Here is a 57,671-nt window from a genome sequence, read left to right as displayed (position 1 = left end):
GACACTGCCGTACCCAGAAAATGCTGGCCCAGCAACTGCCAGCCGTCCGTCCCCCTGCGGTAAACCAGCAGGCCTTTGCGGCTGCCTATCAAGAGCGTGTCCTGCATCTCATCCTCCCGAGAGGGCTTGCATTACATAGATTTCAGCGTCATCCGCCACGGTGCTGTCCAGCGCGTCGCGACGCAGCTCGCCATCGATAAACAGGGCCACATGCTTGCGCAAGCTACCTTGCTCATCCAGCACATAGCCACGTAGCTGCGGATACTCCCTGAATATCAATTCCAGCGCGGCACGCGGCGTGTCTGCCGACACCGTCAAGGCAGCGGGCGGTGCATGGCGGCGCAGATGCGGGGTGAAGGCTAGTTTGGGCATGTCCACTTTATAGACTAAGAGCCTATTTTGGACTTACAGCCAGCGTAGGCACGACGCGACCAACTCAAGCGCCCGGGTAACCCAGGTGCTGACTATTGCAGCAACTGCAGCCGCGGCTCTCCTTTGAACTAGCCACACCGTCCGCCAGCGGGGAACCGGGGAGCTCAGGTAAGAACCAGATGCCATACTCGCCCGCCCCGACTGCAGCGCTTGGCGCTATCATGGTGACCAGCGATCCCGTCTTGGACAAATACGCGACAAAACCATGCCCTATCTGACTGAACCCGAATTCCGCCATGACCAGCCCCGTCGCCTCGGCATACTGCTGATCAACCTGGGTACGCCGGCGGCCCCAACTGCTGCTGCGGTGCGGCCCTACCTCAAGCAGTTCCTGTCCGACCCACGGGTGGTGGAGATACCCAGGCTGGCCTGGTGGTTCATCCTCAACGGCATCATTCTCAATACCCGACCCAAACAATCGGCCGCCAAATATGCCAGCATCTGGACACGTGACGGCTCTCCCCTGGCGATCTACACACGCCAACAGGCCAAGCTGCTGCAAGGCTATATGGGCGACGCAGGGCAACAGGTGGTAGTGGAATGGGCCATGCGCTATGGCCAGCCCAGTGTGGCCGACAAGCTGATGGCACTGAAGGCCGCTGGCTGTGATCGGGTACTGGCCGTTCCGCTCTACCCCCAGTACGCCGCCTCCAGCAGCGGCAGCGCCATGGACGCGCTGGCCGACGCCATCAAGGCCTTGCGCAACCCGCCCGAGCTGCGCATCGTCAAGCAGTTCCACGACAGCCCGGCCTATATTGACACGCTGGCGCGACGGGTACAGAGCCACTGGGCCCAGCAGGGTCGTGGCGATCACCTGGTGATGAGCTTCCACGGCATTCCTCGCTTCAGCCTGGATAAAGGCGACCCCTACCATTGCCAGTGCCATAAGACAGGCCGCCTGCTGGCTGAGCGGCTTGGTCTGAACAAGGATCAGTACACCGTCGCCTTCCAGTCGCGCTTCGGCCGCACTGAATGGCTCAAGCCCTATACCAGCGAGGTACTGCAGCAACTCGGCACGCGCAAGACCGGCAAGCTCGATGTGATCTGCCCTGGTTTTGTGGCCGACTGCCTGGAAACCCTGGAAGAAATCGCCATGGAGGGCAAGGAGACCTTCCTGACCGCAGGTGGCGGCCAGTACCGCTACATCCCGGCGCTCAACGCCGAACCTGATTGGATCATTGCCCTGGCCCGTATCCTGGCGCCCCACCTGGGTGGTTGGCTGGAGCACCAGGAAGACCAGCAGGCCACCACTGCCCGCCTGAGCCTCGCACGGGCACTGGGCGCAAAGCATTGATGTAATAGCCTGTTCAAAGCCTTTTCGCCACGTCCGGCGCGAGGCGAAAAGACGTTGAACAGGCTCTAAGGCCGACCAGATCAGCTTGCAGGCAGCCCACCCAGCACAACGGCCGCATCGCGGCCGTTGTGCTGATGCTGGCCGGGTTAGCCCATCAGGCCTGGCACTTGGCCTGAGCCTGCTGCGGTGTCAGGTTGCGGATGGAGGTATAGAACAACTCGCAGGTCTGTACCTTGTCGGTCACCTGCCACTTATGGGTACAGGTATTGAGCGTGGCCGTCGGGTCGCTGGTCGGCTGCCCGCCCATGGTTGCCTGCCAGCAGGCGGCGGTAATGTCTTGCCCCATCACCTTCAGCCCCATGGCATCAGCCTTGGCCTGGTCGCCGCCATAGTTGGCCGGATCTGCCGCATACCAGATGTAGCTGGGGTGGTTGGAGCCCAGTACCGACACACTCTGGCCCGGCGCCGCAGTAATGCTGCCCAGCCCCAACACACTGAGGCTCACGCCGTACTGCGATTTGATCCAGTCCCGCACCGGCCCACCAAAGGCCACCATGGGCTTGCTGGGGCCACCGGCGCTGCCCGGCGCCGTTAGTTGCGCCACCATGCCGGCTTGATAGTCGGTGAAATAGCCGTAGATGTTCTCCAGCGTACTGCCGGCACTGGCTGGCGCGGCGATGGGAGCAATGTCGATGATAGTCTGATAGCCCGGCGTGGCATTCTTGGCCACGCCATTGGTTTCCAGTAGGCTGGCCCAGCGATCGGTAGTGGCCGACTCCAGGTAATCCTGCGCGCGTGTCAGTGAATAATCCGGCGGAAAGTGCAACAACTCCACGCTCTTGCGGTTCTCCAACGCCATGCCCAGAGGCAGGAAGAAATACCAGTTGTAGGCCCATTTACCATCGGCATTGGCTTTGCTGGCGCCGGTATAGGCCAGGTCGCCAGTCTTCAGGAGCGCTTTCAGGGGCTTGTCGTAGCCTTGTGGCACGCCACGGAAGGTCGCGTGCACGCGACCCTTGCTGATGGTGGCCTTGACCTTGGCATCGGTGTAGCCATCACGCTGCAGGCTCTGCCCCAGGTAATGCTCCACCGTCTGCTGCAAGGTCCAGTTGCGATAGCAGATCACATTGCAGTTGTTGGGGTAGGCAAACAAGCGGATGACCCGCTCCTTGCTCCCCAGGTCTACCTTCACATCCTTGGCGTGGGCGGCCTGCACAAGCAGCATGCCGGCGACGACCATCATCCCTGTTTTCCAGCTCATACCGTCTCCTCTATGGGGGGGTTAGTTGCGGTGGGTAAAACGCTGTCCAGCGCCTGCATCAACGCCTGCAATGCCACTACGAAATCCCGCAGCGCCTCGCTGTATTCGTGCTCAGGCTCGGCACTGGCCAGTTCCAGTGCCAATGCACGCTGAGTCAGTTCGGACGCGCCCATATAGTCGGCAACCGACTTCAGTGTGTGGGCAATGCGATGGACTTCCTCATGGTCGCCGGCCTGAGCTGCCTGCATGATGCCCTGGGCCGTGGCCGCATGATTGCGCCGGAAATTGCCGAGGATGGAGAAATAGCGCTCGCGCCGGTTATTCAGCCGACGCAAGCCCACCGCCAGGTCTATGCCAGGGAACACCGGCAAAGGCAGCACATTGTCTGCCTCGGCAGGGCCGGACGGCAAAGGCTGCGGCGCTCGCCCCATCCAACGGGCCAGCATGGCACACAGGAGATCATGGTCCAGCGGCTTGGTCAGGTAGTCGTTCATGCCGGCGGCGATACAACGCTCACGATCGCCTGACAGTGCATGCGCCGTCATGGCAATGATGGGCAGTTGGGCCAACCTCGCCACTTCGCGCAAACGCCGGGCGGCACTGAGGCCATCCATGATGGGCATCTGTACGTCCATCAGCACGGCATCAAAAACCTGGGCCGAAGCCAGGTCCACCCCCTGCTGCCCATTCTCGGCCACCGTCACCCTGACCCCGGCATCGTGCAGATAGGCCTCGGCAATCTCGCGATTGATGGGGTTGTCTTCCACTAGCAGCACATGGGCCCCTTGCAGCGCAGTGGCTTCCACCGGTGTTGCCGAGGGCGGGTTGCGCGGCTCGGCTGCCGCCAGCGGCTCGGCTACCTGCAAATCCAGGCTGAAACTGAAGCAACTGCCCTTGCCAGGCAGGCTGTCCACCCACAACTGCCCTCCCATGGCCTCCACCAGCTGCTTGCAGATGGCCAACCCCAGCCCGGTACCACCGTACTGTCGGGTAATCGATTCATCGGCCTGGGTAAAGGCATCAAACAAACGGTTGATCTGCTCGGCATTGAGCCCGATACCGGTGTCGCGCACGTCGAATTGCAGCCGCGCCGTCGCGCCATCCAGCAGCACCAGATGGATACCGACCCTGACCTCGCCCTGATCCGTGAATTTGACCGCATTACTCACCAGGTTGGTCAGTATCTGCCCCAAGCGCAGGGGGTCGCCCTGCAATGCACCCGGCACGTCCTGGCTGACCATGATATGCAGATCCACCCCCTTGGCCTCAGCGCGGTGTTGCACCATGGAGCAGACACTGTCCAGCACCTCCTCCAGGCTGAAGCGTACATGCTCCAATTGCAGCTTGCCGGCCTCCACCTTGGAGAAGTCCAGAATGTCGTTAATGATGCCCAGCAAGGCATCGGACGAAGCCCGTATCTTTTCCAGGTAGTCAACCTGGCGGGGGGTCAGCTCTGTGCGCAGGGCCAGGCGCGTCATACCCACAATGGCATTCATGGGGGTACGTATCTCGTGGCTCATCCGTGCCAGGAAATCCGACTTGGCCAAACTGGCTTGCTCGGCCTCCTGCAGCGCCAGCTCCAGCGTGCTGGTCCAGTACACAAAAAAGCGATAGCCCAGGAAGGACATGGACAACAGCAGAATGGCCAGTACCCAGTAGACCGCCGAGGCCGCCTCGTTGGTCAGCCGTGCCGCGTGCCGCAAGGCCTCCACCTCGCTCATACCTGCGTTGGGCAGGCTGGATTGTCGTGCCAGTACAAAGGACAGCAACAAAAAGCTCAACACCCCTGCTACCAGGATGCCCGCCGCCATCAACACCCGTTGCTGGTCATGGTTGCCATCGGCCACCGTAGTGAAATGCCTGTCACGCCAACGCACCACCGCCGGGCTAACCAGGGCCAGCACCGGTGCCACGGTCAGCAACAACTGCACAAAGCCCCCCAGCCACCAGCCCTGCCAGTTGGTGAAGGCATCGTGCATGCCTATGGTGTTGGTATGGGTCCAGACAAAGGAGCCGCTGGCGCCCAGGATGCCGGACACAAAGGCCAGCAGCGCAAACAGCATGATGGAGTTGAGCGAGCGCAAGTCATAGGAGATGGGCACGGCCCGATAGACCACGGTAAATACCGCCAGCGCCAGCGGATCGGAAAATGCAAACAGCACGGACCAACCCAAGGGCATGCCGGAATAAACGGCCAGTACCAAGGTAGAAACATAGGCCGGTATGGCACCCCACCAGAAGCCAAACCACAGCACCCAGAAGGCGCAGATGGTCAACGGCGGGTAGGCCGTGAGATAGACATCCACCCCACCAAAATGCAGGGGCAGACCGGACCACTGATAGACGATGGAGGCAATGCCCAGCCCCACACAGGCTAGCAAGGACAGACACCAGGCTGCCATCAAACCCTGGGTCGGCCGCTTGTCCCATTGTGCACGCACCTCGTACAGGGGCAGGTGGCGGTAGACGACACTGAATACTTCGTGGGCACGACTGGGCGTATACAAGGGGGTTTCCTCATCCTGGCGCCGGTCACTCGCCCACGTCATCGCAGGTCAAGGCACATTCCGGTCATGGCTCTTTCTAGCAGAGACGCCGGCCAGGTGCGAGGAAATGCAAAAAGTAACGTACGCGGTGCGCTATCGACGGCTATCTGCAGCCAGGTGCAAAGCCATACCACCCAGTACCGTCGCCATCAGCCATCGCTGAAGGCGCACAAAGCCGGGCCGGTGTTGCAGCAAGGCCGCCACCCTGCCCGCCAGGCTGATCAGTGTCAGGTGTACGCTCATGCTCACTGCTATCTGCACGCAACCCAGCAGCACACTCTGACCCAGCACCGAAGCCCCTTGCGGGTCGATAAATTGCGGCAGCATGGAGACATAGAAGATGGCGATCTTGGGATTGAGCAGATTGGTGAACAAACCCGTCAGGAACAGCCGGCGGTCACTCTCAGCCGGCAAGGTCCTGATTTCGAAGGGACTGTGTCCACCAGGTCGGATGGCCTGCCACGCCAGGTAGGCCAGATAGGCCGCGCCGCCCCAACGCAACAGATCATAGGCCAGCGGCACCGCCAGCAGCAGGGCGCTTAGGCCTAGGGCAGCACTCAGCATGTAGATCAGGAAGCCCAGCACCACGCCGGCCAGCGAGACATAGCCAGCCCGCCGCCCCTGGCAGAGCGAACGCGACACCATATAGGCCATATTAGGGCCGGGTGTCAGCGCCATCATCAAGGCCAGCAAGGCAAAAGAAAACAAGGCTTCTGGGTTAAGCATGACAGGCTCCGCACATGAGGACGGCATAGCCTAGTCGAGCCGCAGGCTTCACACCCGATACAGTGCGCTGCAGCAACAGGCGCCTGTCTGAACAGGCCATGCACATCGGTGACTCAAGATCGGTGCAGACGGGATTTCTACGTTGGGTTGCAAGACCCCGTAGCGAGGTTGGGAAACCCATCCAGGCCGCGCCGTCACCGCCAGCGACGGCGGTCGTATTCCATCAGGCTCAGGCCGCCCAGATAGAAAATGGCGATAGGAGGAATCAACAGAAAACCCAGCAGGGCCGCCGCCAGCTGCAACGTGGGCTGCGACAACGCCAGCAGCAGGCCCCAGTAGCACATGTGGCCGCAGCACAAGGCCTCGTTGGCCCATACCACCACGGCGGGAGCAACGTTCATGTCGTCGTCGTCGGGCACGATGGGCCAACGGGAATAGGCCAACAACAGCACCACCGCCAAACCCATCAACAGGCGGATAAAATCGGCCAATCCCAAGCCCCCTGCCGCCAGCCAGACCAGCGCCAGCAGCAGGTTACCCACGGCCAGGCCGTGGTTGATGCAGCGCGCTGGATAGGACCAACGCTGAGGCGAGGGCTTGTCCATACCCACACTATAGGCAATGGATAAGCAGCCGCCAGCAGCACCTACCCCAGCTGTTGCGCGTGCCTGACGTGCCAGCACGTCACCTCGAGCGTAGCGAGGTTCCCCGCCTGCGGGCGGGGCTAGGGGTGGGAATCAATCAAGGGAGCGCCGCTGCTTGAGAGTGCCAGGCAGGTTAAGCACCCGGGTTCCCCGGGTGCCGGATTAGCAGGTGGCCGCACTCCAACTGCCTGCCAGTGCAGAAAGGCGCCCTACGCTGCCAGATAGGCCGAGCGGGTCAAGCCCAGGCGCAGGGCATCCAGATAGGCGGTCCGCTCGGTTTCGGTCAGCCCTGTCGCACCCGCCACCTTGTCACGGTAGTGGGTCATCAGTTCAGCCGGCTCCAGGTGCACATAGCGCAACATGTCTTCTATGGTGTCGTGGGTCTCAATACCGTCATGCCGTACGGTGCCGTCGGCATCCATATAGACATTGACCGAATCAGTATCGCCAAACAGGTTGTGCATATCGCCCAGTATTTCCTGGTAGGCACCCACCAGGAACACCCCCAACAGATAGTCCTCGCCCGGCTTGAGCACATGCACGGCCAGATTGTTCTCTATGCTCTGGCCATCAACATACTGTTTGATCTTGCCGTCGGAATCACAGGTCAGGTCCTGCAGTACAGCGCGCCGGGTAGGCGTTTCATCCAGTCTGTGCAAAGGCAGGATGGGCAGTACCTGGTCTATCGCCCAGGTATCGGGCAGCGACTGGAACACCGAGAAATTGCAGATGTACTTGTCGGCCAGCTTGTCGTTGAGCTCGTCAAACACTTGGCGGTGCGAGCGCTGGCCTGCCAGCAACTGGCCCTGCAGACGGCGGCAGATGGCAAAGTAGGCCTGCTCGGCCAGGGCCTTCTCGGCCAGGGTCAGCTTGCCTTCGGCAAACTTGGCCGATACTTCGCTCATATAGTGGGTGGCGCGATAATAGGTCTCGGTCGCCATCTCCAGCTCAGTCTGGCCCAACAGCTCAAACAGCCAGCGTATGACTTCGGGCAGGGTGGCAATATCGTCCACCTGCGGGTTCTCGTCGTGGTGGCGCTCCACATCGGTCACCTGCATCACCAGCACGGCATGGTGCGCCGTCATGGCGCGGCCGCTCTCCGAGAAGATGTGCGGATGCGGCAGATCGTTGTCGTCGCAGAATTCCTTGAGCATGGCGACCACCGTACCGGCGTAGTCATCCATGTCGTAATTGATGGAGCTGGGATTGCGGCTATGGGTGCCGTCATAGTCCACCCCCAGGCCGCCGCCCACATCGACCACCTCAACCGGCAGCCCCAGGGCCCGCAGTTCGCCGTAATAACGTATGGCTTCCTTGAAACCGGCCTGGTAGTCGGCCAGGTTGGCAATCTGGCTGCCCATGTGGAAGTGCAGCAGCCGCAGGCTGTCCTTGAAGCCAGCGGCGCTGAAGCGCTCCACCACCGTCAACAGCTGAGCGGCCGACAGGCCGAACTTGGCTTTTTCGCCACCGGTATCGGCCCACTTGCTGGAAGCCAGCGAGGACAGGCGCACGCGCAGGCCCACATTGGGCTGCACACCCAGGCTGCGGGCCTCGTCGATCACGAAGCCCACTTCGGACTCCTTCTCGATCACGATAAATACGCGATGGCCCAGCTTCTGGCCCATCAGGGCCAGGCGGATGAACTCCCTATCCTTGTAGCCATTGCAGACGATGGTGGCGCCACGCGGCGCCAGCGCCAGCACAGCCATCAGCTCAGGCTTGGAGCCGGCTTCCAGGCCGATGGCCGCATCAGCGGTGGCGATGATGGACTTGACCACCGCCTCCTGCTGGTTGACCTTGATCGGATACATGGCGGTATAGCGACCCTTGTAAGCCAGCTTGGCGATGTTCTCGTCAAAGGCACCGCACAGGTCGCGCACGCGGTCTTGCAGAATATCGGGGAAACGAACGATCAGCGGCAGGTCCAGGCCGGTCTTTTCCAGCTGCCCCACCAGGGTGTGCAGGTCCAGCGCATGGCCACCGGCGCCATGGGGCCGAACCAGCACGTGGCCGGCTTCGTTGATGTCGAAATAACCAGCACCCCAGTGACGGATGCCATAGACAGCGCGACTTTGCGCAACGGACCAGCTCATAGCGGTACTCCAGAGGGTGGCGGTGATGCCGCCTATTGTTTCGTTGGGTAATCGAATTGTAACCGCAGATACTCAGTTAGCTGACTTGCCATCCAGGCCGGCCAGCAGGTTGGCGAGCTTGGCGCGGCCCTCCTGCTTGCTGACCACCACATTCTTTTGCCCTGCCAGGCGGCCACTGATGCGGATATCGTCCTGCGGCAGCTCCAGCAGAAAGCGGCTGGGCTCGACGATACTCCACTCCCCTGCCCGCTTGCGCTTGCCGCAATAGGTAATGGTAAGGCTGCGCTGCGCTCGGGTAATGCCCACATACATCAGCCGCCGCTCCTCCTCCACCATGCCGCCATCAATGGACTGCTGGTGTGGCAGGATGCCTTCCTCGCACCCCACCAGAAAGACATGGCCGTACTCCAGCCCCTTGGAGGCATGCAGGGTGGAGAGCCGCACGGCGTCGACCTCTTCCTCGCTACGCCCCTCCAGCAGGGTGATCAAGGCTATTTTCTGCGCCATGTCGATCAGGCTGTCGCCGTTTTCCTCGGCCCGCTTGTCGAACCAGGCCACCAGCTCCAGCACGTTCTTCCACTTGGTCTCGGCCGGCCGGGGCTCGTCCGTCTCATACAGCCAGGTCTCGAACTCGATGGCCGTCAGTATCTCTTTCAACAAGGCGCCGGCCGGCTCACGGTTGGCGCGGCCGGCGATACGGTTGATAAAGCCGCAGAAAGTCTGCAGGGCTTCATACTGCGCCGCCTGCACCAGGCCCTCCAGGCTGGGCATGAACACCGCCTCGAACAGGCTGATCTTGCGCTCGGCCGCCAGGCCGCCCAGCTTCTCCAGCGTCACATTGCCTATGCCGCGCTTGGGTGTGGTGATGGCGCGGATAAACGCGGGGTCGTCGTTCTGGTTGGCGATCAGCCGCAGGTAGGACAGCACGTCCTTGATCTCGGCCTTGTCGAAGAAGCTCTGCCCACCGGCAATCTGGTAGGGAATCTTGTGGTTGCGCAACTGGCTTTCCAGTATCCGGGCCTGGTGGTTGCCACGATACAGGATGGCGTAGTCACTGAACTGGGTACGGTTCTCGAACTTGTGGGCGAGCAGGCGCATGGCCACCATCTCGGCCTCATGCTCCTCGTCCTTCATCTCCACCACGCTGATGGGGTCGCCTATGCCCAGCTCACTCCACAGCTGCTTCTCGAACAGCTTGGGATTGTTGGAGATCACCGCGTTGGCCGCCTTCAGTATGCGGCTGGTGGAACGATAGTTCTGCTCCAGCTTGATCACCTCCAACCGCGGAAAATCCTCTTTCAACAGGTTGAGGTTCTCCACATTGGCACCGCGCCAGGCATAGATACTCTGGTCATCGTCCCCCACCGCAGTGAACTTGCCATGAAAGCCGGTGAGCTGCTTGATCAAGCGATACTGGCAGACGTTGGTGTCCTGGTATTCGTCTATCAGCAGGTAACGCAGCTTCAGCTGCCATTTGGTCAGTATCTCGGGCTCACGATCAAACAGCTCCACGGGCAGTCGTATCAGGTCGTCGAAGTCCACCGCCTGATAGGCAAACAGGGTGTCCTGGTAAGCGCGATAGACGCGGGCGATGCGCAGCTCGCCATCGCTCTGGGCCGAGGTCAGCGCCATGTCCGGGCTGACAAAGTCATTCTTCAGGCGTGAGATGGTGCTGACTGCGCCGCGTATTTCGTCCTTATCGGTGGTCGCCAGGATATCGGACACGATCTTCATCGCATCGGCGCTATCGAGTATGGAAAAGCGCGGCTTGTAACCCAACGCCGCATGTTCCATCCGCACCAGCTGCAAACCCAGCGAGTGAAAGGTCGATACCGTTAGCCCCTTTAGCCGGCTGGCATCCATCAAATGCCCCACCCGCTCCTGCATCTCGCGCGCCGCCTTGTTGGTAAAAGTGATGGCGGCGATATTGCGGGCATCGTAGCCCGCCTGCTCGATCATGTAGGCGATCTTCTGGGTAATCACCCGGGTCTTGCCCGAACCCGCACCGGCCAGCACCAGCAAAGGGCCGTCCAGATGCCGTACAGCGGCTTGTTGCGGGGAATTGAGCTTGTGCAGCATGAAGGGGCAAGTCCTTGAAGGGGCGCGGATTTTAGCATGCTGGCGCAGCATAGCCAGACGAGATGGCATTTCTGCCCATGCTGCCTAAACTCATACGACACCCATGTGACAAGCAGGGGCGTACAGCTGCGTCAGTTTCCTCGCCAGGCGGGCAGATGACCACACCGCCTGACGGGCAACGCCGGTTTGTAGACAGCCCCTTGATAACGCGCCGGAACCAGGAATACCAACCTAGAACAGGAGCAACATCGTGTACCAACGCCCCCACCGCTTGCTGACCGGCCTCCTGCTGGCCGCCCTGCTGCCTGTCGGCATGGCCCAAGCCGCCGACAAACCTGCCAGCATCAATATCTGTACCGAAAATGAAGAATCCTACCCCTGGCTGCTGAAGGATAGGCCAGGGCTCAATATGATCATGATGCGCCAGGTAGAAAAACAGCTGGGCACCAAGATCGAGATCAAGACACTGCCCTGGAAACGCTGCATGGAAGAGGTCAAGGCCGGCACCATGGATGGCTTGTTCAAGATCAGCTTCAAGGCCGACCGCATGGACATAGGCCACTATCCGATGACAGGCGACAAACCCGACAGCAGCAAGCGCATGCTGGATGACAGCTACAGTCTCTACCGGCTCAAGGGTGGCAAGCTGGAGTGGGACGGCAAGGCCATCAAGAATGCCGACGGCGCCGCCATCGGCGCGCAGGCCGGATTTTCCATCGTCGACCAACTCAAGGGCCTGGGTGTGCGGGTGGACGATGGTACCCGCAGTGCCGACGACAACCTGCAGAAGCTGGTTAACGGCCGCGTAGCCGGAGTGGCGCTGCAGACCCTGGAGGGCGATATCAGCATTGCCAGCAAGCCTGAGCTGGCCGCCAAGCTGGAGAAGGTCAGCCCACCCCTGGTGGTGAAGCCCTACTTTCTGATGCTGTCCAAGCCCTTTGTGGCCAAGTACCCCGCCTTTGCCACCCAGGTGTGGGATACCGTCGCCGCCGTGCGTGAATCCGCCGAGTACAAGAAGCAGGTCCAGCAGTTCAAATAGCTGCCGGCTCGCCCGCCAGTGCACAAATCAGACACTGGCGGGCCGCCCCGGCAGCCGCCCTCAAGTGCTGCCTGCGCCCACACCGGCAAGGCCGTAGCACGGCCCTATGGCGCCGATCGCGTCCGTAGCCATACCCTGCGCAGCACTGTCCGAACTGCCGCCACACCCCATCTGTCCCGCCTTAAGCACTGAATGCAAAAGCGAAATTGACACCGACATACAAAGTGGCTATAGTTCGGCCTCTTTTGCGTGACCGCCGCCTGTCGCGACGAGCTATCAGCCTCGCCACAAGCCAGTCGAAGAACATTTTTCAGTAAATCAGTCGGGAGTCCAAAATGGCTCGAGTATGCAAGATCACCGGCAAGCGTCCGATGGTCGGGAACAATGTTTCCCACGCCAACAACAAAACCAAGCGTCGTTTCCTGCCTAACCTGCAATATCGCAAGTTCTGGGTAGAAAGCGAAAACCGTTGGGTGCGCCTGCGTGTTTCCAACGCCGGCCTGCGCAACATCGACAAGCTGGGCATCGATGTGGTGCTGGCTGACCTTCGCGCCCGTGGCGAACTGTAATCCGGGAGAGATGAATCATGCGTGAAAAGATCAAGCTGGAATCGACCGCAGGCACGGGTCACTTTTACACCACCACCAAGAACAAGCGCACCATGCCGGAAAAGATGGAGATCAAGAAGTTTGATCCCGTCGCCCGCAAGCATGTTGCCTACAAAGAAACCAAGCTCAAGTAAGCACGGTTTCCGCTCAAGTCAGCCGACACTTGAGCGCTGGTGATGCATACTCGCAAGCCCCCGCCTCGTGCGGGGGTTTTGTTTTGTCACGCAAGCCGCCATCATGGCAACCATGACCCAACACGCCATCATCCTGTTCGCCCACGGTGCCCGCGACCCCTTGTGGGCAGCACCCTTCGAGAAACTGGCCGCCCTGGTGGCGGCACGCCGCCCGGATCATCTGGTGCGGCTGGCGTTTCTGGAGCTGATGACACCCAATCTAGCCGATTGCGTGGCCAGCCTGGTAGCCGAGAATATAGCCAGCATGACCATCGTACCGGCCTTTATGGCCCGCGGCGCACACCTGCGACGGGATCTGCCCTTGCTGGTGGCCGCACTGCGCGAGCAACACCCCCACCTGCAAATCAGCGTCACCGAGGCGCTGGGCGAGACCGATGCCGTCCTGGGCGCCATGGCCGACTGGATAGCAGCCAGCCAGGACGCATGAAGCGCCGCAGCAGGCACTACTGAAAGGCAATCTCCGCCGTAGGCAGTGCCACAATCTCCGGCCCGAAACTGGTGATATCGGGCAGCGTGGCATTGTGGTGGGTTCTTATCTGCAAGGCCGTGGCGTGGGCCTTGTCATGGGTGGTGTGGGCATCCGCCGCCAGCACCACCGGAAAGCCCAGTGCCGCCGCACGGCGGGTGGTGGTATCCACACAGAACTCCGTGGCATAGCCACAGATCACCAATCGCGACACACCATGCTGCACCAGCAACTCGGCCAACGGGGTGCGCAGGAAGGCATCGGGCGTGGTCTTGCGCACTACGATATCGCCAGTCATCGCCAGCAGATCTTCCTGCAACTGCCAGCCCTCCGAGCCATGCGCCAGCGCGCTGCCCAGGCGTTCATGCTGCACCATCACCACCGGCATGCCCGCCTCGCGCGCACGGGCAGACAGCTGATTGATGCGATCCACCACGGCATCCGCCTCATAGGGATGCGGCAAGGGATCGAACAAACCGCGCTGGACGTCGATGATCAATAGGGCAGATTTCATAGGCTATGTATGTCCATCAGGTTGGTCAGGCGTATGCCCTCAGGCATGCGATGCCGGCGATGATACCGGAGCGGCGCCGCACTCCCGGTTACAAACCACGCTCCGGCCAAACATCCCGCAGTATCTCCAGCAGTAGCCGCACCAGCACATCGTCGGCCATTTCGGCGGGGTAGATAAAGGACAGCGGCACGGTGACCTCGGCGTCGCCCCATATCCACAAACGCCCCTCCTGCTCTGCCGCCTCGGCCACATCGCGCCGCAGCATGCACAGGCCCAGCCCGGCCTCTACGCACACCAGCATGGCCTGCTCCTGGTCCACGTCGTAGACCTTCTTGGGGGCAATATTGTGTTCACGCCAGATATCGGCATGCAGCTTGGACAGGCTGGAGAACTGGGTAGCGCCCACCCAGGGCTGTCGGCCAAGCGTACGCCAGTCGCAACCCTGCAGGGTTTCGCGCCAGGCAGCAGGCGCTGCCACCACATAAGGTAGCTCCTCCAGCGTCAGGGTATGCACCGTCTGGTAGGGGTTCTTGCCGATAAAGAAACCGGCATCCAGCTCCTTCTTGCGTACTTCGTTGAGTATGGAGCCGGATATGCCCTGCAAGGTGCTCAGCTGCACCAGCGGATAGCGCTGCTTCAGCAAGGCCAGCATGGGCCCCAGCCGCAACAGCTCCGGGCTAAGTATGGTACCCAGCCGCAGCTTGCCGCTGAGCTGCCCCTTGAGCGCGCGGGCCTTGTTCAGCATTTCGCGGCTGCCGGCCAGTATCCGCTCTGCCTCCGGCAGCAGCAGCTTGCCGGCCTCGGTCAGCTGCACCCCGGCCGAACTGCGCTCGAACAGGCTGATGCCGGTTTCCTCTTCCAGCGCCTTGATCTGGGCGGTTACCGCCGGCTGGCTCAGATGCAGTATCTCCGCCGCCTGGGTCAGGTGGCCCTGCTGCGCCACCGTCACAAAGGTGCGCAGTTGGTAGATTTCCATTGCTCACTCCAGGTTTTCTTATCTGCCTATTGTGCAGCTTGCCGCAGACCCACGCCATCAGCGAAATCTATCAGCGCCATCAGTACCATTGCGCATTCGCCCCCGAAACCCGCACCAATACTGGGTTTATCGCACTGCAGCATCGCTCGGCAAATGGCGCGTATCCGAATTTGCGATTGGATGGGTATTGGCAAGCAGGCGTAGTTTTGCGCCACGACACCGGCCGGGCCTGCCCGCAGCGTGATCACCATGGCCCACCAGAGGCCGCAACCTTGATGGGCGTAAGCCCGCCAGAGAAGATGGAGACATTGCAATGACAGATATCGCCAACGCGGCGCCCGGCGTGCATGCCGAGCCCAGGCCAATGACCCGAGAAGAACGGAAAGTGATTTTCGCCTCTTCGCTGGGCACGGTTTTCGAGTGGTATGACTTCTACCTGTACGGCTCGCTGGCCGCCATCATCGCCAAGCACTTCTTTGCCGGCGTCAACGACACCACCGCCTTTATCTTTGCCTTGATGGCCTTTGCCGCCGGCTTTGCAGTACGGCCTTTCGGTGCCATCGTGTTTGGTCGCCTGGGCGACATGATAGGCCGCAAGTACACCTTCCTTGTCACCATCCTGATCATGGGCCTGTCCACTGCCATCGTCGGCATCCTGCCCAGCTATGGCACCATAGGCATTGCGGCACCCATACTGCTGATCACGCTGCGGCTGCTGCAAGGGCTGGCACTGGGTGGTGAGTATGGCGGTGCAGCCACCTATGTGGCCGAACATGCACCTCATGGCAAACGCGGCCTCTACACCAGCTTCATCCAGACTACCGCGACCCTGGGCCTGTTCCTGTCGCTGCTGGTGATCTGGCTCTGCCGCAATGCGCTGGGTACCGAAGCCTTCCAGGAATGGGGCTGGCGCATTCCCTTCCTGGTCTCCATCGTGATGCTGGCTGTATCGGTCTATATCCGCATGCAGTTGCACGAGTCGCCCGCCTTCAAGAAGATGAAGGAGGAAGGCAAGCACTCCAAGGCACCGCTGACTGAGTCGTTCGGCCGCTGGCCCAACCTCAAGATCGTGCTGCTCTCGCTGTTCGGCGGCACCGCCGGCCAGGCGGTGGTGTGGTACACCGGACAGTTCTACGCATTGTTCTTTCTCACCAAGACCCTGGGAGTGGAAGCGGACAGGGCCGACCTGCTGATCGCCGTCTCGCTGGCCATTGCCACGCCGTTTTTTGTGATTTTTGGCGCCCTGTCCGACAAGATAGGCCGCAAGAAGATCATCATGGCCGGCTGCCTGATTGCCGCCATCAGCTACTTCCCCATCTTCAAGGCGCTGACCCACAACGCCAACCCGGCGCTGGAGTCTGCCATCGCCCGCGCACCGGTCAAGGTCGTGGCAGACCCGGCCAAGTGCGCCTTCCAGTTCGATCCCATAGGCAAGGCGACCTTCAAGCAGTCCTGCGACATCATCAAGTCGGCATTGGCCAAGAAGGGCATACCCTACGAGAACGTGGCCGCGCCTGCAGGCACCCTGGCAACTGTCAGCGTGGGCGAAACCGTCATTACCAGCTTTGAAGGCGAAAACCTGGACAAGGATGCCTTCAAGGCCCAGGCCGATGGTTTCAACAAATCGCTGGGCGGCGCCCTGACCACCGCCGGCTATCCCGCCAAGGCCGACCCGGCCAGCATGAACACCCCCATGGTGGTGACGCTGCTCACCATCCTGGTGATCTTCGTGACCATGGTGTATGGCCCCATCGCGGCCTGGTTGGTCGAGCTGTTTCCGACCAAGATACGCTACACCTCGATGTCCCTGCCCTACCATATCGGTAATGGCTGGTTTGGCGGCTTCCTGCCTACCGTGGCCTTTGCCATGGTGGCAGCCACCGGCGATATCTACTACGGCTTGTGGTATCCCATCCTGTTTGCCCTGATGACCTTCGTCATTGGTTGCCTGTTCGCACCAGAAACCAAGGACAGGGATATCTACGCCAACGACTGAGCCTGAGCCTTGGCAGGGTGGCGCCCCTGAACGGAGCCACCCTGCCGCAGGACAGATCAAGCTATGGTTTCGTTTTCTCCGGCACAAGCCCAGAATAGTCTGGTCTCTGGTTCTGTTGCCCCTTGCCTTGCCCAAGCGAAGCAAGCGCCAACAGCGTCACAGCAAAAACTCAAAAACAAAGGAGCCCCTCAATGTCCACGCTCGATTCCATACTCAAGGAAACGCGCCTTTTCCCACCGTCGGACGAGTTTCGGCACCGTGCCACCATACCCGGCATGGATGCCTACAACGCCCTGTGTGAACAGGCGGACGACCACTACCTGTCCTACTGGGGGGATATCGCCCGCGAGCTGATCAGCTGGAAAAAACCGTTCAGCCGGGTACTGGACGATAGCAATGCACCGTTCTTCAAGTGGTTCGACGACGGCGTGCTCAATGTCAGCTACAACTGCCTCGATAGGCACCTGGCCCAGAACGCCAACAAGATCGCCATCATCTTCGAGGCCGACGATGGTGCCGTCACCCGCGTCACCTATGCCGAGCTGCACAGGCGGGTATGCCAGTTCGCCAACGGGCTCAAGACACTGGGCATAAAGAAGGGCGAGCGGGTCGTCATCTACATGCCCATGAGCATAGAAGCAGTGGTGGCCATGCAGGCATGCGCCCGCATCGGCGCCATCCATTCCGTGGTATTTGGCGGCTTCTCGGCCAAATCGGTACAAGAGCGCATACAGGACGCCGGCGCTGTTGCCGTCATCACGGCCAACGAAGGCATGCGCGGCGGCAAGGCCGTGGCACTCAAGGCAGTGATCGACGAGGCCATCAGCCTGGGGGGTTGCGAATCCGTCCGCCATGTGGTGGTCTACCAGCGTAGCAACAATGGTGCGACCGTATGGGCCGATGGCCGCGATATCTGGTGGCACAAGCTGACCGAAGGCCAGGCCGAGCAATGCGAGCCAGAATGGATGAATGCGGAAGACCCACTGTTCATCCTCTACACCTCGGGCTCCACCGGCAAGCCCAAGGGTATCCAGCACTCCAGCGCAGGCTACCTCTTGGGGGCCATGAATTCCTTCCGCTGGGTATTCGATGCCAAGCCCAATGATGTGTTCTGGTGTACGGCCGACGTAGGCTGGATCACCGGCCACAGCTATGTCTGCTACGGCCCGCTGGGCATGGCGGCCACTCAGGTGATCTTCGAGGGTGTGCCCACCTACCCCGACGCCCATCGCTTTTGGCAGATGATAGAGAAGCACAAGGTCAGCATCTTCTATACCGCCCCGACTGCCATACGCTCACTGATCAAACTGGGCGCGGATTTCCCGCAGCAACACGATCTCTCCAGCCTGCGCCTGCTGGGTACGGTGGGCGAGCCCATCAATCCCGAGGCCTGGATCTGGTATCACGAGGCCGTCGGCGGCGGGCGCTGCCCCATAGTTGATACCTGGTGGCAGACCGAGACCGGCTCGGTAATGATAGCCCCGCTGCCCGGTGCCGTGGCGACCAAGCCGGGCTCTTGCACCCTGCCTTTGCCCGGCATCATCGCCGATATCGTCGATGAATCCGGCGCACCGGTCGAAGCCGGCAAGGGCGGCATGCTGGTCATCAAGAAACCCTTTCCCAGCCTGGTGCGCACCATCTGGGGCGACCCTGAACGATTCAAGAAGACCTATTTCCCCGAGGAGTTCAACGGCCAGTACTACCTGGCCGGCGACTCGGCCCACCGGGATGAGCATGGCTACGTCTGGATCATGGGCCGCATAGATGATGTGCTGAATGTCTCCGGCCACCGCTTGGGCACCATGGAAATTGAATCAGCGCTGGTGGCCAACCCGCTGGTGGCCGAGGCCGCCGTGGTGGGCAAACCTCACGAGATCAAGGGCGAGGCCGTGGTGGCATTCGTGGTGCTTAAGGGTGCACGCCCTACCGGCGAAGACGCCAAAAAAATGGTTGAGCAGCTGAAGAACTGGGTAGCGCACGAAATCGGCAAAATCGCCCAGCCAGACGATATCCGCTTTGGCGACAATCTGCCCAAGACGCGTTCTGGCAAGATCATGCGGCGGCTGCTACGTGCCATTGCCCGCGGTGAAGCCATCACCCAGGACACCTCCACTTTGGAGAACCCAGCCATCCTGCAACAGTTGCAAGAACCCGCCTGAGCATTGCACACAGCCAACAAAAAGCGCCGCAAGGCGCTTTTTGCTGTCACCAACCAGTACATCGCCAGCCTTCACCCTTACCGCGTGCCCGCGGCGCTCAGCCCTGCAAGGTCCAAGCCCCTCGCGCCAGCCGATTGGCCAGGTCGATGGCAGGCAATGGTGGGCTGACCAGGTAACCCTGCACCTCATCACAGCCCTCCTGCTTGAGGAAAGACCATTGCTCCGGCGTCTCCACCCCCTCAGCAATGACCTGTAGGCCAAGATTACGCGCCAGGTTGACCACGGCGCGGGTGATGGCGCTGTCGTCCGCATCGCCCGGGATATCCATCACAAAGGAACGATCCACCTTGAGCTTGTCGACCTTGAAGCGCTTGAGATAGCTGAGCGAGGAATAACCGGTGCCGAAATCATCGATGGCCAGTTTGAGCCCCATGGCCTTCAGCGCGGCCAGGGTGGCGATGGTGGATTCCACATCCTGCACGATCACGCTCTCCGTTACCTCCAGCGCCAGCCAGCGGGCATCCAGCCCCGTCTCCTTCAGTATGCCAGTGATATCCTCAGCCAGGTCGCGGCGGTAGAACTGCATGGCGGAGAGGTTGACCGCCACCTCGATGGGGGGCAGGCCCTCATCCTGCCAGGCACGATTCTGCCTGCAGGCTTCACGCAGCACCCACTCGCCTATATCGCCTATGAGTCCGCGCTCCTCCGCGATGGGAATGAACTGCATGGGTCCGATCAGGCCACGCTCCGGATGGCGCCAGCGTATCAGCGCCTCGACGCCCACAATGGCCCCGCTGCTCATGGCCACCTGAGGTTGGTAATGCAGCACGAACTCGTCGCGCTCCAGTGCACGGCGAAGCTGATTCTCCACGGCCAGTATCTCGCGCGCTCTGGCATTCATATCGGCGGTATAGAAGCGGAAAGTGTTACGACCATGCTCCTTGGCGTGGTACATGGCCGCATCGGCATTGCGCACCAGGGTGTCGTAGTCCTCGCCATCCTCGGGGTAGAGCGCTATCCCCAGCGAAGGCGTCACCACCAGCTCATGCTCATCCACAACAAAGGGACGCGCCAGCCGTTCCAGCACCCGGCTGGCCACATAGCTGGCATCCTCGCCGCTGTCCAGATTGCGCAGCAGGATAACGAACTCGTCCCCCCCCAGCCGGCCCACCGCATCGCCGGCACGCAGGGCATCGTTAAGGCGGCTGGCCACTTCCTTGAGCAATTGGTCGCCCACATCATGGCCTAACGAATCGTTGATGGTCTTGAAGTGATCCAGATCCACAAACAGCAGGGCACGGTGCACGCCATGCCGATGTGCCTCGGCGATGGCCTCCTCAGCCAGTTCGCGGAAATACGCCCGGTTAGGCAAAACAGTCAACGCATCGAAGCGCGCCAGATGCAGAATGCGCTCCTGGGCCGCCTTGGCATCGCTGATATCCCGTATCAGCAGCACCACATCGCCAATGCGGCCCGTCACATCGCGCACCACATTGATCTGGGCCCAGGCCGTAAACACCCCGCCGGACTTGCGCCGGAATGGCACTTCGCCCTGCCAAGCGCCGCCATTGGTGTAGTTCGCGTTGATTTCCTCGTACACCCTGGTTTCTACCGAAGGATCACGCAATACGCTACTGGGCTGGCCGACGATTTCATCGGCGTGGTAGCCGAGGATATCGGTAAAGGCACGGTTGACCGAAGTAATACGGTTGTCCGGCGCAATCACCATGATGGCTTCGGCCGTGTTGTCGAACACCTTGGCCGCCAGCTCCATGCGCTGGGCTGCCGCCTTGCGCTCGGTCAGGTCGCGCAGGATGCGCCAGATGCCTATGGCACGGCCATCCACGTCACGCATCAGCACCCCCTTGGCGCTCACCGGCAACAAGCCGGCGCTGGGACGGTACAACTCGATCTCATATTCGTTGCAATGACCATCCACCAGCACCCGGTGCTGCATCATATGGTCATCGTAGCTGCGCCAATCCTCCGCCACGAACTGGCCCATGGGCCGGCCCACCAGGGCCGCGCTGGGTACGCCCAGCAGCGCCAGCATGGCCGGATTGGCATCCTGCACCCGGCCATCCATGTCCACCACGCAGATGCCATCGAGGTTGGAAATAAACAGTTCGCGGTACTTGGCTTCGGAAGCCCGCAAGGCCTCCTCGGTCTGCACCCGCTCCACGATATCCTGCTCCAGTGCCTCGTTCTTGTCGTTCAGTTCGCCAAACAGGCGGTGCAGCTCTCCCCTGGCCCACTCCAGCTGCCGGCCCAGATCGCCTATCTCGTCCTCACGAGTCCAGACGGTGCCCGGTGGCGCCTCATGGTTGGTCAACGCCCGCGCCTGCTCCGACAAGCGCCGCAGTGGCACCAGAAAACGTGAATCCAGCAGCAGCAGGATAAGCAGCAGACTGACGACCAGCATTACCCCGATCAGCAGCACGTATTCCCGTCCCTGGGCGGCCAGCCGGCGGCGCAGATCGCCGTCATCAAAGGTAATGGTGACCTTGCCTATGACCTGGTCGCCAAAGTGCACAGGGCGGGAGAGGTGGGTCACCACACCTTGCCGGCGCTCAGGCAGGTTGACCGCAATAAAGGGCTCGCCAGGGAAGGTGCCATCCACCTGTACCGATACGATGCGGGCGTCCTTCATGGCGGTGTCCACCAAGGGCTGGCCGGCATTGAGGGAAAGATCCCACAAGGGCTGGCGCAAACCCAGCGCCAGGGTCTCCAGCACCCGCTCCTGCTCGGCCCGGAACTGCAAGGTCAGCTCGTGACGCCGCCACTCCAGCATCAACAGGGTGAAGATAACGCCAGGCGCCAGCAGCCCCACGGCGACAACCAGCACGAATACCTGCCGCAGGCTAAGGTGGGTCAGCCAATGCTTGATGCGCAACCAGGGTGAGGTGGCTGGCACATTGCTAGTCGAGACTGCTGTATCCAATCGAATCTCCGTACTTGCAGCAGCTAGCGCACCCCTCCTGATGGTGGGCGCACGGCACCGCGCGGCAGACAAGGCCGATTCTGCAGTATCTGTCACCCGACCGACAGAAGCAAAACCACCATGAAAAAAAGCCCGGTAAAAACCGGGCTTTTTCTACTTTCAACCTGACTATCAGGCTTCGGCGGGTGCTGCAGGTGCGGCTTCATCAGCCAGCGCTGCCTTGATGCTGAGGCGCACGCGGCCCTTCTCATCCTGCTCCAGCGCCTTGACGCGAACAATCTGACCTTCCTTCAGGTAGTCGGCCACATTATTTACGCGTTCGTTGGCAATCTGGCTCACATGCACCAGGCCGTCACGACCCGGCATGATCTGCACGATAGCGCCGACGTTCTTGTCCAGAATCTTGATCACCGGGCCTTCGTAGATCTTGCCGATCTCGATTTCAGCGGTGATTTCGGCGATACGGCGCTTGGCCTCATCGGCACCGTCGCTGGAAACCGATGCGATGGTGATGGTGCCATCATCCTGGATATCGATCTGGGTGCCGGTTTCCTCGGTCAGGGCACGGATCACGGCACCACCCTTGCCGATCACGTCACGGATCTTCTCCGGATTGATCTTCATGGTGTAGAGGCGCGGCGCGTGCTGCGACACTTCCTCACGGGCGTGATCCAGCGAACCCTTCATGATGCCGAGGATATGCAGGCGGCCTTCCTGTGCCTGATCCAGCGCCACCCGCATGATTTCCTTGGTGATGCCGTTGATCTTGATATCCATCTGCAGGGCGGTCACGCCCAGTTCGGTACCGGCCACCTTGAAGTCCATATCGCCCAGGTGATCTTCGTCACCCAGGATGTCGGACAGCACGGCGAAACGGTTGCCTTCCTTGATCAGGCCCATGGCAATACCAGCCACGTGCGACTTCAGGGGCACACCCGCATCCATCAGCGCCAGGCTGCCGCCACAGACCGAAGCCATGGAGGACGAACCGTTGGACTCGGTGATTTCCGACACCACGCGCATGGAGTAGCTGAAATCTTCCTTCTTCGGCAGCACGGCGATCAGCGCGCGCTTGGCCAGGCGCCCATGGCCGATTTCGCGGCGCTTGGGCGTACCGACACGGCCGGTCTCACCGGTCGAATAGGGAGGGAAGTTGTAATGCAGCATGAAGCGGTCGGTGTATTCACCCATCAGCGCATCGATCTTCTGCTCATCCAGCTTGGTGCCCAGGGTGGCAACCACGATGCCCTGGGTTTCACCACGGGTGAACAGCGCCGAGCCGTGGGTACGCGGCAGCACGCCGGTGCGAATCTCGATGGGACGCACGGTACGGGTGTCGCGACCATCGATACGGGGGTAGCCGTCCAGTATCTGGTTACGGACGATCTTGGCTTCCAGGCCGTGGAAGATATCCTTGATCTGGTTGGCACGCAGGGTGTCGGTGTTCTCGTCGATCAGCGCTGCCTTGACCTTGGCCCAGGTGTCGTTGATCTGCGCCACGCGCAGCTGCTTTTGCGGAATACGGAAAGCCAGCTTGAGGCCTTCGTCGGACAGGGCGGCGACCTGGGCCACCAAGGCCTCATCGACCGCAGGCTCTTGCCAGTCCCAGACTTCCGGGTTCACTTCATCAGCCAGCGCATTAATGGCGTTGATGGCAGCCTGCATCTGCTCGTGGCCGAACACCACGGCACCCAGCATGATGGCCTCGGACAGTTCCTGTGCTTCGGATTCCACCATCAGCACGGCCTGGGCGGTACCCGCCACCACCAGGTCCAGCTGCGATTCAGCCAGTTCGGCCTTGGTGGGGTTCAGCAGGTACTGGCCATTGGCGTAACCCACGCGGGCGGCACCGATAGGGCCCTGGAACGGCAGGCCGGAGATGGCGAGGGCTGCCGATGCGCCGATCAACGCAGGGATGTCCGGATCGATCTCGGGATCCACCGACATCACCGTGGCGACGATCTGGATCTCGTTGTAGAAGGCTTCCGGGAACAGCGGACGGATGGGACGATCGATCAGGCGAGATGTGAGGATTTCCTTTTCCGAAGGGCGACCTTCACGCTTGAAGAAGCCGCCGGGGATCTTGCCGGCGGCGTAAGTACGTTCCTGGTAATCCACGGTCAGGGGGAAGAAATCCTGGCCGGGTTTGACATTCTTGGCACCCACCACGGTGACCAGCACCACGGTATCGTCCATGGAAACCATCACGGCGCCGGAGGCCTGACGGGCAATCTCGCCAGTTGCGAGAGTAACAGTGTGCTTGCCGTAGGCAAACGATTTGGAGATGCGATTGAACACGCTTTTCGTCCTTTTCGACTGGTCATGTCCAGCGACCATGACCCATATCCGCCGACGCGCTGAATTCGGTGATTGCATAAACCGACGCCGGGGTTCCAGCCAACTTGCTTGCCGCAGGGCGTGGCCGGAACCACTTCACGCCCAACAGAATACGGAGCAGAGACTCCTGCCATGCGCCCTGTGGCGCATCGCAGCAGTGCCCGGTCCTGAAATGCAAAAAGCCGCTGCAGTTAGCAGCGGCTTTTCTTGAAACGCTTACTTACGCAGACCCAGCTTGGCGATCAACTCGCGGTAGCCATCCAGGTTGGTGCGCTTGTAATAGGCCAGCAACTTGCGACGCTGGTTAACCATCTTCAGCAGACCACGACGGCTGTGGTGATCCTTGGCGTTAGCCTTGAAGTGGCCGGTCAGGTCGTTGATACGAGCCGTCAGCAGGGCAACCTGCACTTCGGGGGAACCGGTGTCGCCCTGGGCACGTTGGTATTGCTTGACGATCTCGGCTTTTTGTTCGACGGTCACTGCCATTTTGTGTAACTCCACATACTAAAAAGCACCGTTCAGCGGTGCAGACGAGCAAGGCGAGTCGGCTATGCCGCCAACCCCTCCTGGCTTCCTGGCCGCCATCAACTGTGAACCACAGTAGACAGCAATCTGCGCGGAGACAGCACCTGGTCGGTCAATTCAGCCAGCCCAAGAAAGGTCGGCTGCCCAGCACCGGTGTCGCCATAAACGCGCAAGCCGACGATTATCCCACCATCTGACGGAAAACGCACGGACAATCCGTGGGTTAGCTTATCGGTCTGGGCGGCATCCAGCGTCACGGCAGGCAAATCCGCCAGCAGGCTATCGGCCGGCAGCAGCAAAGCATCGCGCTGATCCAGCGCCAGGGCCTCGAACTGCTCAACCGTAATCGCATCCTCCAGCTTAAAACCCGCCGTCTGGGTGCGTCGCAGGCCAATCAGGTGGGCGCCGCAACCCAGCAGCGCAGCAATGTCCTCTGCCAGGGTACGGATATAGGTCCCCTTGCTGCAGCGCACATCCAGCACCAACTCGTCTCCCGCAAAATGCAGCACGTCGATGCCGTAGATGGTGATGCGGCGCGCCTCCCGCTCCAGCGTGATGCCTGCCCGCGCATATTCGTAAAGGGGCTTGCCCTCATGCTTGAGGGCCGAGTACATCGGGGGCACCTGCTCTATCTCGCCGACAAAGCGAGCCACCGCAGCATCCACCGCCATCCGGTCGCACTGTACCGGCCGGGTATCCAGCACCTCGCCTTCGGCATCGCCCGTGGTGGTGGTCACCCCCAGCTTGAGCGTGGCGACATAGCGCTTGTCGGCATCCAGCATGCGCTGGGCAAACTTGGTGGCATCGCCAAAACACAGTGGCAGCAGGCCGGTAGCCAAGGGGTCGAGCACTCCGGTATGGCCGCCCTTCTCCGCCTGCAGCAGCCAGCGACACTTCTGCAGGGCCTGGTTGCTGGACGCCCCATAGGGCTTGTCAAGCAACAGCACGCCGTGCACCGGTCGCTTAATCCTTTTTATCTGCGTCTGCTTCATCGTCAGCCGGCCCGGTGGTCTGCATGGCTTGGTCTATCAGCTTGTCCAGCGACATGCCATATTCGACCGAGCGATCGTATTCAAAGTGCAGTTCGGGCATCTTGAACAGCTTGATGCGCTTGGACAGCTCGCTGCGCAGCCAGCCTGCCGAGCGGTTCAGGGTGTACTGCGACTCCAGCTCATCGCCCTTCATCAGGGTGTAGAACACCTTGGCATGGCTCATGTCACGGGTCACTTCCACACCGGTCAGCGTGACAAAACCGATACGCGGGTCTTTCAGCTCTAGGCGGATCAGCTCTGCCAGCTCCCGCTGCATCTGCTGGGCCACTCGATCAGAGCGGGTAAAGTCTTTAGGCATGATGTATGGCCTCGGGCGTGAGAACCAGGTTGCAGCCCCCACGCCATGTTGAATTCTTAAAGTACAACAGGCGCCAAGCCCAGTCGGGCTTCGCGCCTGTCGATGCAGCAGGGCCGGCGCACCGCACGCCCTGCCCACTACGGCTTACAGGGTACGGGCAACTTCGATGATCTCGAAGACTTCCAGCATGTCGCCTTCCTGGATGTCATTGTAGTTCTTCAGTTGCAGACCGCACTCAAAGCCCGCCTTGACTTCCTTGGCGTCGTCCTTGAAGCGCTTGAGGCTTTCCAGCTCGCCCTGGTGGATGACCACGTGGTTACGCAGCAGGCGTACGCCAGCACCGCGCTTGACCACGCCTTCGTGCACCAGACAGCCGGCGATGGAGCCAACCTTGGACACGGTGAAGACCTGACGGATCTCGACCGAACCAATGATCTGTTCCTTCTTCTCCGGCGCCAGCATGCCCGACAGCGCAGCCTTCACCTCATCCACAGCGTCGTAGATGATGTTGTAGTAGCGCACATCCACGCCTTCGTTCTCGGCCAGACGGCGGGCCATGGCATCGGCACGCACGTTGAAGCCGATGATGACAGCCTTGGAGGCCAGCGCCAGGTTAACGTCGGACTCGGTGATGCCACCCACGCCCGAGTGCAGTATGTTGACGCGCACTTCGTTGGTGGACAGCTTCTGCAGGCTTTGCGACAGCGCCTCGAAGGAGCCTTGCACGTCGGCCTTGATGATGATGGGGAGGTTCTGCACCTCGCCATCGGCCATCGCTGCCATCATGTTCTCCAGCTTAGCGGCCTGTTGCTTGGCCAGCTTCACATCACGGAACTTGCCTTGACGGAACAGGGCGATTTCACGCGCCTTGCGCTCGTCCGACAGCACCATGGCGTCTTCACCGGCATTCGGCACTTCCGACAGACCGAGTATCTCGACCGGAATGGAAGGACCAGCTTCGTTGATGTTCTTGCCGTTCTCATCGAGCATGGCGCGAACCTTGCCGAATACGCCGCCGGCGAGCACCACGTCGCCCTTGCGCAGGGTACCGGACTGCACCAGCATGGTGGAGACCGGGCCACGGCCCTTGTCCAGGCGGGCTTCGATGATCAGGCCCTTGGCCGGCGCATCCACCGGTGCGGTCAGTTCCAGCACTTCGGCTTGCAGCAGGATGGCATCCAGCAGACCGTCGATATTGGTACCCATCTTGGCCGACACCTCGATGAACTGGGTATCACCACCCCAATCCTCGGGCACCACCTCGTGGGCCACCAGTTCCTGGCGGATGCGCTCGATATTGGCGCCCTGCTTGTCGATCTTGTTCACCGCTACCACGATAGGCACCTTGGCAGCCTTGGCGTGGTGGATGGCTTCAATAGTCTGGGGCATCACGCCGTCATCGGCAGCCACCACCAGCACCACGATATCGGTCGCGCTGGCACCACGGGCACGCATGGCGGTAAACGCTTCGTGGCCTGGGGTATCGAGGAAGGTAATCATGCCCTTCTCGGTTTCCACGTGGTAGGCACCGATATGCTGGGTAATCCCGCCGGCTTCGCCCGCCGCCACCTTGGCGCGACGGATGTAATCCAGCAGCGAGGTCTTGCCGTGGTCGACGTGACCCATCACGGTCACTACCGGGGCGCGCGGCAGCAGCTCATGCTCCTGCTTCTCGCTGCCATCCAGATAGGTTTCCGGATCATCCAGGCGTGCGGCAACAGCCTGATGGCCCATTTCCTCGACCACGATCATGGCCGTTTCCTGGTCCAACACCTGGTTGATGGTCACCATCATGCCCATCTTCATGAGCACCTTGATCACTTCCGCAGCCTTGACCGCCATCTTGTGGGCCAGATCGGCCACCGAGATGGTTTCCGGCACATCGACTTCGCGCGAGATAGGCTCAGTGGGGGCCTGGAATCCGTGGGCGTTGTTATCGTCAGCACCACCGCCCTTGCCACGGCCTCCCTTCTTCCCACTCTTCCAGCCACCAGTGCCGGTATCGCCGCCACGGGTCTTGAGGCCACCACGGCGCTTGGCGCCATCGCCCCAGCCATCCTTGGCGGGTGCGGCTGCCTTCTTCACGTCGGCAGCAGCCGGCTTGGCATCCTTCTTGACCTCGCCCGGCTTGCTGGGAGCGCGGTGCAGGGTATGTTCGGTATTGGCGGGTTTCTTGGGTGCAGCGGCAGCCTCGGCCGCTGCCTTGGCAGCTGCTTCCTGCGCAGCCTTACGTGCAGCTTCGCGATCCTGCTTGGCCTTGATATCAGCAGCCTGGCGCTCGAACAGGGCACGCTGGCGGGCAGCCTGAACTTCACGGGCATCCAGCTCAGCTTGGCCCAGCACATCGGCGCGCGACAGCGGCGCAGCAGCCGGTGCAGGCGCCGCAGCCTCAACCACGGGGGCCGCTATCGGCTCCACCTTGGGCTCAGGCTTGGCCTTCTCTTCGGCCTTGGGCTTGTCTTGCTTGGGCTTGGCTTCCACCTTCGGCTCTGCCACCACGGCAACCGGGGCTTCCACCACCGGCTCGGGCACCACTTCAGGCGCCGCCTCGATCACGGGTGCAGCTTCAACAACCGGTGCGGTCTCCACGACAGCCTCGGCCACCACAACGGTTTCCGCCGCAGCAACCGGCTCAGCCACCACGGCCGCTTCGATCACCGGCTCCGCCACATGGGCATCAGCCTCGTGCTGGGCACTCGCCGCAGCCTCAGGCGTCAGCAACACGCGCTTCTTCTTCACTTCCACCTGGATGGTACGGGCCTTGCCCGTGGCATCGGACTTCTTGATCTCGCTGGTCTGCTTGCGCGCCAGGGTGACCTTGGGCTTGTCCATGGCCGAACCATGCACGCTGCGCAGATAGGCCAGCAGCTTGGTCTTGTCCTGTTCGGTCAAGGCGTCATCGACACCGGCCTTGTCCACGCCGGCTGCGCGTAGTTGGTCTAACAGATGCTGCGGCGGCATCCTAAGATCGGCCGCAAATTGGCTAACGTTCATTTGACTCATTCTGGCTCCCGTCTCCTTGCCGTGTCCGGCTTACTGCTGCTCGAACGCCTGGTTTTGCTCAAACCAGTGGGCGCGGGCGGTCATAATCAATTGCTTGGCGGCTTCAGCGTCCATGCTGGTCATCTCGACCAGCTCGTCCACGGCCAGCTCGGCCAAGTCGTCGCGGGTAGCTATGCCATTGCTGGCCAGCGCGCGAGCGATATCGGGGGTCATGCCCTCCAGGTGCTGCAACTCTTCAACGCTGTTCTCGACCTGTTCTTCCTTGGCAATCGCCTGGGTCAAGAGGGCATCACGAGCGCGGCTACGCAGCTCGTTCACCAGGTTTTCGTCAAAGCCGTCGATATCCAGCATCTCGTCGATGGGCACATACGCAACTTCTTCCAGGCTGCCGAATCCTTCCTGCACCAGGATCTCGGCCACTTCTTCATCCACATCCAGGGCAGCCATGAACAGTTCGCGCACCTTGGCGTATTCCACCTCGTGCTTCTGCTCAACCTGCTCCAGCGTCATGATGTTGAGGTTCCAGCCCGTCAGCTCGGCGGCAAGGCGCACGTTCTGACCGCCGCGGCCGATGGCCATGGCAAGATTTTCCTCGTCCACAGCCACGTCCATGCTGTGGCTTTCCTCGTCCACCATGATCTTCTGCACTTCGGCCGGCGCCAGGGCGCCCAGCACGAACTGCGCCGGATCGGCAGACCACAGCACGATGTCCACGCGCTCACCAGCCAGCTCACCGGTCACTGCCTGCACGCGCGAACCGCGCATGCCAATACAGGTGCCTTGCGGGTCTACCCGTGGATCGTTGGACTTGACGGCGATCTTGGCGCGCGCACCCGGATCACGGGCAGCACCACGGATCTCGATCAGGCCTTCCTCGATTTCCGGCACCTCCAGCTCAAACAGCTTGGCGATGAACTCAGGCACCGTACGGCTCAGTATCAGTTGCGCGCCACGGCCATCGCGGTCGATCTTGACCAGATAGGCACGGACTCGGTCACCGACCCGCAGGTTTTCCTTGGGGATCATGTGCTCACGCGGCAACTTGGCTTCCAGCTTGCCCACTTCGACAATGGCATTGCCACGCTCGATGCGCTTGATGGTGCCGGTTACCAGGTGTTCCTTGCGATCCAGGAAGTCATTGAGGATCTGCTCGCGCTCGGCATCGCGGATCTTCTGCAGGATCACCTGCTTGGCAGTCTGGGCGCCGATACGGCCGAATTCGATGGGCTCCAGCGGCTCCTCGTAGAAGTCGCCTATCGTCAGCGCCAAGCCTTTTTCCTTCACGTCGGTGATCGCAAACTGACGCGAGGGTTCTTCGTGGTCGTTGTCCTCGACCACTTCCCAGCGACGGAAGCTTTCATAATCACCAGACACGCGATCTATCGCCACGCGTACATCCACATCATCGACATACCGCTTCTTGGTGGCCGAGGCCAGCGCCATTTCCAGCGCGCTGAACACGATGTCTTGCGCTACGTTCTTCTCGCGCGCCAAGGCATCGACCAGCAACAGGATTTCACGACTCATTTCTCGAATACCTCCAACCGTATCGCTTCGGGCACAGGCCCCAATCTCTAAAAACCCCAATCCCGCACAGCATCCGCTCTATCGAACAGATACTCAGAACACCGGCACCAAACGCGCCCGGTCGATCTGCGCCAGGGGCACCGCCACCAACTGGTCAGGGGCCAGCAGCACCTCCACCTTGCCATCGGAGATGCCTTTCAATTCGCCTTGCAGCATCTTGCGGCCACCTTCCAGCGGCACGCGCAACTTGATCTTCACCTGTTGCCCCGCGAAACGGACAAAGTCCGCCTCCTTCTTCAGAGGGCGATCGAGGCCCGGCGAGGAAATCTCCAGGCGCTCATAGGGCACGTTCTCCACGGTGAACAAGTGGGAGAGATGATTGCTCACCTTCACACAGTCATCCAGCGTGATGCCCGTCGGGCTGTCGATAAACACCCGTACCAAGCCATCCCGGCCGATCTCCAGATCAACCAGCTCATAACCCAGGCCAGGTAGCGTGGTGTCCAACAAACGTTGCATGTCCATAGCGCGCCGCAGAAATGAAAAATGGGCCCTCGAGCCCACTTCAGATACACAAAGAATTGAAATCCCCGCTATTTTAGCGACTTAGCGGCGGAAACGGAACCCCAATAGCATTACTAATACAGCTGTTGTATTGACTGAGCATGTGCTTGGTTGGCACTTGGCGCAACTTTGGCTATTCCGGTACAGTGCCAGCCGGTGGTGCAAGGATGCGGTTGAGCCTTGTGACACGGCTTGCAGCACAGGCTTGCAAGCCTCATGCCGCAAGGGTCAGCCAGTAATAATTGATACCACCCCTGCCCCGACGGGCAGCACAAAGACCAGCAGACACGGAGACAGCAGAGATGGAAAAAATCTGGTTGAACCAGTATCAGTCCGGCGTTCCCGCCGAAATCGACGTCAACGAATTCCAGTCGGCGGGCGAGGTCTTCGAGAAAAGCGCCAAGAAATTCGCTGACCGGCCAGCCTTCGCCAACTCGATCAAGTTCGCCAGCCGCACCATGAACTATGGCGAGGTGGAAGCCGCCTCGCGCGATCTGGGCGCCTACCTGCAGCATGAACTGAAGCTGGGCAAGGGCGAACGCGTCGCGGTCATGATGCCCAACCTGCTGCAATACCCTGTCTGCGTGTTCGGCGTGTTGCGCGCCGGCCTCACCGTTGTCAACGTCAATCCGCTCTACACCCCCCGTGAACTGGAACACCAGCTCAAGGATTCCGGCGCCACCACCATCATCATCGTTGCCAACTTCGCCCATGTGCTGGCCGAAGTCATAGGCAAGACCCCGGTGAAGAACGTCATCGTCACCGAAATGGGCGACATGCTGGGCTTCAAGGGCTCCATCATCAGCTTCCTGCTCAAGCACGTGAAGAAGATGGTGCCGGCCTACAATCTGCCGCAGGCTGTCTCCTTCAATGGCGCCCTGGCCATCGGCCGCCGCCACGAGCTGAAGAAGGTTCCCGTCGGCCACGACGACATTGCCTTCCTGCAGTACACAGGCGGCACCACCGGGGTCTCCAAGGGTGCCATGCTGACCCACCGCAACATCATCGCCAACATGCAGCAGGCCCACGCCTGGCTCAGGCCACTGGTGGAAGAAGGCAAGGAAGTAATCGTCTGCGCCCTGCCGCTGTACCATATCTTCTCGCTGACAGCGAACTGCATGGTGTTCTCCAAGATAGGTGGCATGAACGTGCTGATCACCAATCCGCGCGACATCCCGGCCTTTGTGGAGGAGCTGAACAAGTTTCCCATCACCTGCATGACGGGCGTCAACACCCTGTTCAATGCCCTGACCAACAATCCCGATTTCAAGAACGTCAATTTCCGCACCTGGAAACTGGCGCTGGGTGGCGGCATGGCCGTACAGAAAGCCGTGGCCGAGCACTGGAAGGAAATGACCGGCGTACCGCTGATCGAGGCCTACGGCCTCACCGAGACCTCGCCGGCCGCCTGCATCAACCCCATGAACCTCAAGACCTACAACGGCGCGATCGGCCTGCCAGTGCCGTCCACCGACATCCAGGTGCGCGATGCCGACGGCAAGGAACTGGGCTTCGAAGAAGCTGGCGAGCTCTGGATCAAAGGCCCGCAGGTCATGAAGGGCTACTGGAACCGCCCAGAGGAAACCGCCAAGGTCATCGATGCAGATGGCTGGCTGGCGACCGGTGACATGGCCATCGTGCATCCCGATGGCTTCGTCAAACTGGTCGATCGCAAGAAGGACATGGTTCTGGTGTCGGGCTTCAACGTCTACCCCAATGAAGTGGAAGACGTGGTCGCCATGCACCCCGGCGTGCTGGAAGTGGCCTGTATCGGCATACCTGACGACAAGTCCGGTGAAGTGGTGAAGATATTCGTGGTGAAGAAGGATGCCTCGCTGACCGACACCGCCGTCATCGAGCACTGCAAGAAGAATATGACAGGCTACAAGGTGCCCAAGTACGTCGAATTCCGCACCGAGTTGCCCAAGACCAACGTGGGCAAGATTCTGCGCCGCGCCCTGCGTGACGAAGAGCTGGCCAAGGCCAAGTAAGCCCCGCCACCTACCGGCAAACCCAAGGCAAACCCGCTCTATGGCGGGTTTGCCTTTTTTGCCGTGCTAAACTGATGGCATAAATCCGCTCATGCAAAGACACTCATGAACCTGCTCCCCTTCTTCAAGATGATGGCCGAGAAAAAGGCCAGCGACCTGTTCGTTACCGCAGGCAGCCCGGTGCAGGTCAAGATCCAGGGCGTGCTCTACCCGGTAAACAAGCAGGTACTGGAGTCCGCCCATGTGCAGACCCTGGCCTACGAGCTGATGACCGAGGACCAACGGGCCACGTTCGAATCGGAATGGGAAATGAACTTCGGCCACCCCATCGAGGGCATAGGCAACTTCCGTATCAACATCTTTCGCCAGCGCGGCAATGTCGGCATCGTGGTCCGCTATATCAAGGCGATCTCCCCCACCATCGATGACCTGCGCCTGCCCGACGCACTGAAGCAGCTGATCATGGAGAAGCGGGGCCTGATCTTCGTGGTCGGCTCCACCGGCTCGGGCAAGACGTCCACCATTACCGCCATGCTGGAGCACCGCAACACCACCTCGCCGGGCCATATACTCACCATCGAAGACCCGATCGAGTACATCTACCCCCATCGCAAGAGCATCGTCAGCCAGCGTGAAGTGGGCATAGACACCCACAGCTTCTCTGATGCGCTCAAGAACGCCATGCGGGAAGCGCCTGACGTCATGATGATAGGCGAGATACGCGACAAGATGACCATGCAGCATGCCCTGACCTATGCCCAGGCAGGCCACCTGATCATCAGTACGCTGCACGCCAACAACAGCTACCACTCGATGAACCGCATCATCAACTTCTTCCCGCATGAAGCTCGCGAGAGCCTGCTGATGGACTTGAGCGTCGCGCTCAAGGCGGTCATCTCGCAGCGTCTGGTCAAGAACAAGCAGGGCCAGCTGACCCCGGCAGTGGAAGTCATGGTCAACTCCAGCCGTATTGCCGAGCTGATCAAGAACGGCGAGATCGATCAGATGAAGGAAGCCATGGAGCAAAGCCTCTACCAGGGCTCCCAGACGTTTGAGCAGGCCCTGTACAAGCTCTATCGCGAAGGCGAGATCACCTACGACGAAGCCATGAGCAATGCCGACTCGGCCACCAACCTGGCCTGGCTGATCAACAACGCCCAGTCGCAGGAAGAAAAAGACGCCGAGCGCAGCCAGAAGCGAGCGCAGTCCGATGCAGCCCGCGCCGCACCGGCCGAGCCCGAAATCAGCTTCGATATCGACCTGCACTGAGCCGCCAGGCCTGTCCCGGCCGGACCCAACCCAGCCGGGCAAGCTGCCCGGCGCCAACCGCCATCCCGATACATGATGAAACTGCACGGCATAACCAACTGCGACACAGTCAAGAAAGCCCGTAGCTGGCTCAATGAACACGGCCAGGCACATGACTTCCACGATTTCAAGAAGCAAGGAGTGGATGCCGCCCAACTGGCGGGCTGGATCGCCAAGCTCGGCTGGGAGCCGCTGGTCAACAAGCAGGGCACTACCTGGCGCAAGCTGGACCCGACCCGCCAGGCCCAGGTGGTGGATGCCGCCAGCGCCATCGCCCTTATGCTGGAACAGCCCTCGGTCATCAAGCGGCCGGTGCTTGAGCATGGCGATCAACTGACTGTAGGCTTCAAACCCGACCAATACGCCCGGCTGTTCGCAACTTAGGCCCACACCCTCCATGACCGACCCTACCCTGCTACTGACCCAGCAACTGGTGGGCCTGGACTCCATCACCCCCACCGATGCCGGCTGCCAGGACCTACTGATAGCGCGGTTGGCTGCCCTGGGCTTCGCCATAGAGCGCATGCGCCATGGCGAAGTAGACAATTTCTGGGCACGGCGCGGCACGGCAGCACCGCTGTTGTGCTTTGCCGGCCACACCGACGTGGTACCCACAGGCCCGCGCGATCAATGGCATAGCCAGCCGTTTGCGCCGGAAATCCGGGACGGCCAGCTTTACGGCCGAGGCGCCGCCGACATGAAGGCCTCGCTAGCGGCCTTCATCACGGCGGTGGAAGATTTTCTCGGCCAGCATCCGGAGCCCGCCGGCTCCATCGGCTTCCTGATCACTTCAGACGAAGAAGGTCCGGCGCTGGATGGCACGGTCAGGGTGGTAGAAGCCTTGGCGACAAGGGGAGAGACCCTGGACTACTGCATCGTTGGCGAACCCACCTCGGCCCAAGTCTTCGGCGACACCATCAAGAATGGCCGGCGCGGCTCGCTCTCGGGCAAGCTCACCATCCACGGGGTACAGGGTCACATTGCCTACCCCCACTTGGCCCGCAATCCGGTACACGAAGCCGCCCCCGCACTGGCCGAGCTGGCTGCCACAGTGTGGGATGAAGGCAACGCCTACTTCCCCCCCACCACCTGGCAGATATCCAATATCCACGCCGGCACCGGCGCCACGAATGTCATCCCAGGCGAGCTGGTGGTGCAGTTCAACTTCCGCTACAGCACCGCCAGCACGGCCGAGAGCCTGCGCGACAAGGTAGACGCCATACTGGATCGGCACGGCCTGGATTACGCCATCGCCTGGACCTTGAGCGGCCGCCCCTTCCTGACCGAGCCAGGCGCCTTGTCACAGGCGCTGCAGACCGCCATACAAGCCGAGACGGGCCAACTGGCCGAGCTGTCCACCAGCGGCGGCACCTCCGACGGTCGCTTTATCGCCGCCATCTGCCCCCAGGTAGTGGAGTTCGGCCCGCTCAATGCCACCATACACAAGCTCAACGAATGCGTGGCCGTAGCCGATCTACCCAGGCTGTCGGCCATCTATCGCCGCACCCTGGAGCACCTGCTGACTTAGCACCCCATTAAAGCCTTTTCGCCTCACGCCGGCCTGCAGGCAAAAGATCTTTGAACAGGCGCTTGGCCACAAACGGCCCATCCCTAACCGACGCCAGGATACCCACCATGACCCAACCTATCGCCCTCGTCACCGGAGCAAGCAGCGGCTTTGGCCTGGCCACCGCCCAGCGCCTGCTGGCACGCGGCTACCGCGTGATCGCCGCCGCCCGCCGACAAGACAAGCTGGCCGCGCTGGCCGACCAACATCCCGGTCAGGTGCTGGCACTGCCGCTGGATGTCAGCGATCGCCAGGCCATACGCGCTGCGCTCACCGCGCTACCCGGCGACTGGGCCGCCATCGACCTGCTGGTCAACAACGCCGGCCTGGCCCTGGGCCTGGCACCGGCCCAAGGCGCCAGCCTGGACGACTGGCAGACCATGATAGACACCAACTGCCTGGGCCTGGCAGCCGTCACCCACGCCGTCCTGCCTGGCATGGTGGCCCGCAACCGCGGCCTGATCATCAACATCGGCTCCATTGCCGGCGATTACGCCTACCCTGGCGGAAATGTCTATGGCGCCACCAAGGCCTTCGTGCACCAGTTCAGCCTCAACCTCAAGGCCGACCTGCTCGGTACCGGCGTCAGGGTCAGCAGCATAGAACCCGGCCTGGCCGGCGGCAGCGAATTCTCCAATGTGCGATTCAAGGGCGATGATGCCAAGGCCGCCAGTGTCTACCAGGGCACCCAGCCGCTACTGCCGGACGATATCGCTGCCACGGTGGAGTGGCTGGCCAGCCTGCCCCCCCACGTCAACATCAACGTCATCGAGATGATGCCCACCTGCCAGGCCCCCGGCCCCCTGGCCATACACCGTCAAGCCTGACCCAGCATCAATAAAAACGCCCCGCAATGCGGGGCGTCGCTTTACCTGCAAACAGCTCAGGCCGGCTCGGCAGCCACTTCCTTGATATCCAGCCTGACTACATCCGCCTCATCGACATCGATGGTCACCTCGCCACCACCGGCCAGCCTGCCAAACAACAACTCGTCTGCCAGCGCCTTGCGTATGGTGTCCTGAATCAGGCGCGACATCGGTCTGGCACCCATCAGGGGGTCGAAACCCTTGCGTGCCAGATAGGCCTTGAGCGCCTCGCTGAAGTGGGCCTCCACCTTCTTCTCGTGCAACTGGCTCTCCAGCTGCATGAGGAACTTGTCCACCACCTGCAAGATGATCTCCTGCGTCAGCGGGGCGAAGCTGATGGTGGCATCCAGCCGATTGCGGAACTCCGGCGTAAACAGCCGCTTGATCTCGGCCAACTCGTCACCCACCGCCTTGCTGTTGGTGAAGCCTATGCTGGCCTTGTTCAAGGATTCGGCCCCCGCATTGGTGGTCATGACGATGATCACATTGCGGAAATCCGCCTTGCGGCCGTTGTTGTCGGTCAGCGTACCGTGGTCCATCACCTGCAGCAGCACGTTGAAGATGTCCGGATGGGCTTTCTCGATCTCATCCAGTAGCAGCACCGCATAAGGATGCTTGGTGATGGCCTCGGTCAGTAGCCCGCCCTGATCGAACCCCACATAGCCGGGCGGCGCGCCTATCAGCCGGCTGACCGCATGGCGTTCCATGTATTCCGACATATCAAAGCGGATCAGCTCGATACCCAGGGTATAGGCCAGTTGCCGCGCCACCTCGGTCTTGCCAACCCCGGTCGGGCCGGAGAACAGGAAGGAGCCGATGGGCTTTTGCGGATTACCCAGGCCTGCACGGGCCATCTTGATCGAAGCCGCCAGCGCATCAATGGCCTTCTCCTGACCAAACACCACGTTCTTTAGATCGCGATCCAGGGTCTTGAGCGCGTTGCGGTCGTCGCTGGACACATTCTTGGGCGGAATGCGGGCGATCTTGGCCACGATCTCCTCGACCTCACCCTTGCCTATGGTCTTCTTCTGGCGCGACTTGGGCAGTATCTTCTGCGCCGCGCCAGCCTCGTCTATCACATCGATGGCCTTGTCGGGCAGATGGCGGTCGTTGATGTACTTGGCCGACAGCTCAGCCGCCGTGGCCAGCGCCGCCGCCGTGTACTTGACGCCATGGTGCTCCTCGAAGCGGCTCTTGAGCCCCTTCAGTATCTCCACCGTCTGCTCGATGGTGGGCTCGCTCACGTCTATCTTCTGGAAGCGACGGCTGAGCGCATTGTCCTTCTCGAATATGCCGCGGAACTCGGTATAGGTGGTGGCGCCTATGCACTTGAGCGCACCATTGCTCAGCGCCGGCTTGAGCAGGTTGGAGGCATCCAGCGTACCACCAGAAGCCGCGCCCGCCCCCACCACGGTATGGATCTCGTCTATGAACAGGATGCCATTGCGATCCTCGCCCAACTGCTTGATCACCGCCTTGAGGCGCTGCTCGAAATCACCACGGTACTTGGTGCCCGCCAGCAAAGCGCCCATGTCCAGGGCGTAGACCGTGGCATCCACCAGTATGTCAGGCACTTCGCCGTCGACGATGCGCTTGGCCAGGCCCTCGGCAATGGCCGTCTTGCCCACGCCAGCCTCGCCCACCAGCAGGGGGTTGTTCTTGCGCCGGCGGCACAGCACCTGTATCACCCGTTCGATCTCGGCATCGCGCCCGATCAAGGGGTCGATACGGCCCTGGCTGGCGGCCTGGTTCAGGTTCAGGGTAAAGCTCTCCAGCGCCCCATGGTTCTGGGTTTCCGCTTCGCTCTCGTGCTCCGCCTCACCGCCCTTGGGCGCCGCCTGGCCGCCCGATTGTGGTGCCACCTTGCTGATGCCGTGAGAGATGAAATTGACCACATCCAGCCGAGTGATTCCCTGCTGATGCAGGAAGTAAACGGCATGCGAATCCTTTTCGCCGAAGATGGCAACCAGCACGTTGGCGCCCGTCACTTCCTTCTTGCCGGACGACTGCACATGCAGGATGGCACGCTGTATCACGCGCTGGAAACCGATGGTGGGCTGGGTTTCCACCTCGCCGGTACCGGCCACCATGGGCGTGTGTTCGGCCACGAAGTCGGTCAGTTCGCGGCGCAACTGGTCGATCTTGGCGCCGCAGGCGCGCAGCACTTCCGCCGCGCTCTGGTTGTCGAGCATGGCCAACAGGAGGTGTTCCACCGTGATGTATTCGTGGCGTTTCTGACGCGCCTCCACAAAAGCCGTATGCAGGCTTACTTCGAGTTCCTGGGCAATCATCAGTTTTCCTCCATGACGCACTGTAGCGGGTGCTGATGCCGCCGTGAAAAATCCATTACCTGCGCGACCTTGGTCGCCGCCACATCCTTGGGATACAACCCGCAAACACCTTTGCCCTCCGTATGTACTTGGAGCATCACACGGTTGGCCCGTTCATGATCCATGGCAAAAAACTGCTGCAGTACCACCACCACGAATTCCATGGGTGTGAAGTCGTCGTTGAGCAGCAGCACCTTGTACATCGACGGTGGTTTGACTCGGGTGGGTGACTTGGCGAGTTCAACGCCGTCGTTGTGCTTTATGGCCATGATCAAGTTGTGTGAGAAGAGCAGTTGCTACTGTTACCTAATTTTGGCCCGTGCCGCCAGCATTTCAAGTGGTGTATTTGTGATGTATTTCCCCTACAACCCGCCAAGTGGCACGCATAGGGTGCTTGACGGCCATATTCGGCGGGGGGTACAAGGCAAACGTTTGGATTCAAGTTGGAAGCTAGTACCGGCTGTCGGCTGTACGCGATTGCGTAGTACATAGAAGTGCCAGTCTTGCGAGCCTTGAACCATAACAACACCCAAGCGGCTCGCCGCTTTTATCTTCGCACCCGCAATTGAGGAATTAGCACAATGGCAACTGGTACCGTCAAATGGTTTAACGACGCCAAGGGTTTTGGTTTTATCACCCCCGATGATGGTGGTGAAGACCTGTTCGCCCACTTCTCGGCGATCAACATGAATGGCTTCAAGACCCTGAAGGAAGGCCAAAAGGTCTCTTTCGAAGTGACCCAAGGCCCCAAGGGCAAGCAAGCGTCGAACATTCAGAACGCCTAAGCGTTCCGAAGTTTCATGCAAGCGTCAGAAAACCCCGCCTCGGCGGGGTTTTTTGTTGCCACAATCTTCCGGGCAATCACTAGCAGATGTGCTAGCCCTGCATTTGTAACAAAATTACCTGTCTGCACATCGACCAGATCGCCGAATTCGGCCCGATTTGACCGCCCCTGCTGGGCAATACCATGGTCGTCACGCAAACCAGTCGCTGCCCGATGCGCCGCCCCGGCCAGCACCCACCGGCAACGGCGCTTTAATGGCGCCTGGCGCCACGCCAGGCGCGCCTGGCAAGCAAAGTAGCCAGAGCCGCCTTCAGCCCCTAGAAGGCCGCCTGCAGCGGCAAACACACAAGCCCGCCCTGGCTGAAAAACAAAACCCCGCCGAAGCGGGGTTCTGCTTTGCCGACGAACGGCAGGCTTGCGCGCAATTACATGCGGGCAATCATGGCATCGCCAAAGGCCGAACAGCTGACTTCGGTAGCGCCATCCATCAGGCGGGCAAAGTCATAAGTGACCTGCTTGTCGCCGATGGCCTTTTCCATGGAGCTGATGATGAGGTCGGCCGCTTCGGTCCAGCCCATATGGCGCAGCATCATTTCAGCCGAGAGTATCAGCGAACCGGGGTTCACCTTGTCCTGGCCGGCATACTTGGGGGCTGTGCCGTGGGTGGCTTCGAACATGGCCACATCGTCGCTCAGGTTGGCGCCTGGAGCGATACCGATACCGCCGACCTGGGCCGCCAGGGCGTCGGAGATGTAATCGCCGTTCAGGTTCAGGGTAGCCACCACATCGTATTCAGCCGGACGCAGCAGAATCTGCTGCAAGAAGGCATCAGCGATCACATCCTTGATCACGATGCCGCCAGGCAGCTTGAGCCACGGGCCGCCGTCAATCTCGACGCCGCCGAACTCGTTCTTGGCCAGGGCATAGGCCCAATCACGGAAGCCACCTTCGGTGAACTTCATGATGTTGCCCTTGTGCACAATGGTCACGCTCTTGCGGCCGTTGTCGATGGCGTACTGGATGGCCTTGCGCACCAGGCGCTCGGTACCTTCCTTCGAAACCGGCTTGATGCCGATACCGGAGGTGGCCGGGAAGCGGATCTTCTTCACGCCCATCTCGTTCTGCAGGAAGCCGATCACCTTCTTGGCGCCTTCGGATTCCGACGCCCATTCGATACCAGCGTAGATGTCTTCGGTGTTCTCGCGGAAGATCACCATGTCGGTCAGGTCAGGACGCTTCAGCGGCGACGGCACGCCAGTGAAGTAACGAACCGGACGCAGACAGGTGTAGAGGTCCAGCTCCTGGCGCAGCGCCACGTTCAGCGAGCGGATGCCGCCACCCACCGGAGTGGTCATCGGGCCCTTGATGGAGATCACATAGTCCTTCAGTGCGGCCATGGTCTCTTCCGGCAACCAAACGTCGGAGCCATAGACCTTGGTCGACTTCTCACCGGCGTAGATTTCCATCCAGTGTATCTGCTTCTTGCCGCCATAGGCCTTGGCCACGGCAGCATCCACCACCTTCTTCATCACCGGGGTGATGTCGATACCGATGCCGTCACCTTCGATGAAAGGGATGATGGGTTGATCGGGAATGGCCTGGCCGGGGACGATCTTCTGACCACCAGCGGGAACCTTGATGTGCGATTGAGTGCTCATGCCTGCTCCGAAAGAGTTTGCTTGGGGGGTATGGATGGCTGCTTGTGACAGCCCTTGCTTGATTCGAGTTCTTGGTACAGCGTGCAGCGGGTCATCTCACGCTGTAAACCTTGCTATTATCGGGCAAAACCCTGCTTTTCTGCCAGTTCGGCCGTATATATGCCTGATGTCATCCTGTTCAACAAACCCTACGGCGTGATCACCCAGTTCTCCGACCACGCCCTGCACCCCACCCTGTCGAACCATATCGACGCGCCGGGCTTCTATCCCGCCGGCCGGCTGGATACCGACTCGGAGGGACTGCTGCTGCTGACCAATGACGGCAAGCTGCAGGCCCATATTGCCGACCCGCGCCACAAACTGCCCAAGACCTATTGGGTACAGGTGGAGGGCAACCCCAGTGATGAGGCCCTTGCGGCCCTGCGTCGCGGCGTGGATCTGGGCGACTTCACCACGCTGCCCGCCCTGGCAGAGCGGCTGGCCCCACCCGATATCTGGCCACGCTCACCGCCCATACGGGTGCGGAAATTCATCCCCGACAGCTGGATAGCCCTGACCATACGCGAAGGCAAGAACCGCCAGGTCAGGCGCATGACGGCCAAGGTGGGCCTGCCTACCTTGCGGCTGATACGCATGCAGGTAGGCGACTGGACGCTGGAGGGCATCGCCCCCGGCGCATGGCGCCAGCTCAGTGTAGATCTGCCACCCACCGCCGCTCCCCGCAACCCACGCAAGCCCATGAGGCCCTGATGCTGATACCCGCCGGCCAACACCCCAAGGCGATTGCCATCGCCCAGGCACTGATCGATGGCTTTGACCGCCATTACAGCATCTTCCGGCAGGTGAGCCGGGCGGCCAAGGCCCGCTTCGAAGCAGGCGACTGGCACGCCGTACAGTCAGCCTCCAAGGAGCGGATACGCTTTTACGACGAACGGGTGGACGAGTGCGTGGCAAGGCTGCACGAGGAATTCCACGCCGACTGGCTGGATGACGACATCTGGCAACAGGCCAAGCTGCTGTTCATCGGCATGCTGGTCAACCACAAGCAGCCCGAGCTGGCGGAAACCTTCTTCAACTCGGTCTGCTGCAAGATCCTGCACCGCAACTATTTCCACAACGATTTCATCTTTGTGCGGCCCGCCATCTCGACCGAATACATCGAGTCCGATCCGCCCACCTACCGTAGCTACTACCCCCGCGCCGGCGGTTTTCGCCGTAGCCTGCGCCGCATCGTCGAGGACTTCAGCTGGGACCGCAACTTCGCCGACCTCGATCGTGATATCGACTATGTCATCCAGACAGCGCTGCAGCACGTGGGCGGCAAATGGCCCGAGATCGAGGCAAACTTCCAGATACAGGTGCTATCCAGCGCCTTTTACCGCAACAAGGCCGCCTACATCATCGGTAAGGCAGTCAACGGCGGGGTGGAATACCCGTTCGCCGTACCCGTATTGCACGACCAGTACGGCCGCCTCTGCCTCGACACCCTGCTGCTGGAACCACGCCGCATCGCCGTGCTGTTCTCGCTGAACCGGGCCTACTTCATGGTGGACATGGCCTCGCCCTCTGGCTATGTCGGTTTTCTGCGCTCCATGCTGCCATTCAAGCCCAAGGCCGAGCTCTATACCATGCTGGGGCTGGCCAAGCAGGGCAAGACCGTGTTCTACCGCGACCTGATGCACCATCTGCGCCATTCCCGCGATGATTTCATCATCGCCCCCGGCATACGTGGCCTGGTAATGCTGGTATTCACCCTGCCCTCCTTCCCCTATGTGTTCAAGCTGATCAAGGACGAGATCGCCCCCACCAAGGATGTCACCCAGGAGATAGTCCGCGCCAAATACCAGCTGGTGAAACAGCATGACCGGGTAGGCCGCATGGCCGACACTCTGGAATTCAGCAACGTGGCACTGCCCAAGGCCCGGTTTACCGAGGAGCTGCTGACCGAGCTGCGCACGCTGGCCCCCAGCCTGCTGGAGGAGGATGAGCACGAAGTGGTCATCCGCCACCTCTATATCGAGCGCCGCATGGAGCCGCTCAACCTCTTCCTCAACCGTGCCACCACCGAGCAGCTGGAAATGGCCGTGGCCGACTACGGCAATGCCATCCGGGAGCTGGCCACGGCCAATATCTTCCCCGGCGACATGCTGTTCAAGAACTTCGGCATCACCCGCTATGGCCGCGTCGTGTTCTACGACTACGACGAAATCGAGTACATGACCGACTGCAACTTCCGCGAGATACCCGAGGCCCCTTCGCCCGAGATGGAAATGGCCAGCGAGCCGTGGTATCCGGTCGCCCGCAATGATGTCTTCCCGGAAGAGTTCGCCCGCTTCCTGTTGGGGCCCAGCGAGATACGACGGGTGTTCCTGCAGCACCATCGCGATCTGCTCAATCCCAGGTTCTGGCGTAGCCGGCAGGACCGCATCCGCGCGGGCCACGTGGAAGACTTCTACCCCTACCCGCACGAATTGCGTTTCTGCCATTTGTTCGGCCAAGCCGCCGACTCGGCGGCATAGCCCCTCCACCAGGCAAAAAGCGCCGCCGGAAACCTTCCGGCGGCGCTTTTTCACGTGCTCACAACAACTAGCGGCTTAGCTAAGCCAGATGGCGCCCACTGCGGCAGTCAACAGGCCTGCCAACACGGCAGCCAGCAGTGCCCGCATGCCTATCTCCGCCATGGTCTGCTGCTTGCCTGGCGCCATGGCGCCAATACCGGCCACGCAGATACCTACCGAGGAGAAGTTGGAGAACGACGACAGCGCAAAGGTCGAAATCAGGATGGAGTGGGCCGACAAGAGGCCCTGCTCCTTCATGCGACCCAGATCCAGGTAGGCAATGAACTCGTTGACCACCACCTTTTGGCCCAGCAGCGAACCCACCAGCAAGGTTTCATTCCAGGGCACACCCAGCAGCCAGGCCACCGGCCGGCACAACTGGCCAAACAGGTACTGCAGGGTCAGGCCCGAGAATGCACCACCGGTGCTGACACGTATCCAGCTGTTGACGCCAAGCATCTCGCCCAGCCAGTTCTGGCTGAGATGGTTGATCAGTGCGATCAGGGACACGCACACCATCAGCACGGCCGCCACAATGGCCGCCAGCTTCAAACCTTCCACCGTACCTGCCACCAAGGCATTGATGAAGTGACCCTGGTGCCCATGGTCGTAATCCATGCGGTTGGACGACATATGCTCGGGATCGTCCTCCGGCATCATGATCTTGGCAAAGATCACGGCGGCAGGTGCATTCATCAGCGAGGCCAGCAGCAGCCAGGTGGCAAACTTGGCTTGCTCGACCGGATTGGGACCACCCAGGAAGCTCACATAGGCGGCCAGCACAGAACCGGCCAGCGTAGCCATGCCGCCCACCATCAGGCAGAACAGCTCCGAGCGGGTCATGCGGCTGATATAGGGTTTGACCAGCAGAGGTGCCTCGGACTGGCCCATGAAGATATTGGCCGCTACCGACAGGCTCTCCGGCCCCGACAGCTTCATCGTGCGCTTCATCAGCCATGCCAGGCCGTACACCACGCGCTGCAGGATACCAAAGTGGTACAGCAAGGCCGACAGGCCCGAGAAGAACATCAAAATGGGCAGAACGTTAAAGGCAAAGATGAAAGCCAGCTTGCCGCCAGGGTTGGCCAGATCGCCAAAGATGAATCGCGCACCATCGCCCGAAAAATTGAGCATGTGCACAAAACCGGCGCTGAAGCTCTCCAGCATATGGCGGGCCACCACCACCTTGCTGAACAAGAGGCAGAAGCCTGAATGCAGCACCAGACCTATACCGATGATGCGCCAGTTGATGGCGCGGCGATTAGCAGAAAATGCGTAGGCGATCGCCAGCAGGCTGATGATGCCGATCAAGGATTGCAGGGCCACCGACATGGCGCGCTCCGGGGAACTTTATAAAGCGCGCGATTCTATATCAGCGCCATGCTGCGGCACCGATTAATTTTGGCCACTGTCTGATTATGGCCCTTACGTGGGCGAGCAAGCAGCCGACTGACGCTACCAATCTGAAATCAAAGGAGAATCCCGGTAGCAGCTTGGCGCGCCCCCTGGTGAGCCGCAGCAAATCTGGCCCACCAGTGTGACAAGAAGGCACCTCGGGCCGCACCAACCCAAATCGGCATGCGCCCTAAAGCGGCTAGCGTTGCTGCGGCAGCACGGTCGCCGGCACTTTCGCCGCGACCTGGCCCTGTGCGTAATACAGGCCGGTAAAAATGATAGCGAGACCCGCCACATGGTAGAAGGCCAGTTGCTCTCCCAGCAGCACCCCGGCACCCACCGCGCCAAAAGCGGGAATCAAGTGCAGGAAACCGGCGGCACGCGTCGGCCCCAACACATTTACCGCTCGCATATAGGCCAGCAGGGCAATGACCGAGGGGAAGATGCCCAGGTAGAGCACGCTGGCCAGATTGGCGCCCGATGCCGCTGGCAGGCCCACATGGCTCAACTCCCAGACCAGAAAGGGCAGCAGCATGACCAAGCCCAGGGCGATGGTGACCGCCAGCACGGCGAATCTATCCATGCTCTCGCGCACGCCTCGCAGCAGCACGGTATAGACCGACCAGCAGGCCAGCCCCGCCACCACCAGCGCATCACCGCTATTGAAATCCAGCGCCAGCAAACGGCCCAGTTGGCCATGGCAAATGATGAGCAGTACGCCGAATAGCGAGCCGGTCATACCCAGCCACTCTCGACCAGCCAGCGGCTTGCGCCATACCGCCCAGCTCAGCAGCATCACCATCAACGGTATGAGCGCGTTGAACAGCACGGCATTGGTGGCATTGGTATGGTGCAGGCCGATATAGATCAGGGTATTGGAGGTGGCAATGCCGTAGGCAGCCAACCAGAACAGGCGCTTCCAGACGCGGCGCAGCTGCGGCAGCTGCTCACGGATGCGGCGCCAGGCAATGGGCAGCAGCACCAGCAGGGCGACCAGCCAGCGGCCAAAGGCCAAGGTAATCGGGGCGATATCGGCGTGCATGGCACGCGCCAGGATGAAATTGCCGGCCCAGCACAGGGTGGCAAAAACCAGCAGGACATACGGCAGGGCAACCGCAGAGGGGAGCAGACGACGCAACATGGAGCGACCTCGGGTAGAGGGTGGTGTAGCCCGGTGCTTGTGGCACCAGGGTGATGACATCAACCCCTGCCGGCCGTGCCGTAGGGATGGATGCTGCACACCGACCGGGTAAGGCCGATACGCAAGGTCGCGGATTTTAAAGAAAAAACAGAAAAACGCCAGCAGAAATTGTGCACTGCAACAGTGCAGTCGCACCACCAAGGTGCATCGCTATAGCCAGCGTCGCCGCCAGAAGAACAAGCCCATCCCCAGGCCCAGGGTCGCCATCAGTGCCAGCACCGTGGCATAGCCATAGTGCCACTTCAGTTCCGGCATGTACTCGAAGTTCATGCCATAAACCCCAGCAATAAAGGTCAGCGGCATAAAGATGGTGGCAATCACCGTCAGCATCCGCATTTCCCGGTTCAGCCGATTGCCCTGATTGGACATATAGAAATCGGTCAGGCTGCCTATCATGTCACGCAGCATTTCCTGCGCCTCGATCAGATGCACGGCATGGTCATAGACATCGCGCAGATAAATCTGCGTCTCGCTCAGGAAGAAGTCCGCATCGTCACGCTGCAGGGCATTCAATACCTCGCGCATGGGCCACAGGGCTCGCCGCAGATACAACATCTCGCGGCGCAATGCGTGGATATGGGTCAGCACCTCGGGTTTGGGGCTCTCCAGTACCACGTCCTCCAGCGTCTCCACCCGCTCCCCCAGTGCTTCCAGCACCCCGAAGTAGCGGTCAACCAGCTTGTCCAGCAAGGCATAGACCAGGTAATCGGCGCCCAGCCTGCGCACCTGCCCTGCGCCTTTGCGCAATTGGTCGCGCACTTCGCCAAAGGTGCCGCTGGGATGTTCCTGGAAGGTCAGCACCCAGCCACGCCCCAGGACGATGGAGATCTGCTCCGTCAATACGCAGCCACTTGCGTCATCGAAGCGGGCCAGCTTGGCCACGATATAGAGGTAGTGCTCGAAGGTCTCGACCTTGCTGCGTTGGCCAGTATTGAGTATGTCTTCCAGCGTCAGTGGGTGCAGCTTGAAGCGCCGCGCCACCTCCTGCAGCAAGGCATGGTTGCCCAGGCCATGGATATTTAGCCACAAGGTCCCGTGACTAGGCTGAAAGCCCTGTCCCTGCGCCAGCGAGGTAAAGCAGGTTTCCCGGAGGTCATGCTCGTCCGGGCCATACTCAATCAAGGTGGCCAGCGTCTCTGCCTGCGCATCGACATGATTGCCTGCCGGCTTGGCCGCATGGTGGGCCAGCAGGCGCCGCTTCTTGGCCATCTCAGCTCCAGTGCTGGAAATTACTGGATAGCTGCAGCACCTGGCCAATCTCGCGCCACTCCTCTGCCTCCTGCAGCAGTGCAGTGTGAGTAAGGGGATTGTTCGCCAGCCAGTCATCTTCTGCCGTCAGGCTGAAACCATTGCTCAGCGCCACCAGTTGCACAGGCGGCAGAGGGCGGTCAGTACGGCTGCGGCAGCACAGCACGGCCAACCGCAGCGACAGCACCCTGGCCCAGCGGTCACGCGCATGGCCACTGCCTAGCTTCTTCAGCCCACCCTTATGGCCTAACACCAGCAAGGCCAATCGGGCTTGCTCATGGCTGGAGAAACCCGGCATGTCGGCATGCTGCAGGATATAGGCCGAGTGCTTGTGATAACTGGAATGCGAAACCGACAGGCCGATTTCGTGCAGGCGCGATGCCCACTGTAAGAGATTGAGATCCTGCTCTGCATCCAGACCCATGCTGGCGGCCAGCTGCCGGTAGAAATGCTCGGCCAGGGCGGCCACCCGGTTCTGCTGGGCCATGTCGACATGGTAACGGCGCTTGAACTGGGCTACCGTCACTTCGCGCAAATCACGCTGATGCTGGCGGCCTATCAGGTCGTACAGCACGCCATCACGCAACGCCCCCAGGGTGATGCCCATCTTGTCCACGCCCAGCTCGGCAAACACCGCCGCCATGATGGCAAACCCGCCAGGCAGTACCGGTCGCCGGTCCGCCCGCAGGCCATCCAGATTTACACTGTCTATGTGTCCGGCTTTGAGCATGATCTCGCGCAGCTTCTCCATGCCCGCAGCCGTAATGCCGCTCTCGGTTAGCCGGTTCATCTCCATGATATCGCTGAGCGAGCGGGCAGTGCCGGAGGTACCGATCGCCAGCTGCCAGTGCTCATGGTTGAAATCCTGGACAATGGCCTGCAACTCGCTACGGGCAGCCAGCTCTGCATCGCGCAGTGCCTGCTTGGTCAGGCGCCCATCGGGGAAGAATTTGAGGCTGTAGCTGACGCAGCCCATCAGCAGGCTCTCGGTCTTGAGCGGCTTGTACTGCTGGCCGACGATAAACTCGGTAGAGCCGCCACCGATATCCACCACCAGCCGCCGCTCCTTGCTGGCAGGCAGGGAGTGTGCCGCGCCGATATAGATCAGGCGGGCCTCTTCGCGGCCGGCGATGACCTCGATGGGAAAGCCCAGTGCCGCCTCGGCGCGTGGCAGGAAGTCGCTGGCATTCTTGGCCACCCGCAGGGTGTTGGTGGCCACCACGCGCACATGCTCGGGCGCCATGCCACGCAGGCGTTCGCCAAACCGCGCCAATGCCGCCAATGCACGCTGCTGGCCCTTGTCGTTCAGGCGCCCCTGGCCATCCAAGGCAGCGGCAAAGCGCACCGTGTCCTTCAAGGCATCCAGCGGATAGATATGATCCTCCACCACACGCGCCACCTGCAGGCGGAAGCTGTTGGAGCCAAGATCGACGGCGGCTATGGTATGCGAGGGACTCATCGGTCTTCTTCTAGCGATGCGGGGATGGGCGGATTGTCGGAAGCGGCCAGACAAAAAACAAGCCCCCCGTGCAAACGAGGGGCCTGATGTGCGCAAATAGGCTTAAGAAGCCTGCTTCTCTATCTCTTCCAGAGGGCTATGGCGCACGTCGATGCCCTTGACCAGGTAGACCACATACTCGGCAATATTCTTGGCATGGTCGCCCACGCGCTCGATGGCCTTGGCGATCTCAATGATCTCCAGCGCCAGGGTGATGGTGCGCGGGTCTTCCATCATGTAGGTAATCAGCTGCCGCTGTATGGCCTTGAATTCCTCGTCCAGCTTGATGTCCTCGCGCGCCACCTGACCGGCAACGCTGGGGTCCAGCCGGGCAAAGCCATCCAGCGCGGTACGCAGCATGGTCAGGGCGATATTGGACTGATAGGTCAGGTCGGACAGGCGCGGCACATTGATGCGCCCGCCTTCATAGATCAGCCTGGCACGGCGGGCGATCTTGCAGGCCTTGTCGCCTATGCGCTCCAGATCGTTCACCACTTTGTTGACAGTCAATACCATGCGCAAATCGCTGGCTGCAGGCTGGCGACGGGCGATGATATGCATGCAGTCATCGTCTATCTCCATGTGCATGGTGTTGACCTGGTTCTCGGTTTCGATGACCTTGTCTATCATCTCGGCGTCACCGGTCTCCAGCGCCCTCATGGCGTCGCGAAACTGCTCCTCCACCAGGCCGGCCATGGCCAGTATCTTGCCGCGTGCGGTTTCCAGCTCTACATCGAACTGCTTGGAAATATGTTCGGACATGGTGTGCTTCCCTCTTCGGACTGGGGTCTATCCCTCACGGCGCTAGCTTGGCACGAGCCATGCCCAGCGCCAAACGAATTTTCCGTGACATTTTTCTTACAAGTGGCGCAGCAACCGGCCTTGCGTGACCAGGCCTGCGCACCAACTTACTGGTAGGTCTGCACGCCAGTGGCGGTACCCAGCAACAGCACATCCGCACGCCGCCGTGCAAACAACCCGTTGGTCACCACCCCCACGATCTGGTTGATCTCGCCTTCCAGCTTGCCCGGCTCGGCAATGGCCAGACCATGCACGTCCAGTATCACATTGCCATTATCGGTAATCACCCCCTCGCGGTAGACCGGGCGCCCACCCAGTTGTACCAGCTCACGCGCCACATGGCTGCGTGCCATGGGTATCACCTCCACCGGTAGGGGGAACTTGCCCAGGACATCCACTAGCTTGGTTTCATCGGCGATGCAGACAAACTTCTCGGCCACGGCAGCCACGATTTTTTCCCGGGTCAAGGCGGCACCACCGCCTTTGACGGCATGCAGGTGGCGATTGATCTCATCGGCACCGTCCACATAAATGGGCAGCCTATCAATGGCATTGAGGTCATACACCGCAATGCCATGCGATTTCAAGCGCGCGGCCGAAGCTTCCGAGCTGGCCACGGCACCGTCGACGCGGCCCTTGATCTCGGCCAGCGCATCAATGAAATGATTGGCTGTCGAACCCGTTCCCACACCCACCACGCAGTTATCAGGGACAAAGGCGATGGCAGCGCGGGCGGCTGCGCGTTTCATTTCATCAAGGGTCATGGTGCTACTCCAGAAGAGACGGCGAAAACCGGATTATACGGTGCCTGCGCGCTGAATCTGCAGCACGAATGCCTGTATGCCGCTCAATAGCATCTCGATGGCGATCGCCGTCAGTATCAACCCCATCAGCCGCTCGAAGGCCATGGTGACCTGCTCACCCAGGAAGTCGGCAATACGCTCGGCAAAACCCAGCACCACGGCCGAGACCAGCAAGGCCACCGTCAGCGCACCTATCCACTCAAGCTGGCGATGCGGCTCGCGGGCGACCAACAGCAACACGGTGGCAATGGCCGAAGGGCCGGCAATGAAAGGGATGGCCAGGGGCACCAGAAAGGGTTCACCCTTCACCTGGTGGGCAAATGCCCCCTCCGGATGCGGGAAGATCATCTTGAGCGAAATCAGGAACAGGATCACCCCACCCGCAATACCCAGCGAAGTCTCGCTCAGATGCATGACCGCCAGCACCTGCCGGCCAAAGAACAGGAAGAACAGCAGGATGCCGAAAGCCAGGCAGACTTCCCGGATGATGATGCGCCGCCGCCGCGCCGGATCCACCTGCCGGAGCAAGCCGATGAACAAAGGAATATTGCCCAGCGGATCAGTGACCAGGATCAGCAGGATGGTGGCGGAGATAAAGGTAGAGGTTTCCATGGCTTACAGCATAGTGGGAAAAACAAAGCCCCCACAGCAAAAAGCAATGGGGGCCGGGTTCGTAAGGGCCGTAACCCTTACAGCGCGGCGACGATCTTGATCTCTACCTTGTACTCAGGCGTGGCCAGGCGTGATTCGACCGTGGCGCGTGCCGGGGTATGGCCTTGCGGCACCCAGGCAGACCAAGCTTCGTTCATGGCATCGTAATCCGCTATATCGGCCAGCCAGATCTGGGCAGTCAGTATCTTGGTCTTGTCGCTGCCAACCTCGCCCAGCAGCCTGTCTATCATGCCCAGTATCTCCTCGGTCTGGGCCTTGGCACCGTCTGCCAAGGTCGCCTCGGCCACTTGGCCGGCCAGGTAGACGGTATTGTTGTGGACGACGATTTCAGACAGGCGGGGGCCAACGTGATAGCGCTGTATGGACATGTTTTCCTCGGGCTTGAAAGGGCTTCCCAGAACACTCGATTTTCCATCGAGATGAAAACGGGAATGCCCTGAATGCAAAAGGGGCGGCTGATCAGCCGCCCCGGGCAAGATATGGGCCGTATTATGCCAGCGCCACGCCGCGCAGTCGCAGCGAGAAATCGCGCAAGGCTTCAATCCCGCTGGCCTCGGCACGTGCACACCAGTCCTGCAGCTGCTTCAGCAACTGCTCCTTGGACGACGAGGAACGCTCCCACAAAGCCGTCAATTCCTGCCGCATGTTGTAGACGGTGTCCAGCACCTTGGATTCCGCCAGCAAGGCATCCAGCTTGGCCTGGTCAGCCAGTGGCGTGTCCTTGCGATCCTGCTTGAGCCATCGCTTCATCGCCCGCTTGGGATTGAACTGGAACTGCGAGATATGCGGTGCGTGTTCGCGTAGCTGCTCCAGCTCCCCGGCTACTGTCGCCTTCAACTGGCGAGCATAGGCCGAGGCAATCTCGTAGCGGTTGGCAATAATGGCTTGCAAGGTATCGAAGTCCGCCTGGGGCTTGGGCGCCACCTCGCGCACTGATGGCGCCACCCGGCGTACCTTGGCCAGGCCCAGTAACTCCAGTATACGGATATACATCCAGCCTATATCGAACTCCCAGGCCTTGTTCGACAGCTTGGCCGAGGTACCAAAGGTATGGTGGTTGTTATGCAGTTCCTCACCACCGATCAGGATGCCCCAAGGGACGATATTGCGGGAGGCATCTTCATTCTCGAAATTACGGTAGCCCCAGTAGTGACCAATGCCATTGATGATGCCGGCAGCCGTCACCGGTATCCACAGCATCTGCACCGCCCACATCCAGATACCGTTGGCACCGAACAGCAGCAGATCCAGCACCGCCATGGTGACCACACCCCATACGCTGCGCTTGGCGTAGAGATTGCGCTCCAGCCAGTCATCCGGCGTGCCATGGCCGAACTTCTCCATGGTTTCGCGGTTCTTCGATTCAGCACGGTACAGCTCGGCCCCCTCAAAGAACACCTTCTTGATGCCCAGTACCTGGGGGCTGTGCGGGTCTTCCTCTGTCTCGCAGCGGGCGTGGTGCTTGCGGTGGATGGCAGCCCACTCCTTGGTCACCATGCCGGTGGTCAGCCACAGCCAGAAACGGAAGAAATGGCTGGGGATAGCATGCAGATCCAATGCCCGGTGCGCCTGGTGGCGATGAAGGAAGATGGTTACCGATGCGATGGTGATATGAGTAAGTACCAGGGTAACAACAATGTAACCCCACCAAGGCAGATCGATCAGGCCATTAAGCCAAGAGAGCATGGGTGTTCCTTGTAAAGGAATATAAGCAGACGACGGGATTCTACGGCAAATCAATCACCTAGCGCGTGCTCGAAGTTTGATCCAGGGCAAAGTTCTTATCCTGCGCCGCAGCAATCAGATGCAGATCGCGGCGCGGATAGGGAATTTCTATGCCATGCTCGCGGAAAGCCCGCCAGATCTTCATGTTCAGATCAGAACGCAGGGCTAACGTTCCCTTGTCCGAATCCCCTATCCAGAAGGCCAGCTCCAGGTCTATGCCGCTCTCGCCAAACCCCCTGACAAAGAAGGCAGGCTCGGGCTCGGCCAATATCCGGTCCTCGCCCTGGGTCTGCGCCACCAGCAGCGCGCCCACCGCCTCAAGATCGCTGTCATACGCCACCTGTATGGGCAAGACCACCCGTTGGGTGCTGTCCGAATGCGACAGATTGAGCACGGTCGACGTGATCAGGGCCTCGTTCGGGATGATGGCCTCGGAGCCGTCGCCCAGCTTGAGCACCACATAGCGCGAGGTAATACCCGATATGCTGCCCTGGCGTCCTTCGATATTCACCAGGTCGCCTATACGGACCGACCCATCCAGCAGGATGATGAAACCCGACACATAGTTGCTGGCAATCTTCTGCAGGCCAAAGCCCAGGCCGACGCCCAGCGCACCGCCAAATACCGACAGCACCGTCAGGTCTATGCCGACGATAGGCAGGGCAATCATCACCCCCACTACCACCAGAACGGTACGCATCACCTTGGTGGCCACCACCCGGAAGCTCAAATCCAGCGAGGTGGCCGACATCACCCGCCGCTCAGCCAGACGACCGAGCCAGACCGCCACCAGCATGGTGACCGCCACCGACAGCCCGCCATTCACCACCATCAGCAGCGAGATCCGCTGCTTGCCCATGGCAAAGGCCACGCTGTCGAGCAGCCTCTGTATCTCGGGCAGTACACCGGTAATATGCAGTGCAAACACCAGCCAGATCAGCCAGGCCAGCAGGCGCACCGCCTTCTTCACCCACTCGGACTGGATAAACGACTCCTGTAGCAGATAGGCCACCGTACGCACGATGACCAGCACCGACAGCAAGCTGGAGCCCAAGCGCAACAAGGTCACACTCTGGCCGCTGGGCCAGAACACAATCACCAGTTCCACAAACAGCCAGAACAGCACGGGATACATCACCCGTGCCATACCCTCGGAACTGACACGCCAGCGCGCCAACCCTGCCTGCCGCAAACGCGGCTGCAGCACGCGGCTGGCCACCCAGGCCAGCAGGGCACAACCCAGCAGGGCCAGCGACTGACTCAGAAGATGGGTTTCAGCCAGGCCCAGCCGCTGAAACTCCTCGATAAACTCGTATAGCGGTGTACGTTGCAACTCCTTCACCATGAGTTCAGCCCTCTGCGGCGCGTATCTTGCGCAGGGTCTGGGTGGTGGAGGTATCAAACAGGAATGGGATGGAATGCACCTGCCCGCCGCGCGCCAGCACTTCGGTGCTGCCCACTATCTTGTCGGGCTGCCAGTCGCCCCCCTTCACCAGAATATCGGGCTGCACTGCCAGTATCTCGGCAATAGGGGTATCGGCGTCAAACCAGGTCACCAGGTCGACCGAAGCCAGTGCAGCCAGTACGGCAGCACGGTGCTCGGTCGGGTTGATGGGCCTGTCATCCCCCTTGCCCAGGCGCCGTACCGAAGCATCGGTATTCACCGCCACCACCATGGCCGCACCCAGCGCACGCGCCTGGGCCAGATAGGTCACGTGGCCCCTGTGCAGGATATCGAAGCAGCCATTGGTGAACACCAAGGGCCGGGGCAAGCGGGCGATCCGCTCTGCGAGTTGTTCAGGAGGACAAAGTTTGTTCGTGAAATCAGGGTTGCTATAGGCAGTCATCGTGGTCTTGTCATGCCGCAGTCAGCCCCCCTTGGACGGAGTCCCTGGCCAGGAGCTGTCGCTGCACTTCTTTGCGGTAAAGGTTTAGTTGACCAACAGTATCAAAAGTTCGGTCAAACAGGCTGGATAGATTGCGCAAGATACCGCCAACCACGCGCGCTTCCCAGTCCTTATCGAACACAATCTGCTGGTCCAGCCAGCGCTCCAGCCAGGAAGGATCGGGCAAACGGCTCTGTATGGTGTCATTGGGAAAGAGCGCCTGGTTCACATGCAGATTGGTCGGGTGCAAGGGCTTGCCCGACTTCCCGCTGGACGCCATCAGCACGCCTATCTTGGCAAAGGCGTAGCGGGCATCATCCCCCATGCGCTCTATCGCCCGCTTCATATACTTGAGATAGGCCCCACCATGGCGGGCCTCATCCTGCGACAAGGTCTTGTAGATATGCTTGATCACCGGCTCGGTATGCCAGTCCGACGCACGCCGATACCACTGGGTCAGCCGCACCTCGCCACAGAAGTGCAGCATCAGGGTCTCCAGCGCAGGTGCCGGATCGAACTCGAAGCGTACGGCGTGCAGTTCCTGCTCGGTCGGCAGCAGATCAGGCCGGAACCGGCGCAGATACTCCATCAACACCAGGGAGTGCTTCTGTTCCTCGTAGAACCAGACCGACATAAAGGCAGAGAAGTCGCTGTCATCACGATTGTCACGCAGAAACATCTCTGTCGCCGGCAGCGCCGACCACTCAGTGATGGCATTGAGCTTTACCGTCTGGGCCTGTTCGTCGCTCAGCAAGCTGGCGTCAAAACTATTCCAGGGTATATCGCTCTGCATATTCCAGCGGGCTTTTTCCAGCGAGGCAAACAACTCGGGATACAGCATGGCGATTCTCCTAGGCGCGATCTGACTAGCATAGCGCAGGGTAGAGGACAGATTGATGACATAAATTGTACCGGACAATTGCTGTACATTGCTCATCTATCTACATCGGAGCATCACCAGGCAAGTCCACCCCAAGGCGCTATCTACTCTTCTGGCCAGGTGGGCAGTAGAACGTTCCTGGCCCCAGGCAGGTAGCAGATTTTTCCTTGCCGCCTCAGGCGCTAAGCAGCACGCCGACTAGGGCAGGCCAGGTAGCATGCGACACACCCATACTAGGCAAGCAGACGCCATGCCCTAGGGGGAATGGTATCTGTCATACCCAAAGGCATGAGGCACTATGCTGCCTAGCACCGCACTCCTGCACCAACTAGACTCGGCACTGACCAACCTGCCCATGCGCTTTCATCGTGTCCACCCCATTGCTGCATTTACTTGCACGGTAATTGCCGCAATGGTTGTTCCTATGGCGGCTTATTACTGGCCTAGCTCAAGCACTCCTGCCCTTCCGGCGTTGTTATATCGACTACTGCTGGGATCAACGGTCATCTGTTCCGGCTTGCTCTATAGCTTGATCGTCAATGATCCATCGCCGTCCAAACAAGTCAGGCTGCTACGTACGCTGGCAGCCGCTCTGCTAGCACCCTTTCTTGCTGGCTACCTTAGCTTATTCATAGGCTTTACGCTTCTTGGCTGGCAGCTCTAGCCAGCCAAGGCACTCTGGGTCACCTGACTAGGAGGCACGCTCCCGCAAAGCGGGCAGGATTTCGTCTCGCAATAGCTCCAGCAGACTTTCAACACTGGGGATCAGGTCGATTAGCTCCCGGTCCAAATCAGCCTGCTCCTCCCAGAACGCAGCCCGAACAGAAAGGACGCTGTCCAGCAGGTCGCCCGGGTACATCTGACCACCGGCAGCCGGATTTTCCGCCAAGTGCTCGAATGCCAGAGGCAACACATACGGCAAGCCTATCTCCTGCCCTATCAAGAACCGCAAGTCATCAATAGACAGCGATTCGAGCGCCAGCTTACGGAGTCGTTGCTCTCGCTGCACCACATTCGACGGATAGGGGTTGTATTCCCATACCGCACTCTCCAGTTGCTCTATGGATTTGCTGAGATCCATCATGATTGCTCCGCAATAGCGATATTCCGAACCTGTGCATTTGCCGCCGCCTACGCAGCTGCCAATCGCAATCCCAAACCCGCAAAGCAAAAGCCCCAGACTCTGGTGAGTCTGGGGCTTTTATGGGGAGCCTGGCGGTGACCTA

At 60.7% G+C, this 57,671-nt stretch carries 49 protein-coding genes (1 of these 49 running past the window's edge); 15 read left to right on the top strand and 34 right to left on the bottom strand.

Going from position 1 to position 57,671, the window contains the following annotated elements; translation table 11 throughout:
• Together QQK16_RS19700 and QQK16_RS19695 are read right to left on the bottom strand one after the other, a co-directional pair.
• Positions 1-107, bottom strand: the start of a protein-coding gene (locus QQK16_RS19700) for a WD40/YVTN/BNR-like repeat-containing protein (protein ID WP_284198205.1). Its footprint begins 955 nt before the window's first position; only the first 107 of its 1,062 coding nucleotides appear in the window; its start codon is at positions 105-107; its stop codon lies beyond the left edge, outside the window.
• A 1-nt stretch (position 108) separates the two neighbouring features.
• Complete coding sequence (locus QQK16_RS19695; RefSeq protein ID WP_284198204.1) at positions 109-372, bottom strand: MoaD/ThiS family protein; 264 nt, start codon at positions 370-372, stop codon at positions 109-111.
• A gap of 265 nt (positions 373-637) precedes the next feature.
• Between QQK16_RS19695 and hemH the strand changes: the two genes are divergently transcribed.
• Positions 638-1,726, top strand: coding sequence for a ferrochelatase (gene hemH / locus QQK16_RS19690; protein WP_284198203.1), 1,089 nt, complete (start codon positions 638-640; stop codon positions 1,724-1,726).
• Between the two features lie 154 nt (positions 1,727-1,880).
• On the opposite strand, the gene QQK16_RS19685 is transcribed toward hemH, so the two are convergent.
• The 6 genes from QQK16_RS19685 to QQK16_RS19660 all read right to left on the bottom strand — a co-directional run bounded on the left by QQK16_RS19685 (position 1,881) and on the right by QQK16_RS19660 (position 11,075).
• The gene (locus tag QQK16_RS19685; protein ID WP_284198202.1) at positions 1,881-2,987 is read right to left on the bottom strand and encodes a hypothetical protein; all 1,107 of its coding nucleotides are present in this window, start codon (positions 2,985-2,987) and stop codon (positions 1,881-1,883) included.
• Positions 2,984-5,494, bottom strand: a complete 2,511-nt coding sequence (locus QQK16_RS19680; RefSeq protein WP_284198201.1) for a hybrid sensor histidine kinase/response regulator — start codon at positions 5,492-5,494, stop codon at positions 2,984-2,986. Before QQK16_RS19680 ends, QQK16_RS19685 begins: the two co-directional genes overlap by 4 nt.
• Before the next feature lie 132 nt (positions 5,495-5,626).
• Positions 5,627-6,259 carry a LysE family translocator gene (locus QQK16_RS19675; RefSeq protein ID WP_284198200.1) on the bottom strand — a complete coding sequence of 211 codons (633 nt, stop codon included), beginning with the start codon at positions 6,257-6,259 and terminating at the stop codon, positions 5,627-5,629.
• Positions 6,260-6,453: 194 nt separating this feature from the next.
• Positions 6,454-6,864 (bottom strand): hypothetical protein, encoded by a 411-nt coding sequence (locus tag QQK16_RS19670; RefSeq protein ID WP_284198199.1) that lies wholly within the window; start codon positions 6,862-6,864, stop codon positions 6,454-6,456.
• Between the two features lie 248 nt (positions 6,865-7,112).
• Positions 7,113-8,996 carry an arginine decarboxylase gene (gene speA / locus QQK16_RS19665; protein ID WP_284198198.1) on the bottom strand — a complete coding sequence of 628 codons (1,884 nt, stop codon included), beginning with the start codon at positions 8,994-8,996 and terminating at the stop codon, positions 7,113-7,115.
• Positions 8,997-9,068: 72 nt separating this feature from the next.
• Positions 9,069-11,075 carry a UvrD-helicase domain-containing protein gene (locus QQK16_RS19660; RefSeq protein ID WP_284198197.1) on the bottom strand — a complete coding sequence of 669 codons (2,007 nt, stop codon included), beginning with the start codon at positions 11,073-11,075 and terminating at the stop codon, positions 9,069-9,071.
• A gap of 250 nt (positions 11,076-11,325) precedes the next feature.
• On the opposite strand from QQK16_RS19660, the gene QQK16_RS19655 reads away from it, so the two are divergent.
• From QQK16_RS19655 to QQK16_RS19640, 4 genes are all read left to right on the top strand, one after another.
• Entirely contained in the window at positions 11,326-12,114 is a 789-nt protein-coding gene (locus QQK16_RS19655) for a substrate-binding periplasmic protein (protein ID WP_284198196.1), read from the top strand.
• Positions 12,115-12,449: 335 nt separating this feature from the next.
• A complete protein-coding gene (gene rpmB, locus QQK16_RS19650; RefSeq protein WP_284198195.1) occupies positions 12,450-12,683 on the top strand; it encodes a 50S ribosomal protein L28 in 234 nt (77 codons plus the stop codon).
• Positions 12,684-12,700: 17 nt separating this feature from the next.
• The gene (rpmG, locus tag QQK16_RS19645) at positions 12,701-12,856 is read left to right on the top strand and encodes a 50S ribosomal protein L33 (protein ID WP_072427662.1); all 156 of its coding nucleotides are present in this window, start codon (positions 12,701-12,703) and stop codon (positions 12,854-12,856) included.
• A gap of 112 nt (positions 12,857-12,968) precedes the next feature.
• Complete coding sequence (locus QQK16_RS19640) at positions 12,969-13,343, top strand: sirohydrochlorin chelatase (RefSeq protein WP_284198194.1); 375 nt, start codon at positions 12,969-12,971, stop codon at positions 13,341-13,343.
• Between the two features lie 16 nt (positions 13,344-13,359).
• Here the strand turns inward: QQK16_RS19640 and QQK16_RS19635 are convergent, their stop codons facing one another.
• The gene (locus QQK16_RS19635) at positions 13,360-13,896 is read right to left on the bottom strand and encodes a cysteine hydrolase family protein (protein ID WP_284198193.1); all 537 of its coding nucleotides are present in this window, start codon (positions 13,894-13,896) and stop codon (positions 13,360-13,362) included.
• Positions 13,897-13,984: 88 nt separating this feature from the next.
• Complete coding sequence (locus tag QQK16_RS19630; protein ID WP_284198192.1) at positions 13,985-14,872, bottom strand: LysR family transcriptional regulator; 888 nt, start codon at positions 14,870-14,872, stop codon at positions 13,985-13,987.
• A 313-nt stretch (positions 14,873-15,185) separates the two neighbouring features.
• Here QQK16_RS19630 and QQK16_RS19625 point away from each other — a divergent pair, with 313 nt between their 5' ends.
• Both QQK16_RS19625 and acs read left to right on the top strand, forming a co-directional pair.
• Positions 15,186-16,868 carry an MFS transporter gene (locus QQK16_RS19625; protein ID WP_284198191.1) on the top strand — a complete coding sequence of 561 codons (1,683 nt, stop codon included), beginning with the start codon at positions 15,186-15,188 and terminating at the stop codon, positions 16,866-16,868.
• 191 nt (positions 16,869-17,059) lie between these two features.
• Complete coding sequence (acs, locus tag QQK16_RS19620; RefSeq protein ID WP_284198190.1) at positions 17,060-19,027, top strand: acetate--CoA ligase; 1,968 nt, start codon at positions 17,060-17,062, stop codon at positions 19,025-19,027.
• 97 nt (positions 19,028-19,124) lie between these two features.
• On the opposite strand, the gene QQK16_RS19615 is transcribed toward acs, so the two are convergent.
• From QQK16_RS19615 to rimP, 8 genes are all read right to left on the bottom strand, one after another.
• Positions 19,125-21,968, bottom strand: coding sequence for a putative bifunctional diguanylate cyclase/phosphodiesterase (locus QQK16_RS19615; protein ID WP_284198189.1), 2,844 nt, complete (start codon positions 21,966-21,968; stop codon positions 19,125-19,127).
• A gap of 171 nt (positions 21,969-22,139) precedes the next feature.
• Complete coding sequence (gene pnp, locus QQK16_RS19610) at positions 22,140-24,305, bottom strand: polyribonucleotide nucleotidyltransferase (protein ID WP_439954244.1); 2,166 nt, start codon at positions 24,303-24,305, stop codon at positions 22,140-22,142.
• Between the two features lie 216 nt (positions 24,306-24,521).
• Positions 24,522-24,791 (bottom strand): 30S ribosomal protein S15, encoded by a 270-nt coding sequence (gene rpsO / locus QQK16_RS19605; protein ID WP_284198187.1) that lies wholly within the window; start codon positions 24,789-24,791, stop codon positions 24,522-24,524.
• Between the two features lie 98 nt (positions 24,792-24,889).
• Positions 24,890-25,822 carry a tRNA pseudouridine(55) synthase TruB gene (gene truB, locus QQK16_RS19600; RefSeq protein WP_284198186.1) on the bottom strand — a complete coding sequence of 311 codons (933 nt, stop codon included), beginning with the start codon at positions 25,820-25,822 and terminating at the stop codon, positions 24,890-24,892.
• Positions 25,794-26,180, bottom strand: a complete 387-nt coding sequence (rbfA, locus tag QQK16_RS19595; protein ID WP_284198185.1) for a 30S ribosome-binding factor RbfA — start codon at positions 26,178-26,180, stop codon at positions 25,794-25,796. Before rbfA ends, truB begins: the two co-directional genes overlap by 29 nt.
• Before the next feature lie 144 nt (positions 26,181-26,324).
• The gene (gene infB, locus QQK16_RS19590; RefSeq protein WP_284198184.1) at positions 26,325-29,183 is read right to left on the bottom strand and encodes a translation initiation factor IF-2; all 2,859 of its coding nucleotides are present in this window, start codon (positions 29,181-29,183) and stop codon (positions 26,325-26,327) included.
• A gap of 30 nt (positions 29,184-29,213) precedes the next feature.
• Positions 29,214-30,710, bottom strand: coding sequence for a transcription termination factor NusA (nusA, locus tag QQK16_RS19585; RefSeq protein ID WP_284198183.1), 1,497 nt, complete (start codon positions 30,708-30,710; stop codon positions 29,214-29,216).
• 93 nt (positions 30,711-30,803) lie between these two features.
• Positions 30,804-31,235 (bottom strand): ribosome maturation factor RimP, encoded by a 432-nt coding sequence (gene rimP / locus QQK16_RS19580; RefSeq protein WP_308447086.1) that lies wholly within the window; start codon positions 31,233-31,235, stop codon positions 30,804-30,806.
• 341 nt (positions 31,236-31,576) lie between these two features.
• On the opposite strand from rimP, the gene QQK16_RS19575 reads away from it, so the two are divergent.
• The 5 genes from QQK16_RS19575 (at position 31,577) to QQK16_RS19555 (ending at position 36,967) form a co-directional block, all read left to right on the top strand.
• On the top strand, positions 31,577-33,265 hold the full coding sequence (locus tag QQK16_RS19575) for an AMP-binding protein (RefSeq protein ID WP_284198181.1): 1,689 nt from the start codon (positions 31,577-31,579) through the stop codon (positions 33,263-33,265).
• A gap of 105 nt (positions 33,266-33,370) precedes the next feature.
• Entirely contained in the window at positions 33,371-34,534 is a 1,164-nt protein-coding gene (locus tag QQK16_RS19570) for a PilT/PilU family type 4a pilus ATPase (RefSeq protein WP_284198180.1), read from the top strand.
• Positions 34,535-34,606: 72 nt separating this feature from the next.
• Entirely contained in the window at positions 34,607-34,957 is a 351-nt protein-coding gene (locus tag QQK16_RS19565) for an ArsC family reductase (RefSeq protein WP_284198179.1), read from the top strand.
• Positions 34,958-34,970: 13 nt separating this feature from the next.
• A complete protein-coding gene (gene dapE / locus QQK16_RS19560; RefSeq protein ID WP_284198178.1) occupies positions 34,971-36,101 on the top strand; it encodes a succinyl-diaminopimelate desuccinylase in 1,131 nt (376 codons plus the stop codon).
• Between the two features lie 107 nt (positions 36,102-36,208).
• Positions 36,209-36,967 (top strand): SDR family NAD(P)-dependent oxidoreductase, encoded by a 759-nt coding sequence (locus QQK16_RS19555; protein WP_284198177.1) that lies wholly within the window; start codon positions 36,209-36,211, stop codon positions 36,965-36,967.
• Between the two features lie 56 nt (positions 36,968-37,023).
• Here the strand turns inward: QQK16_RS19555 and clpA are convergent, their stop codons facing one another.
• Positions 37,024-39,297: an ATP-dependent Clp protease ATP-binding subunit ClpA gene (clpA, locus tag QQK16_RS19550; RefSeq protein ID WP_284198176.1), complete on the bottom strand. Its 2,274-nt coding sequence runs from the start codon at positions 39,295-39,297 to the stop codon at positions 37,024-37,026.
• A complete protein-coding gene (gene clpS / locus QQK16_RS19545) occupies positions 39,297-39,605 on the bottom strand; it encodes an ATP-dependent Clp protease adapter ClpS (RefSeq protein WP_284198175.1) in 309 nt (102 codons plus the stop codon). Before clpS ends, clpA begins: the two co-directional genes overlap by 1 nt.
• 312 nt (positions 39,606-39,917) lie before the next feature.
• Here clpS and QQK16_RS19540 point away from each other — a divergent pair, with 312 nt between their 5' ends.
• Entirely contained in the window at positions 39,918-40,121 is a 204-nt protein-coding gene (locus QQK16_RS19540; RefSeq protein WP_284198174.1) for a cold-shock protein, read from the top strand.
• A gap of 424 nt (positions 40,122-40,545) precedes the next feature.
• On the opposite strand, the gene icd is transcribed toward QQK16_RS19540, so the two are convergent.
• A complete protein-coding gene (icd, locus tag QQK16_RS19535; RefSeq protein ID WP_284198173.1) occupies positions 40,546-41,778 on the bottom strand; it encodes an NADP-dependent isocitrate dehydrogenase in 1,233 nt (410 codons plus the stop codon).
• Positions 41,779-41,937: 159 nt separating this feature from the next.
• Here icd and QQK16_RS19530 point away from each other — a divergent pair, with 159 nt between their 5' ends.
• Positions 41,938-42,528 (top strand): pseudouridine synthase, encoded by a 591-nt coding sequence (locus QQK16_RS19530; RefSeq protein WP_284198172.1) that lies wholly within the window; start codon positions 41,938-41,940, stop codon positions 42,526-42,528.
• Entirely contained in the window at positions 42,528-44,297 is a 1,770-nt protein-coding gene (gene aceK / locus QQK16_RS19525; RefSeq protein ID WP_284198171.1) for a bifunctional isocitrate dehydrogenase kinase/phosphatase, read from the top strand. The genes QQK16_RS19530 and aceK overlap by 1 nt, the downstream gene beginning before the upstream one ends.
• 75 nt (positions 44,298-44,372) lie before the next feature.
• On the opposite strand, the gene QQK16_RS19520 is transcribed toward aceK, so the two are convergent.
• The 13 genes from QQK16_RS19520 to QQK16_RS19460 form a co-directional block, all read right to left on the bottom strand.
• Positions 44,373-45,668, bottom strand: coding sequence for a NupC/NupG family nucleoside CNT transporter (locus QQK16_RS19520; protein ID WP_284198170.1), 1,296 nt, complete (start codon positions 45,666-45,668; stop codon positions 44,373-44,375).
• Between the two features lie 262 nt (positions 45,669-45,930).
• Positions 45,931-46,872: a DMT family transporter gene (locus QQK16_RS19515; protein WP_284198169.1), complete on the bottom strand. Its 942-nt coding sequence runs from the start codon at positions 46,870-46,872 to the stop codon at positions 45,931-45,933.
• A 210-nt stretch (positions 46,873-47,082) separates the two neighbouring features.
• Positions 47,083-48,141, bottom strand: coding sequence for a magnesium/cobalt transporter CorA (corA, locus tag QQK16_RS19510; protein ID WP_284198168.1), 1,059 nt, complete (start codon positions 48,139-48,141; stop codon positions 47,083-47,085).
• 1 nt (position 48,142) lies between these two features.
• Positions 48,143-49,639, bottom strand: coding sequence for an exopolyphosphatase (ppx, locus tag QQK16_RS19505; RefSeq protein ID WP_284198167.1), 1,497 nt, complete (start codon positions 49,637-49,639; stop codon positions 48,143-48,145).
• A gap of 102 nt (positions 49,640-49,741) precedes the next feature.
• A complete protein-coding gene (gene phoU / locus QQK16_RS19500) occupies positions 49,742-50,440 on the bottom strand; it encodes a phosphate signaling complex protein PhoU (protein WP_284198166.1) in 699 nt (232 codons plus the stop codon).
• 146 nt (positions 50,441-50,586) lie between these two features.
• Positions 50,587-51,243 carry a ribose-5-phosphate isomerase RpiA gene (gene rpiA / locus QQK16_RS19495; RefSeq protein WP_284198165.1) on the bottom strand — a complete coding sequence of 219 codons (657 nt, stop codon included), beginning with the start codon at positions 51,241-51,243 and terminating at the stop codon, positions 50,587-50,589.
• Between the two features lie 33 nt (positions 51,244-51,276).
• Positions 51,277-51,894 carry a MarC family protein gene (locus QQK16_RS19490; RefSeq protein ID WP_284198164.1) on the bottom strand — a complete coding sequence of 206 codons (618 nt, stop codon included), beginning with the start codon at positions 51,892-51,894 and terminating at the stop codon, positions 51,277-51,279.
• Positions 51,895-51,971: 77 nt separating this feature from the next.
• Positions 51,972-52,322 carry a RidA family protein gene (locus QQK16_RS19485; RefSeq protein WP_284198163.1) on the bottom strand — a complete coding sequence of 117 codons (351 nt, stop codon included), beginning with the start codon at positions 52,320-52,322 and terminating at the stop codon, positions 51,972-51,974.
• A 121-nt stretch (positions 52,323-52,443) separates the two neighbouring features.
• Complete coding sequence (locus tag QQK16_RS19480) at positions 52,444-53,640, bottom strand: DesA family fatty acid desaturase (RefSeq protein ID WP_284198162.1); 1,197 nt, start codon at positions 53,638-53,640, stop codon at positions 52,444-52,446.
• A gap of 58 nt (positions 53,641-53,698) precedes the next feature.
• The gene (locus QQK16_RS19475) at positions 53,699-55,024 is read right to left on the bottom strand and encodes a mechanosensitive ion channel family protein (protein ID WP_284198161.1); all 1,326 of its coding nucleotides are present in this window, start codon (positions 55,022-55,024) and stop codon (positions 53,699-53,701) included.
• 4 nt (positions 55,025-55,028) lie between these two features.
• The gene (rfaE2, locus tag QQK16_RS19470; RefSeq protein WP_284198160.1) at positions 55,029-55,526 is read right to left on the bottom strand and encodes a D-glycero-beta-D-manno-heptose 1-phosphate adenylyltransferase; all 498 of its coding nucleotides are present in this window, start codon (positions 55,524-55,526) and stop codon (positions 55,029-55,031) included.
• A gap of 10 nt (positions 55,527-55,536) precedes the next feature.
• On the bottom strand, positions 55,537-56,406 hold the full coding sequence (locus QQK16_RS19465; protein WP_284198159.1) for a ferritin-like domain-containing protein: 870 nt from the start codon (positions 56,404-56,406) through the stop codon (positions 55,537-55,539).
• A 730-nt stretch (positions 56,407-57,136) separates the two neighbouring features.
• Positions 57,137-57,529 carry a contact-dependent growth inhibition system immunity protein gene (locus QQK16_RS19460; protein WP_284198158.1) on the bottom strand — a complete coding sequence of 131 codons (393 nt, stop codon included), beginning with the start codon at positions 57,527-57,529 and terminating at the stop codon, positions 57,137-57,139.
• Positions 57,530-57,671 lie beyond the last annotated feature (142 nt).

The organism is Chitinimonas prasina, from assembly GCF_030160395.1.
In the GTDB taxonomy this organism is placed as follows: domain Bacteria; phylum Pseudomonadota; class Gammaproteobacteria; order Burkholderiales; family Chitinimonadaceae; genus Chitinimonas; species Chitinimonas prasina.
The sequence above is the reverse complement of the archived record's forward strand: the minus strand, read 5'-3'. Positions and strand labels throughout refer to the sequence as shown.

Coding starts and splice junctions, on each gene's coding strand:
- QQK16_RS19695 (WP_284198204.1), bottom strand. CDS start 372: ATGCCCAAACTAGCCTTCACCCCGCATCTGCGCCGCCATGCACCGCCC.
- hemH (WP_284198203.1), top strand. CDS start 638: ATGCCCTATCTGACTGAACCCGAATTCCGCCATGACCAGCCCCGTCGC.
- QQK16_RS19685 (WP_284198202.1), bottom strand. CDS start 2,987: ATGAGCTGGAAAACAGGGATGATGGTCGTCGCCGGCATGCTGCTTGTG.
- QQK16_RS19675 (WP_284198200.1), bottom strand. CDS start 6,259: ATGCTTAACCCAGAAGCCTTGTTTTCTTTTGCCTTGCTGGCCTTGATG.
- QQK16_RS19670 (WP_284198199.1), bottom strand. CDS start 6,864: ATGGACAAGCCCTCGCCTCAGCGTTGGTCCTATCCAGCGCGCTGCATC.
- speA (WP_284198198.1), bottom strand. CDS start 8,996: ATGAGCTGGTCCGTTGCGCAAAGTCGCGCTGTCTATGGCATCCGTCAC.
- QQK16_RS19660 (WP_284198197.1), bottom strand. CDS start 11,075: ATGCTGCACAAGCTCAATTCCCCGCAACAAGCCGCTGTACGGCATCTG.
- rpmB (WP_284198195.1), top strand. CDS start 12,450: ATGGCTCGAGTATGCAAGATCACCGGCAAGCGTCCGATGGTCGGGAAC.
- rpmG (WP_072427662.1), top strand. CDS start 12,701: ATGCGTGAAAAGATCAAGCTGGAATCGACCGCAGGCACGGGTCACTTT.
- QQK16_RS19640 (WP_284198194.1), top strand. CDS start 12,969: ATGACCCAACACGCCATCATCCTGTTCGCCCACGGTGCCCGCGACCCC.
- QQK16_RS19635 (WP_284198193.1), bottom strand. CDS start 13,896: ATGAAATCTGCCCTATTGATCATCGACGTCCAGCGCGGTTTGTTCGAT.
- QQK16_RS19630 (WP_284198192.1), bottom strand. CDS start 14,872: ATGGAAATCTACCAACTGCGCACCTTTGTGACGGTGGCGCAGCAGGGC.
- QQK16_RS19625 (WP_284198191.1), top strand. CDS start 15,186: ATGACAGATATCGCCAACGCGGCGCCCGGCGTGCATGCCGAGCCCAGG.
- acs (WP_284198190.1), top strand. CDS start 17,060: ATGTCCACGCTCGATTCCATACTCAAGGAAACGCGCCTTTTCCCACCG.
- pnp (WP_439954244.1), bottom strand. CDS start 24,305: ATGGTCGCTGGACATGACCAGTCGAAAAGGACGAAAAGCGTGTTCAAT.
- rpsO (WP_284198187.1), bottom strand. CDS start 24,791: ATGGCAGTGACCGTCGAACAAAAAGCCGAGATCGTCAAGCAATACCAA.
- truB (WP_284198186.1), bottom strand. CDS start 25,822: ATGAAGCAGACGCAGATAAAAAGGATTAAGCGACCGGTGCACGGCGTG.
- rbfA (WP_284198185.1), bottom strand. CDS start 26,180: ATGCCTAAAGACTTTACCCGCTCTGATCGAGTGGCCCAGCAGATGCAG.
- infB (WP_284198184.1), bottom strand. CDS start 29,183: ATGAGTCAAATGAACGTTAGCCAATTTGCGGCCGATCTTAGGATGCCG.
- nusA (WP_284198183.1), bottom strand. CDS start 30,710: ATGAGTCGTGAAATCCTGTTGCTGGTCGATGCCTTGGCGCGCGAGAAG.
- rimP (WP_308447086.1), bottom strand. CDS start 31,235: ATGGACATGCAACGTTTGTTGGACACCACGCTACCTGGCCTGGGTTAT.
- QQK16_RS19575 (WP_284198181.1), top strand. CDS start 31,577: ATGGAAAAAATCTGGTTGAACCAGTATCAGTCCGGCGTTCCCGCCGAA.
- QQK16_RS19570 (WP_284198180.1), top strand. CDS start 33,371: ATGAACCTGCTCCCCTTCTTCAAGATGATGGCCGAGAAAAAGGCCAGC.
- QQK16_RS19565 (WP_284198179.1), top strand. CDS start 34,607: ATGATGAAACTGCACGGCATAACCAACTGCGACACAGTCAAGAAAGCC.
- dapE (WP_284198178.1), top strand. CDS start 34,971: ATGACCGACCCTACCCTGCTACTGACCCAGCAACTGGTGGGCCTGGAC.
- QQK16_RS19555 (WP_284198177.1), top strand. CDS start 36,209: ATGACCCAACCTATCGCCCTCGTCACCGGAGCAAGCAGCGGCTTTGGC.
- clpA (WP_284198176.1), bottom strand. CDS start 39,297: ATGATTGCCCAGGAACTCGAAGTAAGCCTGCATACGGCTTTTGTGGAG.
- clpS (WP_284198175.1), bottom strand. CDS start 39,605: ATGGCCATAAAGCACAACGACGGCGTTGAACTCGCCAAGTCACCCACC.
- QQK16_RS19540 (WP_284198174.1), top strand. CDS start 39,918: ATGGCAACTGGTACCGTCAAATGGTTTAACGACGCCAAGGGTTTTGGT.
- icd (WP_284198173.1), bottom strand. CDS start 41,778: ATGAGCACTCAATCGCACATCAAGGTTCCCGCTGGTGGTCAGAAGATC.
- QQK16_RS19530 (WP_284198172.1), top strand. CDS start 41,938: ATGCCTGATGTCATCCTGTTCAACAAACCCTACGGCGTGATCACCCAG.
- aceK (WP_284198171.1), top strand. CDS start 42,528: ATGCTGATACCCGCCGGCCAACACCCCAAGGCGATTGCCATCGCCCAG.
- QQK16_RS19520 (WP_284198170.1), bottom strand. CDS start 45,668: ATGTCGGTGGCCCTGCAATCCTTGATCGGCATCATCAGCCTGCTGGCG.
- QQK16_RS19515 (WP_284198169.1), bottom strand. CDS start 46,872: ATGTTGCGTCGTCTGCTCCCCTCTGCGGTTGCCCTGCCGTATGTCCTG.
- corA (WP_284198168.1), bottom strand. CDS start 48,141: ATGGCCAAGAAGCGGCGCCTGCTGGCCCACCATGCGGCCAAGCCGGCA.
- ppx (WP_284198167.1), bottom strand. CDS start 49,639: ATGAGTCCCTCGCATACCATAGCCGCCGTCGATCTTGGCTCCAACAGC.
- phoU (WP_284198166.1), bottom strand. CDS start 50,440: ATGTCCGAACATATTTCCAAGCAGTTCGATGTAGAGCTGGAAACCGCA.
- rpiA (WP_284198165.1), bottom strand. CDS start 51,243: ATGACCCTTGATGAAATGAAACGCGCAGCCGCCCGCGCTGCCATCGCC.
- QQK16_RS19490 (WP_284198164.1), bottom strand. CDS start 51,894: ATGGAAACCTCTACCTTTATCTCCGCCACCATCCTGCTGATCCTGGTC.
- QQK16_RS19485 (WP_284198163.1), bottom strand. CDS start 52,322: ATGTCCATACAGCGCTATCACGTTGGCCCCCGCCTGTCTGAAATCGTC.
- QQK16_RS19480 (WP_284198162.1), bottom strand. CDS start 53,640: ATGCTCTCTTGGCTTAATGGCCTGATCGATCTGCCTTGGTGGGGTTAC.
- QQK16_RS19475 (WP_284198161.1), bottom strand. CDS start 55,024: ATGGTGAAGGAGTTGCAACGTACACCGCTATACGAGTTTATCGAGGAG.
- rfaE2 (WP_284198160.1), bottom strand. CDS start 55,526: ATGACTGCCTATAGCAACCCTGATTTCACGAACAAACTTTGTCCTCCT.
- QQK16_RS19465 (WP_284198159.1), bottom strand. CDS start 56,406: ATGCTGTATCCCGAGTTGTTTGCCTCGCTGGAAAAAGCCCGCTGGAAT.
- QQK16_RS19460 (WP_284198158.1), bottom strand. CDS start 57,529: ATGATGGATCTCAGCAAATCCATAGAGCAACTGGAGAGTGCGGTATGG.